This window comes from Streptomyces sp. NPDC052773, assembly GCF_044547145.1.
In the GTDB taxonomy this organism is placed as follows: Bacteria; Actinomycetota; Actinomycetes; order Streptomycetales; family Streptomycetaceae; genus Streptomyces.
Window position 1 is genome coordinate 110976 of record NZ_JBITZX010000017.1, and the last position, 57064, is coordinate 168039.

Here is a 57064-nt window from a genome sequence, read left to right on the forward strand (position 1 = left end):
GGGCCGCGGCCGGCGCTGGGCGGCACCGTCGGCGTCGATCTGCGGCAGCTCGCGCGTACGGTCGTCCGAGCCGTCCGGCCCGGCGCCGCCTCCGGCGTTGCCCCGCTCGTCGCGGAAGAAGCCCGGCGGCACCCGGTCCACCGGGCTCTCGCCCGGCACCGGAGGCAGCACCGCGGTCTCGTCGGCGGCGCCCGGGGTGACCGGCGGCAGCACGGCCGTCTCGTCCGCGGCCCCCGGCACGACCGGCGGCAGCACCGCCGTCTCGTCCGCCGCGCCCGGCACGACCGGCGGCAGCACCGCCGTCTCGTCCGCCGCGCCCGGCACGACCGGCGGCTGCGGCAGCTCGGCCGTCACCTCGGAGTCGGGGTCACGCCGCGCGGTGTCCTGCGGGGCGGTGTCATGCGGTGCGGCGTCACGCGGTTCGGCGGCCGGCCGCGCGGTGTCGGCGTCCCGCACCGGCCGCAGCACCGTCGTCGCGTCGTCCGCGCCCCCGGGAGCGCCGGGCTTCGCGTCCGGCTTCACCACCGGCGTCGGCACGGTCAGCGCCTCCGACGGGGGCGCCGGGGCGACCTCGGGCCGGGCCGGCTTGGGGCCGGCCTGGGCGGCGGCAGCCGCCTGCTCGGCCGCCCGGCGGGCCTCCTCGGCACGCAGCAGGGCCTCCTCCGCCTTGCGCTGCTTCTCCAGCCGCAGTGCCTCGGCCTCGGCGCGCAGCCGGGCTTCCTCCTCGGCCTGGCGGCGGCGCCGTTCCTCCTCCGCCTTGCGGCGGGCCTCCTCCTCCGCGCGGGCCTTCTCCTCGGCGAGCAGCCGCTGCCGCTCCTCCTCGGCGCGCCGGCGGGCTTCCTCCGCCCGCTGCCGGGCCTCCTCGGCCTGCCGTTCGGCCTCGCGGCGCTGGGCCTCCTCCAGCTCGCGCCGCTTGCGCTCCTCCTCCTCGGCGCGCAGCCGGGCCAGCTGCTCCTGGCGCTCGCGCTCCAGGCGCTCCTCCTCGGCCTTGCGGGCGGCCTCTTCCTCGGCCTTGCGCCGGGCCTCCTCCTCGGCCTTGCGGCGCGCCTCCTCGCGGGCCTCGATCTCGGCCTGGGACAGCGGCAGCACCTGGTCGAGCCGGGCGCGGATCACGGTGGTGACGGCCTCGGGCTCCTGCCCGGCGTCGACCACCAGGTAGCGCCCGGGGTCGGAGGCGGCGAGGGTCAGGAACCCGGACCGCACGCGCGCGTGGAACTCGGCGGGCTCGGACTCCAGCCGGTCCGGCGCCTCGGTGAACCGCTCGCGGGCGGTCTCCGGGGCGACGTCCAGCAGCACGGTCAGGTGCGGGACGAGCCCGTTGGTCGCCCAGCGGTTGATCCGGGCGACCTCCGTCGGGGACAGGTCGCGGCCCGCGCCCTGGTAGGCCACCGACGAGTCGATGTACCGGTCGGAGATCACGACCGCGCCGCGCTCCAGCGCGGGCCGCACCACGGTGTCGACGTGCTCCGCGCGGTCCGCGGCGTACAGCAGCGCCTCCGCGCGGTGCGACAGTCCGGCGCTGGAGACGTCGAGCAGGATGGACCGCAGCCGCTTGCCGACCGGGGTCGCGCCCGGCTCGCGGGTCACCACGACCTCGTGGCCCTTGGCCCGGATCCACTCGGCGAGCGCTTCGGCCTGGGTGGACTTCCCGGCGCCGTCGCCGCCCTCCAGGGCGATGAAGAAGCCGGTCGGGGCGGGCGCCTGCACGGGGTCGTCGCCGCCGAGCACCGCGTCGCGCAGGTCGTGCCGCAGCGGCACCCCGGAGCGGTCGTCGAGCTTGGCGAGGACCAGCGCGGCCACCGGCAGCAGCAGCGCGCCGACCAGCATCAGCGTGAACGCTGCGCCGCCGTGCGCGAAGACGAACTTGCCGCTCTCCAGCCGGTGCGGCCCGATCAGCGCCGCCACCAGGGGCGCGATCACCGCGCCGAGCGCCACGAAGACGCGGACGACGGCGTGCAGGTGCTCGGTGGTGCGCGGGCGCCGGTAGTCCTCGGTCTCCTGGTCGAGCAGCGCGTGCCCGGTGTTGGCGGCCATGCCCGCGCCGACGCCGGCGAGGGCGACGATCAGCAGCACCGTGGTGACGTCCGGGACCAGCCCGGCGGCCAGCAGGGCGACGCCGGTGAAGGCGATGGCCAGCGCGAGCATGCGGCGCCGCGACAGCGACACCAGCACCTTCGGCGCCGTACGGATGCCGACGGCGACGCCGCCGGTCAGCGCGAGCACCAGCAAGCCGTACAGCACCGGGCCGCCGCCCAGGTCCTTGGCGTGCAGCACGGACACCGCGACGGCCGCCGCGATCGCGCCCGCGACGGCGGCGCAGGCGAGGACCAGCAGCGGGATCGCGCCGGTACGGCCCTTGTCGGCGCCGGTGCCGGTCTTCGGGCGGCGCAGCCCCTCCAGCGGCGACCGCGCGCGCGGGGTGCGAGCCGCGGGCAGCCGGAGGAACGTCAGCACGGACAGGGACGCGGCGAACAGGCCGGCCGCGACATAGGAGCCGAGGGCCGCCTGGTGGGCGGCGAACCAGTCGACGCCCGAGCCGAGGAGGTTGCCCAGCAGGGAGGCGGCGACCAGCGCGGCCGCCGCGACGGGGATCGCCAGGAAGCCCGTACGCAGCGACAGGCGGCGCAGGGCGTCCATGTGGTCCGGCAGCGGCCGTACCGCCGCGCCCTCCGGCGGCGGGGCGGGCAGCAGGGCGGGCGCGGCGCTCTCCCGGCACACCGTCCAGAACCGCTCGGCGACGCCGGTGACGAAGACGGTGACCAGGAGGACGGCGAGCGCGTCGTCCGGCGTCCAGTCGATCCACAGCGGGGCGATGATCAGCAGCGCGGCCCGGACGCCGTCCGCGCCGACCATCGTCCAGCGGCGGTCGAGCGGGCCCTCGTGGGCGGTGAGCGAGGTGAGCGGGCCGAGGAGGACCGCGCCGAAGAGCAGGGTCGCGAGGATCCGCACGGCGAAAACGGTCGCCACTGCGAACGCCACGCCCCGGTAGCCGCCGCCGAAGGAGCCCTCCGCGACGGCCGCCTGGAGGACGAGGAGCACCAGCACGAGAAGAGCGAGGACATCGCCGACCCCGCTCACCAGCTGCGCGCTCCACAACCGTTTCAGCTGCGGTTCGCGCAACAGGGAGCGGACGGCACGCTCGCGGGAGTCCGCGACCAGCGCGTCGTCGGGGTCCGGGTGAGGGGCCGTTGGCTGCTCGGCTCGCGTCATGCGTTCAGCCTATCGGGCCCCGCCGACACTCCGGGGCGCACGCCCGAACGCCCGCACGCCCCTACGCCCGATCGAGCCCGGTCCCGTTGGTTTCGCGAACGCCGGACGGGGAAATCCCCGTCCGGTACTCACCCCCGGGCTCAGTCCGAGGACTCAGTCCTCGGACGTCGCCTTCGACGCCGTCGCCTTCTTCGCGGCCGTCTTCTTGGCGGTCGTCTTGGCAGCGGTCTTCTTCGCCGCCGTCGTCTTGGCGGCCGTCGTCTTCTTCGTCGCCGTGGTCTTCTTGGCGGCGGTCTTCTTCGCGGTCGTGGTCTTGGCCGCGGTCTTCTTCGTGGCCGCCTTCTTCGCCGTCTTCTTGGCGGGCGCCTTGGCCCGCTTCTCGGCGAGCAGCTCGAAGCCGCGCTCCGGCGTGATCGTCTCGACGCTGTCGCCGGAGCGCAGGGTCGCGTTGGTCTCGCCGTCGGTGACGTACGGCCCGAAGCGGCCGTCCTTCACCACGACCGGCTTTCCGCTGACCGGGTCCTCTCCCAGCTCCTTCAGCGGCGGCTTGGCGGCCGCGCGGCCACGCTGCTTGGGCTGGGCGTAGATCGCCTGCGCCTCCTCCAGCGTGATCGTGAAGATCTGGTCCTCGGACTGCAGGGAGCGCGAGTCCGTGCCCTTCTTCAGGTACGGGCCATAGCGGCCGTTCTGCGCGGTGATCTCCTGGCCGTCGGTGTCGGTGCCGACGACGCGCGGCAGCGACATCAGCTTCAGCGCGTCCTCCAGCGTCACCGTGTCCGGCGACATCGACTTGAACAGGGACGCCGTGCGCGGCTTGACCGCGTTCTTGCCGGTCTTCGGGGTGCCCTCGGGGAGGATCTCCGTGACGTACGGGCCGTAGCGGCCGTCCTTGGCGACGATCGTGTGGCCGGTGGCCGGGTCGGTGCCCAGCTCGAAGTCGCCGCTCGGCTTGGCGAGCAGTTCCTCGGCCAGCTCGACCGTCAGCTCGTCGGGCGCCAGGTCGGCGGGGATGTCGGCGCGCTGGTGGCCGTCGGTGTCCTTCTCGCCGCGCTCGATGTACGGCCCGTAGCGGCCGACCCGCAGCACGATGTCGTTGCCGACCGGGAACGAGGACACCTCGCGGGCGTCGATCGCGCCCAGGTCGGTGACCAGTTCCTTGAGGCCGCCGAGGTGGTCCCCGTCGCCGTTGCCGGCGTCGGCGGCGGCGCCCTCGGCGGTGCCCTCGCCGAAGTAGAACCGCTTCAGCCACGGCACGGCCTGCGCCTCGCCGCGCGCGATGCGGTCGAGGTCGTCCTCCATCTTCGCGGTGAAGTCGTAGTCGACGAGCCGCCCGAAGTGCTTCTCCAGGAGGTTCACCACGGCGAAGGACAGGAAGGACGGCACGAGGGCCGTGCCCTTCTTGAAGACGTAGCCGCGGTCGAGGATGGTGCCGATGATCGACGCGTACGTCGACGGGCGGCCGATCTCGCGCTCTTCCAGCTCCTTGACCAGCGACGCCTCGGTGTAGCGGGCCGGGGGCTTGGTGGAGTGGCCGTCGGCGGTGATCTCCTCGGCGGTGAGCGCGTCGCCCTCGGCGACCTGCGGCAGCCGGCGCTCGCGGTCGTCCAGCTCGGCGTTCGGGTCGTCGGCGCCCTCGACGTAGGCCTTGAGGAAGCCGTGGAAGGTGATGGTCTTGCCGGACGCGCTGAACTCGACGTCCCGCCCGTCGGCGGCCGTGCCGCCGATCTTCACGGTGACGGAGTTGCCGGTCGCGTCCTTCATCTGGGAGGCGACGGTCCGCTTCCAGATCAGCTCGTACAGCTTGAACTGGTCGCCGGTCAGTCCGGTCTCGGCGGGCGTGCGGAAACGATCACCCGAGGGGCGGATCGCCTCGTGCGCCTCCTGCGCGTTCTTGACCTTCGCGGCGTACGTACGCGGCGTGTCCGGCAGGTACTCGGCGCCGTACAGCTGCGTGACCTGCGCGCGCGCGGCGGCGACCGCCGTGTCGCTCAGCGTCGTGGAGTCCGTACGCATGTACGTGATGTAGCCGTTCTCGTACAGCTTCTGCGCGATCTGCATCGTGGCCTTCGCGCCGAAGCCGAGCTTGCGGCTGGCCTCCTGCTGGAGGGTCGTCGTACGGAACGGCGCGTACGGCGAGCGGCGGTACGGCTTGGACTCGACGGACCGGACCGAGAAGCGCGTGTTCTCCAGCGCGGCGGCGAGCGCGCGGGCGTTCGCCTCGTCGAGGTGCAGGGTGTTCGCGCTCTTCAGCTGCCCGAGCGAGTCGAAGTCACGGCCCTGCGCGACGCGCCGGCCGTCGACCGTCTGCAACCGCGCGACCAGCGACGACGGGTCGGACGGGTCACCCGCGCGGCCGGTGGAGAAGGTGCCGGTGAGGTCCCAGTACTCGGCGGAGCGGAACGCGATCCGCTCCCGCTCCCGCTCGACGACGAGCCGGGTCGCGACGGACTGGACGCGGCCCGCCGACAGCCGCGGCATGACCTTCTTCCACAGCACCGGCGAGACCTCGTAGCCGTAGAGGCGGTCGAGGATGCGGCGGGTCTCCTGGGCGTCGACGAGCTTCTGGTTGAGCTGGCGCGGGTTGGCGACGGCGGCCTGGATCGCGGCCTTGGTGATCTCGTGGAAGACCATCCGCTTGACCGGGACCTTGGGCTTCAGCACCTCCTGGAGGTGCCACGCGATGGCCTCGCCCTCGCGGTCCTCATCGGTGGCGAGGTAGAGCTCGTCGGAGTCCTTCAGCAGGTCCTTGAGCTTCTTGACCTGGGCCTTCTTGTCGGCGTTGACCACATAGATCGGCTGGAAGTCGTGTTCGACGTCCACACCGAGGCGGCGGACTTCGCCGGTGTACTTCTCGGGCACCTCCGCGGCGCCGTTGGGGAGGTCGCGGATGTGCCCGACGCTCGCTTCGACGACGTAGCCGGGGCCGAGGTAGCCCTTGATCGTCTTCGCCTTGGCAGGCGACTCGACGATGACGAGTCGGCGGCCGCCCTGTGCGGTCTCGCTGGTCGGGGACAACTTCGCTCTTCTCTCCGGTCGACGCTGGGGCCTCCCCAGGCCTTCTCGTTCCCGGGGTCGGGTGGTGGTGACGCTGCGGAGTGTGACGGTACATCCCGCCCCGTTGTCAAACGGGAAAAGCCCGCAACGGCCACTCGAACGGTAACCCGACTTCCGTCATTCCTGCCGCCCGGAGTGCCCATCGCTGTTTTCCGGCCGAACCGGAACGAAGACCTCCTCCTTGCCGGCTCCGCACCGGGGAAGCGCCCCTTCCATCATGCTCACACCCGGGTGAAGCACCATGCCCCGACGGCGAGCGCGAGCACCGCGACGGCGCTCGCGAGGGCCGCCGATGCGACCGGACTCACACCGTGGGCGACCGGCCGGCGCTGCCGCGCCCGCACCCCGGTCCACACCAGCAGTCCCCCTCCGAACAGGGCGAACACCAGCCCCGCGAAGATCGCCGGCCCGCTCTCCATCACTCCCCGTCCCCCTCTTCTCCGTCCGCGCGTGCCCCGCCGAGCCGGAGGTTGACACGCGCGGGATGCGGGGAGGCGAACCTGCGGTGAACGGCAGACCGACGGCGGGGGCGCCGGGGCCCGCGAGGGGGCGGGCGGGGCCGGGAAGGGCTGCGCCGGGCTCCGGGGGACGCCGGGGGACCCGGTCACGGATGCCTTTCCGGCCGACTTTTTCGCGGGAGCCTTGGCCGGTCACGCCCCGGAGGCCCGGATCACGCCGGCTCCAGGAACCCCTGCTCCACCAGCAGCCGGATCTGCGCGGGCGTACGGTCGCGCAGTGCGACCGGGTCCTCTCCGACGAGCTGGGCGATCGCGTCCAGAATCCGGCCGGCGGTCAGCGAGCCGTCGCACACGCCCGCGAACCCCGCGCCCACGGTGTCGACCTTGGTCGCCCGCCGCATCCCGCGGTTCTGCCGCAGCACCACGTGCTCGGGGTCCTCCGCGCCGGGCAGCCCGACCTGCTCCTGGACGACCTCGGGGGCGAGCCGGAAGCGCTCCTCCAGCAGGGCCGCGTCGTCGCGCGTCCGCAGGTAGTCGAGGCGGGCGAAGTGCGCCCGGACCGTCTCACCGAGCGGCTGTTCGACCGGATGCGGCCACTCCTCGACGGTGATCACGGGTTCGGCGGAGGCCGTCCGGCGCAGGGTGATCCAGCCGAAGCCCACGGCCCTCACCTTGCGTGCCTCGAACTCGTCCAGCCAGGCGTCGTACCGCGCGGCGTACTCCGCCGGGTCGCCTCGGTGGTCGCCCGCGTCGCGCAGCCACAGCTCGGCGTACTGCGTGACGTCCTGCACCTCGCGCTGCACGATCCAGGCGTCGCAACCGCGCGGCACCCACGACCGCAGCCGGTCCTGCCAGTCCTCGCCCTCGACGTGCTGCCAGTTCGCGAGGAACTGCGCGAACCCGCCCTCGTTCAGCCGCTCCCCGGCCTGCTGGACGAGCGTGCGGCACAGGTCGTCCCCGCCCATCCCGCCGTCGCGGTACGTCAGCCGGGCGCCCGGCGAGATCACGAACGGCGGGTTGGAGACGATCAGGTCGTACGTCTCCCCCTCCTTCACCGGCTCGAACAGCGACCCTTCCCGCAGGTCGGCAGCGGGCGCGCCGGACAGGGCGAGGGTGAGCGCGGTGATGTGCAGCGCGCGCGGGTTGACGTCGGTCGCGGTCACCCGCGTGGCGTGCTGGGCGGCGTGCAGCGCCTGGATGCCGGAGCCGGTGCCGAGGTCGAGGGCGGCGGCGACGGGCGTACGCACCGTGATCCCGGCCAGCGTCGTCGAGGCACCGCCCACGCCGAGCACGACGCCCTCGTCCCGGCGGCCGATCCCGCCCGCGCCGCCGACCGCGCAGCCCAGGTCGGAGACGATGAACCAGTCCTCGCCGGCGGGCCCGCCGTACGGCCGGATGTCCACGGTGGCCGCGACCTCGTCCCGGCCGGCGCGCATCAGCCAGCCGCTGTCCAGACAGTCCTCGACCGGCAGCACGTCCGCCACGCGCGCGTGCGGCACGGGCTGCTGCAACAGGAACAGCCGTACGAGCAGTTCCAGCGGCGTGTCCCCACGGGTGGCCCGGAGGGCGGGCACGGTCTCGCTGCGGGCCAGCGCCGCGTACGCGGAGGCGCCGAGCAGGTCGAGCAGGCCGTCGGCGGTGAAGGAGGCCCCGAGCAGGGCCTCCCGCAGCCGGGCGGCGACCTCCGGGCGGTCGGTGGCGGGAAGAGGGGACGGCGAGGAGAGGCTGGCGTTGCTCACCACCCCATTGTGTCGGCTCCCACCGACAACGCACGCGCGCACGTGCCGCAGTTCGGCCCGTACACCGTGCCCGTCGATCCGCCGGTCGACCCGCTGGGGGCTCCGCCCTCGCGACCCCCGGTCAGCCCTGGGCAGCCGACGGCGCCGCCGACGCGGACGCCGACTTGCAGCTCTGCTGCTTGGCCATCGCCTGGCCGACCTCGCCCTCCTCCAGCGCCTTGAGCGCGTCGCTGCCGGTCTTGCCGAGCTTCTTCATCTCGGCGGCGACGTCCTTCAGACCGGCGGCGAACTTGGCCTGGTCCTTGGTGTTGAGCGCGTCGACCTGCTTTTTCAGGGAACCGTAGGAGGCCGAGATGGCGTTGAGTTCCTTGACCGCGTCCCGCTGCTTCTTCTTGCCGTCCTCGACGTTGGGCGGACCGGCCTTGGTGATGATGCCCCCGATCGCCTTGTAGGCGTCGGCGATGTCCTGGAAGGCCTTGGAGTCGGCCTGCTGGACCTCGGCCGGGGTGCTGTTGTCCGAGGTCTTCTCCTGGATCGCGGCGTTGGCGGCCTTGATGGACCTCGCCTGCACCCGCAGCTCGTCGCAGACCTGCTTGGCCCAGGCGTCCAGCTCCTCGTTGCCGTCGTCGCCGGTGCATCCCGACAGCGCCAGTACCAGTACCGCACCGCCGGACAGTGCGGCCGCGAGCTTCTTGTTCACCGGTTTGGTCCCTTCCATGGCTCTCGGCCCCGGAACATACACGCCATCCGGGTGACATCCGCACACCGAATGCCCCGCAGGGGACTGTTTGTCAGCATTTGCACCATGCGAGAGAAGGCTCACGGCCAGGGCGTGAACACAACGAACCGGGCGGATGACGCGTCCTGCGCGCCATCCGCCCGGTCCTCGGACTTCAAGAAGCCCGGAGGCTACGAAACCGCCGCCGCGTCCGGCGACTTGGAGCCCGAGCCGGCCCCGCCCTCGTCGCCCATGGCGATCCCGCGTCGCTTGGAGGCGTACACCGCCCCGACGATCACCAGGAAGGCGACCACCGCGACCAGCACCCGTACGCCCACGTTCTCGTCGGCGCCGTACGAGAACTTGATGACCGCCGGCGCGATCAGCAGCGACACCAGGTTCATCACCTTCAGCAGCGGGTTGATCGCCGGGCCCGCGGTGTCCTTGAAGGGGTCGCCGACCGTGTCGCCGATCACCGTCGCGGCGTGGGCGTCGCTGCCCTTGCCGCCGTGGTGGCCGTCCTCGACCAGCTTCTTCGCGTTGTCCCAGGCGCCGCCGGAGTTGGCGAGGAACACCGCCATCAGGGTGCCCGCGCCGATCGCGCCCGCGAGGTAGGCGCCCAGCGCGCCGACGCCGAGCGTGAACCCGATGAAGATCGGCGCCATGACCGCGAGCAGACCCGGCGTGGCCAGCTCCCGCAGCGCGTCCTTCGTACAGATGTCGACGACCTTCCCGTACTCCGGTTTCTCGGTGTAGTCCATGATCCCGGGGTGCTCGCGGAACTGCCGCCGCACCTCGAACACCACGGAACCCGCCGAGCGCGACACCGCGTTGATGGCCAGCCCGGAGAAGAGGAAGACGACCGCCGCGCCCGCGATCAGACCGACGAGGTTGTTCGGCTGCGAGATGTCCATCGCCAGGGTGAGCGGCGCGCCCTCGCCGGTGAGTTTCTCGCCGACGTCGCGCGCGCCGGTGGTGATGGCGTCGCGGTACGACCCGAAGAGCGCCGCCGCGGCGAGCACGGCCGTGGCGATGGCGATGCCCTTGGTGATGGCCTTGGTGGTGTTGCCGACGGCGTCCAGGTTGGTGAGCACCTGCGCGCCCGCGCCGTGGACGTCGCCGGACATCTCGGCGATGCCCTGTGCGTTGTCGGAGACCGGCCCGAAGGTGTCCATCGCGACGATCACACCGACCGTGGTGAGCAGCCCGGTGCCCGCCAGCGCCACCGCGAACAGCGCCAGCATGATCGACGTACCGCCGAGCAGGAACGCCCCGTAGACACCGAGGCCGATCAACAGGGCGGTGTAGACGGCCGATTCGAGGCCGACCGAGATACCGGCGAGGACGACGGTGGCGGGGCCGGTCAGCGAGCTCTTGCCGATGTCGCGCACCGGGCGGCGGTTGGTCTCCGTGAAGTAGCCGGTGAGCTGCTGGATGACGGCGGCGAGCAGGATGCCGATCGCCACCGCGACGAGCGCGAGGATCCGCGGGTCTCCGCCCTTGCCCAGGATCGCCTCGTCCGTCACCCCGTCCAGTTCGGAGTACCTCCCCGGCAGATAGACGTAGACCGCGACCGCGACCAGCGCGAGCGAGATCGCCGCGGAGATGAAGAAGCCGCGGTTGATCGCGCTCATGCCGCTGCGGTCGGCGCGGCGCGGGGCGACCGCGAAGATGCCGATCATCGCGGTGATCACGCCGATCGCGGGGACGATCAGCGGGAACGCCAGCCCGGCGTCGCCGAACGCCGCGGTGCCCAGGATCAGCGCGGCCACCAGGGTGACGGCGTACGACTCGAAGAGGTCGGCCGCCATACCCGCGCAGTCGCCGACGTTGTCGCCCACGTTGTCGGCGATGGTCGCGGCATTGCGCGGATCGTCCTCCGGAATGCCCTGCTCGACCTTGCCGACCAGGTCGGCGCCGACGTCGGCGGCCTTGGTGAAGATGCCGCCGCCGACTCGCATGAACATCGCGATCAGCGCGGCGCCGAGGCCGAAGCCCTCCAGCACCTTGGGCGCGTCCGCGGTGTACACCAGCACCACACAGGAGGCGCCCAGCAGGCCGAGCCCCACCGTGAACATGCCGACGACGCCGCCCGTACGGAAAGCGATCTTCATCGCTTTGTGCGAGACCGCGGTGAGATCCTTTTCCGGCTCGCCCGGCGCGGGGGTCGCCTCCCGGGCCGCCGCCGCCACTCGCACATTGCTGCGCACGGCGAGCCACATGCCGATATAACCGGTGGCCGCGGAGAACGCCGCACCGATCAGGAAGAACACCGATCGCCCGGCACGCTGATTCCAGTCGTCCGCGGGCAGCAGCATCAGCAGGAAGAACACGATCACGGCGAATACGCCAAGCGTGCGCAACTGCCGGGCCAGATAGGCGTTCGCGCCCTCCTGGATCGCCGCCGCGATCTTCTTCATGCTGTCGGTGCCCTCGCCGGCCGCGAGCACCTGGCGCAGCAGCGCCCCGGCGACCAGCAGCGCAGCCAGCGCGACCACGCCGATGACCACCACGATCGCTCGGTTTCCATCGGTGAGCACCGCGGCCGCGAGGGCTGTGGAGTGATCCAGCTGATCGATCTGATCTGGAGAAGAAAGCCCCGCCATTCGTCCTCCTTGACGCTTGGGCTGAGCTCAAGATGTGGACGGATTCTAGAGATCTGTTCCGGATCCAAACAGTACGCGGGAAACGGAATCGGTACACCCCGGCGGAGTCCGGGTAATGCCCCGAAAGCATTGTGGGCGGCTTTCTGGGCCATTCGGGTGATCGGAAATTGATCGTGAATTCCTTCACGAATTAACGGGTGGGTTCGGGTGGCCGGATAGGTGTGGTGGACGCGTGCGCTGGATAGGGGTGGATGCCTTGGGGCAAGGGCGGACGCTTGGGCCGCGGGGCGCCGGGGGGCAGCTTCGGCCATGGGGCGCCGGGGGGCAGCTTCGGCCGCGGGGCGCCGGCGGGCAGCTTCGGCCGCCGAGCCGGTGCCCTTGGCCAGGGGCGGGCACCTTGGGCCGCGGGGCGGGCGTTGTGCGGCCGTCTGGGTGTCTGGGCTGCCGGTCGGACCTGGCGAACCTCCGGGCCGCCAGGGCCCGGCGCCTTGGGCGTCGGGTGGGAAAACGGCGAGGGCCCTGCTGTGCAGGGCCCTCGGGTGTCGTGCGAAACGCGTGCGCGTCAGGGGAGCACCGCGGTCGGCGGGGGTGTGGTCGGCCAGGTCATCCGGATCGAGCCGCCGTCCGCGCCCGTGCTGACCTCCACGTCGTCGACGAGGCCGCTGATGACCGCGAGGCCCATCTCGTCCTCCTCGGCGTCCACGTCGGGGTCCGCGGCCGTGCCGGGCGCCCCGCCGGGCACCGGGTGGGGTGCCTCGTCGCCGACCTCGATGGAGAACTGCTTCTCCTCCTCGATCAGCAGCACCCGCACCGGCGCGGTGATACCGCTGTTCTGGTGCAGTCCCACCGCGCGGGAGCAGGCCTCGCCGACGGCGAGCCGGACCTCGTCGAGGACGGCCTCGTCCACTCCGGCCTTACGGGCGACGGAAGCGGCCACCAATCGGGCGGTCCTGACATGTCCGGGGACCGCACTGAAGCGGAGCTCAACGGTGGCCATGCATCCCCCTCGGAGCTTCGGGCGTGCTGTCGGAAGGCCCGGGCCGCCGAAAAATGCCCGGACCCCCTTGGTTCCACTCTGGTGGTCCGGGCGCCACCGCCCGGACCACCAGGTCAGTCGGTGGCCGCCACCGCTTCCTCGACCGAGGTGTGAATCGGGAACACCTTGGTGAGGCCGGTGATGCGGAAGATCTTCAGAATGCGCTCCTGGTTGCAGACCAGGCGCAGCGAGCCCTCATGGGCACGCACCCGCTTCAGGCCGCCGACCAGCACGCCGAGCCCGGTGGAGTCGAGGAAGTCCACGCCCTCCATGTCGACGACGAGGTGGAAACTGCCGTCGTTCACCAGCTCGACCAGCTGCTCGCGCAGCTTGGGCGCGGTATATACGTCGATTTCGCCACCGACCCTGACGATCGTGCGATCGCCCACGGTCTCGGTCGACAGGGACAGGTCCACGGATCCTCCAGCACCTTGCTATCGAGCGGTCGTCGTCGGGGCATCTCGGCTTTCAGCCCCCAAGACGGTTCGCCAGCCGCGATGGCATTCAATCACTTACCGGCAGGCGTGCACGACGCCTTGGTCCCATTGTCCGTCACGCCAGTGACACACTCGGTGCCGATGGCCGAGAATCACCGATCCGATCGATCCTCGACGGACCCCGTGTCCCGCCTCACGCCGGGCACGGTGCTGGACCGGCTCGCCTCCGGGCCGAGCCGGGCTTCGCGCATCACTCATACGGAGCACTTGCCCCCGCGCGAGGGTCGCCATGCCGTCTGGCCGGACCGGATCCGCCCGGAGGTCGTCGCCGCGGTGCGCGCGGCAGGCGTCGAGCACCCGTGGGCCCACCAGGCACGCGCCGCCGAGCACGCCCTGGACGGCGACTCGGTCGTCGTCGCCACCGGCACCGCCTCCGGAAAGTCCCTGGCCTATCTGGTCCCCGTGCTCTCCACCCTGCTGGACGGCTCCGAGGCCCCGAACGGCCGCGGCGCCACCGCCCTCTACCTCGCCCCCACCAAGGCCCTCGCGGCAGACCAGCGCCGGTCGGTGAAGGAACTTTCACAACCTTTGGGCCATGCCGTTCGGCCGGCCGTGTACGACGGCGACACGCCGTACGAGGAACGCGAGTGGATCCGCCAGTACGCCACCTACGTCCTCACCAATCCCGACATGCTGCACCGCGGGATCCTGCCGTCCCACCCGCGCTGGTCCTCCTTCCTGAAGGCGCTCAAGTACGTCGTGATCGACGAGTGCCACACCTACCGCGGCGTCTTCGGCTCCCACGTCGCCCAGGTGCTGCGCCGGCTGCGCCGCCTGTGCGCCCGCTACGGCGCCGACCCCGTCTTCCTGCTGGCCTCCGCCACCGCCGCCGAGCCCGCGGTCGCCGCCCGGCGGCTGACCGGCCTGCCGGTCGTCGAGGTCGCCGATGACGCGTCCCCGCGCGGAGAGCTCGTCTTCGCCCTGTGGGAGCCCCCGCTCACCGAGATGCAGGGCGAGAAGGGCGCCCCGGTCCGCCGGACCGCCACCGCCGAGACCGCCGACCTGCTCACCGACCTCACCCTCCAGGGGGTGCGCTCGGTCGCCTTCGTCCGCTCCCGGCGCGGCGCGGAGCTGATCTCGGTCATCGCCCAGGAACGGCTCGCCGAGATCGACCGCTCGCTGGTCCGGCGTGTCGCGGCCTACCGGGGCGGCTACCTCCCCGAGGAGCGCCGCGCCCTGGAACGCGCCCTGCACTCCGGCGAACTCCTCGGCCTCGCCGCCACCACCGCCTTGGAGCTGGGCATCGACGTCTCCGGCCTCGACGCGGTCGTCATCGCCGGCTACCCCGGCACGCGGGCGTCCCTGTGGCAGCAGGCCGGCCGCGCGGGCCGCGCCGGGCAGGGCGCCCTGGCAGTCCTGGTGGCCCGCGACGACCCGCTGGACACCTTCCTCGTCCACCACCCCGAGGCCCTGTTCGACCGGCCCGTGGAGTCCACCGTCCTCGACCCCGACAACCCGTACGTCCTCGCCCCGCACCTGTGCGCCGCCGCCGCGGAGCTGCCGCTGACCGAGGACGACCTGGAGCTGTTCGGCCCGGAGGCGGAGGGGCTGCTGCCGCAGCTGGAGGCCGCGAAGCTGCTGCGCCGCCGCACCCGGGCCTGGCACTGGACCCGCCGGGAGCGGGCCGCCGACCTCACCGACATCCGCGGCGGGGGCGGTCGCCCCGTGCAGATCGTCGAGTCCGGCACCGGCCGGCTGCTCGGCACGGTCGACGAGGCCGCCTCGCACGCCACCGTCCACGAAGGCGCCGTCCACCTCCACCAGGGCCGCACCTACCTCGTCCGCTCCCTCGACCTGGACGACTCGGTCGCCCTGGTCGAGGAGGCCAACCCGCCCTACTCCACGGTCGCCCGGGACACCACCACGATCTCCATCCTGGAGACGGACACCGAGATCCCCTGGGGCCAGGGCCGCCTCTGCTACGGCTCCGTTGAAGTCACCAACCAGGTCGTCTCCTACCTCCGCCGCCGCCTCATGACCGGCGAGGTCCTCGGCGAGACCCGACTCGACCTCCCTCCTCGTACGCTGCGCACCCGCGCGGTGTGGTGGACCGTCACCGAGGACCAGCTCGACGAGGCCCGCATCAACCCCGAGATCCTGGGCGGGGCCCTGCACGCCGCCGAGCACGCGTCGATCGGCATGCTCCCGCTCTTCGCCACCTGCGACCGCTGGGACATCGGCGGCGTGTCGGTCCCGCTGCACCCCGACACACTCCTGCCGACGGTGTTCGTCTACGACGGCCACCCCGGCGGCGCGGGCTTCGCCGAGCGCGCCTTCCACACCGCCCGCGCCTGGCTCACCGCCACCCGCCAGGCCATCGCCTCCTGCGAGTGCGACGCCGGCTGCCCGTCCTGCATCCAGTCCCCCAAGTGCGGCAACGGCAACGACCCCCTCCACAAGAGAGGCGCCGTACGCCTGCTCACGGTCCTCCTCCGGGGCGCCCCCGAGGAGAAGCCACCGGAGGCGGAGGGCCCGGAGGAGCCCTCCTCGGCGCCGGGGCGGCCATAGCCGGGCCGGGCGGCCGTAGCGCCCGGGGCGCCTGCGGGCGGGGCGGGTGCGCAGGCTCAGGGGGTCTGCGCCGGAGCCGGTATCCCTGGGGCCTCTCCCGCCGGGGCCGGGACCCCCGGAGCCGTCCCCGCCGGAGCCGGTACCCGTGGGGCCTCCCCCGCGGGAGCCGGTACCCGTGGGGCCTCCCCCGCCGGGGCCGGGACCCCCGGAGCCGTCCCCGCCGGGCCCGCCCGGGCCCGTACCTCCGCCGCGAACGGCTCCGGACCCGCCGCCACCGACACGTCGGAGATCTCGCCGACGACCACGCACCGTACGAGCCGTGTGCCCTGCGCCCGCGCCACCCTTTCCGCGCGGGCGCAGGCGTCGGTGGGACCGCGTGTCCAGTGGTCCGCCGCCGCGAGGGCGGCGAGGTCCGCGCCGCCGGCCGCGCGGTGCCGGGCCACGACGGCCTGGCCCAGGGCGAGCACCACACCGAACACCACGCACAGCACGGTGATCGCCCCGACACTCCACACGGTGGCCGACCCCCGGTCGTCGCCTCGCAGACGGCGGCCCGGGCCCCTCATGAGACTCGCTCCGCCGAAGCGCCGGCCGTCGGCGCTCCCTCCACCGAAGCCCCCGCCCCAGCCGCAGATGCTGCCTCCACCGAGGCCACGGCCTCCTCCCGTACCTCGAACGGCAGATCGCCCAGCAGCGGCGGCGCGACGGCCACAGCGACCCTGACCTGGTCTCCCTCCCGGGTGACCGTGATCTTCGCGCCGCGCGGTGCCGCCTCCCGCGTTACGGCGGCGACCGCGTCGGCGGAGTCCTGGCGGGCCGCCGCGCGGGCGCCGGTGCGGGCCGCGTCCACGCACTGGATCTGCGCGGCCACCACCAGCAGCCCGCACACCAGCGCCATCGCGACCGTCACCAGCACCGGCAGCACCACGGCCGACTCCGCCGTCACGAACCCCTCGTCCCGGCGCGCCCGCCGCCGCTCACATCCCCGCATCGAGGGCCTGCTTCACGATGCTGTGCAGCTCCGCACTGACCTGCCCGCTGGTCACCACCTTGTAGAGCAGCACCGCGAAACCCGCCGCCGCGACGATGCCCATCGCGTACTCGGAAGTGACCATCCCGGCGTCCTTCCGCACACCGCCCCCGCCGCGCAGCGCACCCACCAGGGATCGCATCCGCGCCCGTACCACCTTGTTCATTCCAACCTCCGTGAGATCTCTCGTGTTCGTCCTCGCCGTTCCTGGGTCTGTGTCGCCGCCGCTCATCCACCACCCCCGCCCATGACCTCGCCCGCCATCCCGATCACCACGGGCAGCACGCCGACCGCGAGGAAGGCGGGCAGGAAGCAGAGCCCCACCGGTGCCGTGACCAGGACCGCCGCGCGCCGGGCCCGTACCGTCGCGGAGCGCGCCCACTCCGCGCGGGCGTCGGCTGCGAGCCGGGCGGCCGGACCGGCGGCGGGCAGCCCGGAGACGTCGGCCCGTTCCAGCAGCCGCGCGAGGCCGCCCGCGCCCGGCAGCGCGCTCAACGCCCGCCAGGCCTCGGCGGGTTCGCCACCCAGCCGCACCTCCGCCGCGCCCCGCGCGAGGGCCTGACCGACTGGCCCGCCCAGGGCCTCGCCCACGGCCTGCGCGGCGGTCACGGGGGCGGCACCGGCGGCGACGCAGGCGGCCACCAGATCGGCGGCGAGGGGCAGTTGCCGGGCCGCCGCGCGGGCGTCGGGCACCGCACCGGCCGCCGCCCGCCGTTCCCGCCGGCGCCACCGCCGCAGCGCCACGGCCGCCAGGAGTCCCACCGCGATCCCGGGGATGCCGCCGACCAGTACCCATCCCGCTGCCGCCACCGCCACGCCGGGCAGCAGGCGCCGTACCGCGTGGGGTACGTCCGCCCACCGTCTGGCGGTCCGCATCTCCACCCCCCGGGCCAACAGGCCGGCCAGCCGTCGCCGCACCCGGCGTCGGCGCCGCACCGCGGTCACCCGTCGCACCATCCACCCCAGCACCAGTGCCGTCCCCAGCAGCACCCCCAGCCTGTGGACAACTTCCGCGCTCATGACGCCTCCTCCGCTCCCCGGACGATCCGCAGCACCCACCACAGCCCCGCGGCCTCCAGCACCGCGCCGAGCACCAGACAGCCCAGTCCCGCCCCGGTGTGCAGCAGCACGTGCAGCGGTTCGGCGCCGAGCGCCGTGCCCAGCAGCAGGCCCAGGGCCGGGAGAGCGGCGAGCATCGCGGCGGTGGCACGGGCGCCGGCCAACTGGGCGCGCAGTTCGGCGCGTTGGTCGCGTTCGGCGCGCAGGGCCGCTTCCAGGCGGTCCAGGCCGGCCGCGAGGCCCGCGCCGTGGTCCACGGCGACCCGCCAGCACGCGGCGAGTCCCAGCAGCCCGTCGGCCCCCGGTTGCCGGGCCGCATCCGCGAGCGCGCCCGGCACCTCGCCGCCGAACCGGGCCGCCGCCAGCACCGCCGCCTGGGCGTCGGCGAGCCCTCCGGTGTCCCGCGCGGCCCGCAGCAGCGCCTCACCCGGCTGCCGCCCGGCCCTCACCTCGCCGGCGAGCGCCCCGCACAGCGCGATCACCGCGTCGCCCCGGCGTTCCCGGGCGCGCCGCGCCTCCCTGGCCAGCCGCGCCCGGCGCAGCAGCGGCACCCCGGCCGCCCCCGCGACGACCGGCACCACCGAGGAGCCCAGCACCGCGAGCAGCAGACCGGCTGCCACCGCACACCACTCGGACTTCAGCCGCCCGCGCGCCTGCCGCAGCAGGTCCGCCCACCGCCTCGGCAGGGGTGGCGGCCCGGTGCCCACCGCCCCGCCGCCGGCGAGCAGCAGCCGCGCCCGCCGTGCCCCCGCGTGGGGCCCGCCCATCACCCAGGCCGCGGCCCCCGCGCACAGCACCGCCGCGCTCATCGCCGTCTCCCCCACAGCCGTCTCACCCATCTCGCACTCCCTCGCTCCGTACGGCCGCCTCAACCCCGCCAGGCCTCCTCGCGCGCCCTCCCGGCCGCCTCTCCCCCTCCTCGCTCCACTCGTCCCGCAGCAGCTCCCTCAGCCGCTCCCAGCCCCGCTCACGGACGAATCCGGAGGCACCCCAGCGCAGCGCCGGCACCGTCCGCACCAGCCCGGTCGGATCCCGCTCCAGCACCCGCACCTCGGCGATCCGGCGCCGCCCGGACCGGTCGCGCACCAGGTGCAGGACGACCGACAACGCCGCCGCCAGTTGGCTGTGCAGCGCGGCCCGGTCGAGTCCGGCGGCGGTGCCCAGCGCCTCCAGACGGGCCGGCACATCGGCGGCGGCGTTGGCGTGGACGGTGCCGCAGCCGCCTTCGTGGCCGGTGTTCAACGCGGCCAGCAGATGCACCACTTCGGCCCCACGCACCTCCCCGACGACCAGCCGGTCGGGCCGCATCCGCAGCGCCTGGCGCACCAGGTCCTCCAGGGTGACCAGGCCCGCGCCCTCCTGGTTGGCGGGCCGGGTCTCCAGCCGCACGACGTGTGGATGGTCCGGTCGCAGTTCGGCGGAGTCCTCGGCGAGCACGATCCGCTCGCCCGGCCCGACCAGCCCCAGCAGGGCGCTGAGCAGGGTGGTCTTTCCGCTGCCGGTGCCGCCGCTGATCAGGAAGGACAGCCGGGCCCGCAGCAGCGCGCGCAGCACCCGGTCCCCGCCCGGCGGCACGGTGCCCGCCGCGACCAGTTCGTCGAGCGTGAACGCGCGCGGCCGGACCACCCGCAGCGCCAGGCAGGTGCAGCCGACCGCGACCGGCGGCAGCACCGCGTGCAGCCGGGTACCGTCGGGCAGCCGGGCGTCGACCCAGGGGCGGGCGTCGTCCAGCCGCCGCCCGGCCACGGCGGCCAGGCGTTGCGCGAGCCGTCGTACGGCGCCCGCGTCCGCGAAGGCCACTGCGGTCAGCTCCAGTCCGCCACCCCGGTCCACCCACACCCGGTCGGGCGCGGAGACCAGGACGTCGGTCACCGCCGGATCGGCGAGCAGCGGCTCCAGCGGCCCGCTGCCGACCAGCTCGGACCGCAACCGCTCGGCAGTGCCCAGGACTTCGGCGTCACCCAGCACCCGCCCCTGCTCGCGCAGTGCCTGCGCCACCCGCGCGGGCGTCGGCTCGGCCCCGTGCTCGGCCAGCCACTGCCGCACGCCGTCCAGCAGCGGCACGGAGAGTGTCGCCGCCCCGCCCGGCGCCGTCCCGGAGTGACCGCCGCCGCCCGCGCTGCCGTACCCGCCGCCGTATCCGTCCCCGCGTCCACCGCCGTACCCGTCTCCGCGTCCACCGCCGTACCCGCCGTCGGGCCCGCGGGCGTATCCACCGCCGTCCGCGCTGCCGTACCCGCCGCCGTATCCGTCCCCGCGCCCGCCGCCGTACCCGTCTCCGTCCCCGCGCCCGCCGCCGTCCCCGTCTCCGTCTCCGCGCCCACCGCCGTACCCGTCTCCGTACCGGCCCCTCATGCCGCCCCCGCCTCCGCCAGCGCCCGCTCCCAGAACTCCTTGCAGAACCGGGCCAGCGGCCCGCGAGCGTCCGCGCCGGGCGGGGCCTTGCCCTCGACCGCGCGTGACAGTCCGGACTCGACGGGCAGTTCTCCGGCGAGCGGCAGTCCGAGCAGCCGGGCCACCTCGCGGTCGTCCAGGCCGGAGCCGTAGGGCCCGCGGACCGCGACCCGCAGATCGCGCAGCACCATGCCGACGGCGGAGGCCACCCGGCCGGCCGCCGCCACGGCCCGCAGTTCGGCGGGGACGACGAGGAGGCCGATGTCGAGCTGGGCGAGGACTTCGGCGACGCCGTCGTCGATCCGGCGGGGAAGGTCGACGACGACCGTGCCGCCGCGGCGCCGGGCGGCGGCCAGCACCGCCCGCACCGCCTGCGGGGCGATGGCGAGGCAGTCGCCGCGGTCCCAGCTGAGCACCCGCAGGGCGTGCAGCTCGGGCAGTGACTCCTCCAGGGCGCCGCTGCCGACCCGGCCGCGTGAGGCGGCGAAGGCGGGCCAGCGCAGCCCCTGGGCGGTCTCCCCGCCGAGGAGGACGTCGAGCCCGCCGCCGAGCGGGTCGGCGTCCACCAGCAGGGTGCGCAGGCCCTCCCGCGCGGAGGTGACGGCGAGGGCGCAGGCGAGCGTGGAGGCTCCGGCTCCGCCGCGGCCGCCGATGACGCCGACGGTGAGGGCGGGCCGGCCGACGCCCTCGGCGACGTCGGCGATGCGGTCGACGAGCCACTGCTCGCCGTCGGGCAGCATCAGGACGTGGTCGGCGCCGATCTCCACGGCGCGCCGCCACACCCCGGGGTCGTCCTGATCCCGCCCGACCAGCACCACTCCCCCTCTGCGCGGGGCGCCGCGCACCCGCCGCGCGGCGTCGTCGCCGACCAGGACGAGCGGCGCCGCCTCCCAGCCGCCGCCGTGTTCGGGTGGTCCGTGGCGGACCTCGGGTGTGGCTCCGGCCGCCGCGCACAGGCGCAGCAGGTCGTCGAGGAGTTCGGTGTCCTCGGTGACGATGAGCGGCCTGCCCGGCCGCCCGCCGGCGGCGGACGGCTGGTGGTCGTGTGTGATGGTTCCGGCCATGGCGGATGTCCCCCTTCGCTGCCCGATGGCGTCGTCGGCGGGCCTTGACGGGCCCGCGTCGGCGACAGATGAAGAGCCGGTGATCCGGCCGCCCATATGAGCGGCCGTCGGAAACCGGCCATACGCGCATCGCAAACGGAACCGGCCTGGAACTCGCCGGAGCGATGCGCCTGGGAATCACGATGCGGCGAACGCGGAAATGATGTGGATCTTGGTCGATAACTGTGGACAACTCGATCCCTGTGAATATCGCCGTCACCCATCCCGGTGAGCCCCGGACGCCTCTGCGCCATCTCCTGTGCGAGTTCCGCAGAGCAGTCCGATGACTACACTGCGTGACGGATCATGGGCATGCCAGAAGGGCGGCCGCAGCCGCCCGAGTGCGGCGCCACCGCCGCGCTCTGAAGGGAAAAACCCGCCCGGACATGCGACGACCCCCGCCGGGGGGGAGAGCGGGGGTCGTCCCCACGGCCGACTCGGGGGGGGAGGAGTCGGACCGGGTTAGCACGGTCGCGAACGATCCGTGACTTCCATGGTGTACCCGAGAGCCCTCTCAGGCAAACCCACGCGCCCCACCTTACGCCGAATGGGCTGCCCCTATGCTCAGGGTCGTGGAAAACCACTCCTTGCCCCGCACAGCGGCCTTCTTTGACCTGGACAAGACGGTCATTGCGAAGTCGAGCACGCTCACCTTCAGCAAGTCCTTCTACCAAGGCGGGCTGATCAACCGCAGGGCCGCCTTGCGCACCGCGTATGCCCAGTTCGTGTTCCTGGTGGGCGGTATGGACCACGACCAGATGGAGCGGACGCGCGAGTATCTGTCGCGGCTCGTCCGCGGCTGGAACGTCCAGCAGGTCAAGGAGATCGTCGCCGAGACCCTGCACGACCTCATCGACCCGCTCATCTACGACGAGGCCGCCTCGCTGATCGAGGAGCACCACACCGCCGGCCGCGACGTGGTCATCGTCTCCACCTCCGGTTCCGAGGTGGTCGAGCCGATCGGCGAGCTGCTGGGCGCGGACCGGGTGGTGGCCACCCGGATGGTGGTGGGCGAGGACGGCTGCTACACCGGCGAGGTCGAGTACTACGCCTACGGCCCGACGAAGGCGGAGGCGATCAGGGAACTCGCCGCGTCCGAGGGGTACGACCTGTCCCGCTGCTACGCCTACAGCGACTCGGTGACCGACCTGCCGATGCTGCAGTCCGTGGGCCACCCGCACGCCGTGAACCCCGACCGCGCGCTGCGCCGGGAGGCCGTCGCACGCGGCTGGCCGATTCTCGACTTCCACCGCCCCGTGCGCCTCAAGCAGCGCCTGCCCGCCTTCTCCGTACCGCCGCGACCCGCTCTGGTCGCGGCGGCGGCGATAGGAGCGGCGGCGGCCACGGCGGGACTCGTCTGGTACGCCAGCCGCCGCCGGGCGGCGATTTAGTCCCTGTTTGAACCTAAAAGTAAAGAAGTAGAGCGACCACTTCCGCTTCCTGCCGCGCTGGAGTACAAAGGACTCAACGGCCCGCGAGACCAAGGACATCCGAGAGGATCACCTTAGATACGCAATTGGCCCCACGGACCGAAGCATGAACACCGGGCACCCACGCGACGTCGACCCGTCGATTACGGGCCAGCCGCACCAGGTAAGGGCAAAGACCCCGACCTGATGGGCGACATTCGAGGACGCTTGGTAACTCGGTGATCATGCCAGCGGCGGTACGAGTCCTCGTACCGCCGCAACCCTTTTCCGCGCCTTTTTCCAGCCGCCGGACCGGGGCGGCCGGCGCCCTTTCGCGTGACTGCTACGCCGCTACGCCGCTCCGCGCTGGAGCGCCTCGCACACCGCCGTCGACTCGCGCACGCCCAGCTCCACCGCCTTGCCGCAGTGCGCGATCCAGGCGGCCATGCCCTCCGGGGTGCCGGACAGATAGCCGTCGAACGCCGTCAGATAGGCCTCGCGCCCCAGCTCCGCGTGGCCGACCTCGGCCGGGCACACGGACTTGGGGTCCAGACCGCTGCCGACCAGCACGATCCGCTCGGCCGCGCGCGCGACCAGGCCGTTGTGGGAGACGAAGGGGCGCAGCGCGAGCAGTTCGCCGTGTACGACGGCGGCCGTGACCAGGGCCGGGGCCGAACCGCCCGCGATGATCACGTCCGCCAGGCCCTCCAGGCGGGCCGACACCTCGGCGGCGCTCGGCAGCGGCTGCTCGATCAGCGGCTCGTCGACCGGCTCGCCCTCCTGGCGCGGCCGGCCCACCTCGTCGGCGTTGTCGGCCGCGGCCACCAGGTGCAGCCGGGCCAGCACCCGCAGCGGCGACTGCCGCCAGATGGACAGCAGCTGGCCCGCCTCGGCGGTCAGGCGCAGCGCCGCGCCCATGGTGCGGGCCTCGGCGTCACCGCTGAAGTCGGTACGGCGGCGCACCTCCTCCAGCGCCCAGTCGGCGCCGGCCAGCGCCGCCGAGCCCCGGGCGCCGCGCAGGGCCGCCTCGGAGGTGATCTCGTTGCTGCGACGCCGCATGATCCGGTGCCCGTAGACCCGGTCCACGGCCTTGCGCACGGACTCCACGGACTCGGCGACGCCGGGCAGTGCGCCCAGGGCCGCGAGGGGATCGGCGGTCGCGCCTGTCGTACTCATGAGTACGACATTACGCACCCCGGGCCCCCACCCCACGAAGGAGTGGTCTTCTTCACGTCCGGGCCGCGCGCGCGGTACCCCGTCACTACGCTTACTGAACATGAAAATTGCTTTCGTCGGGAAGGGCGGCAGCGGCAAGACCACCCTGTCCTCCCTCTTCATCCGCCACCTGGCAGCCAACGGCGCGCCGGTTGTCGCGGTCGACGCCGACATCAACCAGCACCTGGGAGTCGCGCTCGGCCTCGACGAGACGGAGTCCGCCGCCCTGCCCGCGATGGGCGACCACCTTCCGCTGATCAAGGACTATCTGCGCGGCACCAATCCGCGCATCCCCTCCGCCGCGACGATGATCAAGACGACGCCGCCCGGCAAGGGCTCACGGCTGCTGCGGGTACGCGAGGACAATCCGGTCTACGACGCCTGCGCCCGGGCGGTGGAACTCGACGGCGGAGCCGTCCGTTTGATGGTCACCGGCCCCTTCACCGAGGCCGACCTGGGGGTCGCCTGCTACCACTCCAAGACGGGAGCGGTGGAGCTCTGCCTGAACCACCTGGTCGACGGCCGCGACGAGTACGTCGTGGTCGACATGACCGCCGGCTCCGACTCCTTCGCCTCCGGCATGTTCACCCGCTTCGACATCACGTTCCTCGTCGCCGAGCCGACCCGGAAGGGGGTCTCCGTCTATCGCCAGTACAAGGAGTACGCCCGCGACTTCGGCGTCGAGCTGAAGGTCGTCGGCAACAAGGTGCAGGGTCAGGACGACCTCGACTACCTGCGCGAGCAGGTCGGGGACGACCTGCTCGTCACGGTCGGGCACTCCGACTGGGTCCGCGCCATGGAGAAGGGCCGCCCGCCCCGGTTCGATCTCCTGGAGGACGCCAACCGCCGGGCCCTGCACACCCTGCGGACGGCCGCCGACGCGACCTACGACCGGCGCGACTGGGAGCGCTACACCCGCCAGATGGTGCACTTCCACCTCAAGAACGCCCACTCCTGGGGCAACGAACGCACCGGAGCCGACCTCGCGGCCCAGGTCGACCCCGGCTTCGTGCTGCGGGAGAGCGAGACGGCGAACGCGTGACGCCTCCGGGGGGGGCGACGGGGAGCGGTGGCTCAGCCCTTTTGCCGCACACTCTCGCGAACGGTGCGGGGCGGACTCCGGGTCGGCTCCCGGATGTCCGCCCGTCACAACCGCGCCTGCGCTACCCCTTGTCCGCCGGCGCCCCGGGTACGCCCTTCGGGGCCGGGGCCGGGCGGGATGAGAGGAAGGAGGACCAGCCCTGCTTCGGGGCCTGGCCGACCTTCAGGGTGCGCAGCTTCGCGAGGGTCTGCGGGTCCTGGGCGTCGAGCCAGTCCGCCAGTTGGCGGAAGGAGACACAGCGCACCTCGGGCTTGGTGCACACCCGCTCGATGACCTCCTCGACGGCGCGCATGTAGGTGCCGCCGTTCCAGGACTCGAAGTGGTTGCCGATGATCAGCGGCGCGCGGTTGCCGTCGTAGGCCCGCCGGAAGCCGGCGAGGAGGCCGTCACGCATCTGGTCGCCCCACGCCTCGTACTTGTCGGGGTCGCCCTGGGTGGTGGTGCCGGACTGGTTGACCATGAAGTTGTAGTCCATGGTCAGCTGCTCGTAGGAGTGCCCCGGGAACGGCACGAGCTGCATCGACAGGTCCCACAGGCCCTCCTTCTTCGCGGGCCAGACCTGGTCGTTGACGCCGCTGGTGTCATAGCGGAAGCCCAGTTCACGGGCGGCCTTCATGAAGTTCTTCCGCCCCTCCAGGCAGGGCGTGCGGGCGCCGATCAGCTCCTTGTCGTAGTCGAAGGGCAGCGGTGCCGCCTTGGTCATGCCGGAGTGGGTCTTCCAGGACTTCACGAAGTGCTTGGCCTGGGCGATCTCGTCCTTCCACTCGTCCACGGACCACTCGCCCACCCCGCCGCCCTTGCCGCAGAAGTGGCCGTTGAAGTGGGTGCCGATCTCGTTGCCCTCCAGCCAGGCCAGCCGGAGCTGCTGCACGGTGTCGGCGATGCCCTGGCGGTCGTTGAAGCCGATGTCGGAGCGGCCCGGTGAGTGCTGTGGCGGCTTGTAGAGGTCGGCCTTGTCCTCCGGCAGGAGATACACCCCGCTGAGGAAGTACGTCATCGTCGCGTTGTTCGCCTTGGCGACCTTGCGGAAGTGGGAGAACAGCCGCTGACTGTCCTCGCCGGCGCCGTCCCAGGAGAAGACCACGAACTGCGGCGGCCGCTGACCGGGCTTCAGCCGCTCGGGCCTGGGCAGGTGGGGCTGGGCCCCGGTGAACGCCGTGGACCCGTCGCCGATCAACCGGAACGGGCTCTTGGGCCCGTGGGCCGCCTCCGGCTTGCGCGGCCCGGACACGCCCTCCTTCGCTGCGTCGGAGCCGGCCGAGCAGCCGGCGAGCGACACGGCACAGGCCGCGGCGACCACGGCGCCCGCGGCGATCCTCTGGGTGGCGGCCATCATCCGCCCACCTACTTCCTTCTCTCGGGCCGACGCCGCTGGGGCGTTTGTGGCGATGTGCAGCATGTGCAGCGATGTGCAGCGATGTGCCGGAAAAGCCGACAGCGCCGCCAAGGTCGCACGGGGCCGAGAAGGAATTAGTACGACAAGCCGGTCAAAGGTTCAGTTCACTCTCCGGAGTGATTTAGTGACCCATTTGCCCGGAAACTCCATGCCTGCCCTTTACCCTTGATTACGATTCGTTTACTGAGAGTTGATTCATCCCGCCGCTGCACGCCGTGACTCACGGCCGCGACCGACCCGCCGCCCGGCGGGACCGACCTGTTCCGCGACCGCTGCCCGGAGGAGACGGGAAAAATGTCAGCCTGCGTCCCCACACGCGCCACCGACCCCCACCAGTCGAACCGCGACCACCAGCCGCACAGCCCGCCGGCCCGGCGCCCGCGGCGCTTCCGGATCGCCGGAGCCGATGTGTCGGCCTCCATCGCGGTCTTCCTGATCGCCCTGCCGCTGTCCCTCGGCATCGCCCTCGCCACGGGGGCGCCGCTCCAGGCGGGACTCGTGGCCGCCGCCGTCGGCGGTATCGTCGTCGGCCGGCTCGGCGGCTGCCCGCTCCAGGTGAGCGGCCCCGCCGCGGGGCTCACGGTCGTCACCGCCGACCTCATCCACCTCTACGGATGGCGGACGACCTGCGCCATCACCGTCCTCGCCGGCCTGGCCCAGCTGGGCCTCGGCTGTCTGCGCGTGGCACGCACCGCCCTGGCGGTCAGCCCCGCCATCGTGCACGGCATGCTCGCCGGCATCGGCGTCACCATCGCCATGGCCCAGCTGCACATCGTCCTGGGCGGCACCCCGCAGAGCGCCGTACTCGACAACCTGCGCGCCCTGCCCGCCCAGCTGGCGGACCTGCACCCCGCCGCGCTGTCGACGAGCGCGCTCACCCTGGCCCTGCTCTTCCTCTGGCCAAGGCTGCCCGGCCGGGCCGGACAGGTCCTGCGCAAGGCGCCGGCGCCGCTGATCGCCGTCGCCGGAGCCACGGCGACCGCCTCGCTCGTCGGCCTCACGCTGCCCAAGGTGGAGCTGCCGACGTGGAACAACCACGCGCTGGCCGGACTCCCCGAGGGCCCGGTGCTCGGCCTGATCGCCGCCGTACTCACCACCACGCTGGTGTGCAGCGTGCAGTCGCTGCTCGGCGCCGTCGCCACGGACAAGCTGGCCGCCGCCCGCCCCGGCCTCACCGGCCGGGTGCCGCGCTCCGACCTGAACCGCGAACTGCTCGGCCAGGGCGCCGCGAACATCGTCTCCGGCAGCCTCGGCGGACTGCCGGTCGCGGGCGTGGCGGTGCGCAGCACGGCGAACGTGAACGCGGGCGCGGTGAGCAGGAACTCCACGATGCTCCACGGCGCTCTCGTGGTAGTCGCCTCGCTGCTGCTCATCCCGCTGCTGGAGCTCATCCCGCTGGCCTCGCTCGCCGCCCTGGTGATGGCCGTCGGCATCCAGATGGTCTCCCTGAACCACATCCGTACGGTGACCCGCCACCGTGAGGTGCTGGTGTACGCCGTCACCACCCTCGGCGTGGTGCTGTTCGGCGTCCTGGAAGGCGTCGCCCTCGGCATCGCCGTGGCCGTCGCCGTCGCCCTGCACCGCCTGACCCGCACCCGCATCACGCACACGGAGGAGGAAGGAGTCCATCACGTCCAGGTCAGAGGCCAGTTGACGTTCCTCGCCGTGCCCCGGCTGAGCCGGGTCCTGCACCTCGTCCCGCAAGGCACCGACGTCGTCGTGGAGCTGGACGGCTCCTTCATGGACCACGCGGCGTTCGAGACCCTGCAGGACTGGCAGAACACGCACACCGCGCAGGGCGGCACCGTCCAGCTCACCGGCCGCCGCGCCGGGATCCGTATCGCCGAACCGGGCGCCCCCGCGGAGGACCCGGCCGGAGCGGAGACGGCGGACGCGGCGAACTCCGGCGACTGCCGGTGCCGTCCGTGGACACCGTGGCGCAACCACCAGTGCGAGTGGGAGCGTCCGGGGCCCGAGGAGGCGTCGGGTGCCGGTGAGGGCGCGGGCCCGGGCGGCCCGGCCGAAGAGGCGGACGGCCGCGGTGGTCCGGACCGATTGGAGGCCTGGCAGGGCATGGAGGGCTCGCAGAGGCCGACAGGCACCCCGGACTCGAACGGCCCGACGGACCAGGGTGCGTCCAGCGGGCACAAAGGCGCCAACGGGCACGAAAGTGCCAACGGTCCTCAATGCACCGACGGGCCTGAAAGCGCCCCCGAGAGCCGCCGACCCGACATCCCCGGCGGCGCTCCCGCTGCCCCAGGCCGACCGGACACCCCCGGCACGTCCGCCGACTCCGGCATCCTCACCGAACCGCGCACCCAGGACGCCCCAGCCACCCCCACCACCCCCGATCCCCCCGCTCGCACCACCACCGCGACCGGCGTGAGCACCCGCACCGGTGGTCACCAACTCGCCCGCGGTATCAGCACGTTCCAGCGCAGAACCGCCCCGCTGGTGCGCGGTGAGCTGGCCCGGCTGGCGCGGGAGGGTCAGCGGCCGGTGCAGCTGTTCCTCACCTGCGCCGACTCCCGGCTCGTCACCTCGATGATCACGTCCAGCGGTCCCGGAGACCTCTTCGTGGTCCGCAACGTGGGCAACCTGGTGCCGCTGCCCGGCGAGGAGAGCGGTGACGACTCGGTGGCGGCGGCCATCGAGTACGCGGTGGACGTCCTGAAGGTGCGGCACATCACCGTGTGCGGGCACTCCGGGTGCGGGGCGATGCAGGCCCTGCTCAGCTCCGAACCCGGCGGCGCGCAGACACCGCTCAAGCGCTGGCTGCGGCACGGGCTGCCGAGCGTGGAGCGGATGGCCGACGAGAGCCGGCCCTGGGCGCGGCTCGCCGGGCGGCGCCCGGCCGACGCGGTCGAGCAGCTCTCCCTGACCAACATCGTCCAGCAGCTGGAACACCTGCGCGCCCACGAGTCGGTGGCCCGCGCCCTGCGCGAGGGCGCGCTGGAGCTGCACGGGATGTACTTCCACGTGGGCGAGGCACAGGCCTATCTGCTCACCGAGGCGTCCGGTGCGGAGGTCTTCGACCACGTGGCCGAGGCCGAGGACCTGCGCAGCCCGGCCTGACGCCGCCTCAGCCGCCCCGACCCCGGCACCCCCTAGCCCAAGTCCCGCTCAGCGGAGGCCGGACGGCTCCGGCTCCGCCGGGCGGGGCTCCGGGGCGGCGGGCACGGGATCGCACGGGGCGATCCGGCCGCGCACGCCGTAGAAACTGACGACCCGCTGGATGCTCCCGTCCGGCCGGCGCTGTCCGACCTTCTCGAAGGCCAGGGAGTCGCCGCGCCGCAGAGTGATCTCCCAGATCGGGCCCTCGCCGCCGCTGCGGTCGAAGTGGCCCCGGATCGTCTTCCCCCTCGGGTGGGTGCACTCGTAGCCATTGGGCACGTCGTCCACGGCCACGTGGATGCCCTGCTCCTCCAGCCGTTCGGCGAGTCCTTCCTGGAGGGTGCCGCCGAGTCCGATGTCGTTCACCGTGACGGTCACGGTCCCGTCCGGGTGCGCCTCGACCGCGTAGGCCGGGGTCTCGGCCGGGGATCCCGGCATCAGCACCCACGCGCCCGCGACGGCGGCGCAGGCCAGGGCGACGAGGCCGAGTCTCGGCGCGGTGAGGGCCGTACGACGGCGGCCCGGTGCGGGCACGGACACGGACACGGGTCCGGGTGCCGGGACGGCGGCGGGCTCACTCGTCTCGCTCGTGCGCCGGTCGATCTCGCGGTGCAGTTCCGCAAGCAGCCGGTCCTCGAAGTTCGTGCCCGTGGTGTCGCTGGTGGTCATGCCTCTCCCCCGTTTCCTCCGGTGGCGTACGACGTGGTGTAGGTCAGGGACGACGTGCCGCGCGGCGCGTCGGCGGGCTCGCCCACCGCCACCCCGCGCACCGCCCGCAGCGCCTTGCGCGCCCGGTGCAGCCGGACGCGTGCCGTCACCTGGCGGATGCCCAGCGCGGCGGCGGCCTCGGTGACGGTGAGCTGGTCGACCGCGATCAGCTCCAGCAGGGCCCGCTCGCCCTCCGGCAGCCGTTCCAGCGCGGCGAGGGCGCGCCGGCCCGCGGACTCGGCGTCGAGCTTGTCCTCCAGACGGGCGATGTCGTCGGGCTCCAGCAGCCGCCGGCCGGAGATCCGCTGGTCGCGCCGGGTCTCGCGGGCGAGGCGCCGGTGCTCGGACGAGACGACGTTGCGGGCGATGCCGTAGAGCCAGGCCCGTTCGCTGCCGAGGCCGGGCCGGTAGGTGTGGGCGGAGTCGAGGACCGCGAGGAACACCTCGGCCGTCAGGTCGGCGACCGTGTGGGCGTCGCGGACACGCCGGGCCACGAAGGAGGTCACGGCGTCCACGTGGCGGCGGTAGAACTCCTCGAAGAGCTGGGGATCGCGGACCGCCGCCGCGGGCCCGCCCCGTATGCCGTCCACAGTGTGTTCCCCTCTCGTCGGGTCGCGCACGGTAAGTGCCTCACCCGTACTTGGCCGCACGTGTGAAAGGCGTTACAGCCCCTGAACTTCGCTCCCGCCGCGTCCGTGGGTACGGATGACCACCGCAGACGAGGAACACAGCCGGACCCCAGAGCCGGACCCCGCAGACGAACACCGCAGACGAACACCGCAGACAGTCACCCCAGTCGAACCACCTCATCAGCCACCCCACAGGTCTAAACCAATTCCCCGACGACCCTTGTCATCGGCCCCCCGGGTCTGATGAGCTGTGGCCTGGGACACAACGGACACCCTGGGAAAGGGAGATGTCGTGAGCAACGAAAGCCTGGCCAACCTGCTCAAGGAAGAGCGCAGGTTCGCACCCCCCGCCGACCTGGCAGCGAACGCCAACGTCACCGCGGAGGCGTATGAACAGGCCAAGGCTGACAGGCTCGGCTTCTGGGCCGAGCAGGCCCGACGGCTGACCTGGGCCAAGGAACCGACCGAGACGCTGGACTGGTCGAACCCGCCGTTCGCCAAGTGGTTCAAGGACGGCGAGCTGAACGTCGCGTACAACTGCGTCGACCGCCATGTCGAGGCCGGCCACGGCGACCGCGTCGCCATCCACTTCGAGGGCGAGCCCGGCGACAGCCGCGCGATCACCTACGCCGAGCTGAAGGACGAGGTGTCCAAGGCCGCGAACGCCCTGCTGGAGCTGGGCGTGCAGAAGGGCGACCGGGTCGCCGTCTACATGCCCATGATCCCGGAGACGGCCATCGCCATGCTGGCCTGCGCCCGCATCGGCGCCGCGCACTCGGTGGTCTTCGGCGGCTTCTCCTCGGACGCGCTCGCGACCCGTATCCAGGACGCCGACGCCAAGGTCGTCATCACGGCCGACGGCGGCTACCGGCGGGGCAAGCCGTCCGCGCTGAAGCCCGCCGTGGACGAGGCGCTGGGCAAGGTGGACAACGTCGAGCACGTGCTGGTGGTCCGCCGTACCGGTCAGGAGGTCGCCTTCACCGAGGGCCGGGACGTGTGGTGGCACGACGTCGTCGGGCGGCAGAGCGCCGAGCACACGCCCGAGGCGTTCAACGCCGAGCACCCGCTGTTCATCCTCTACACCTCGGGCACGACGGGTAAGCCGAAGGGCATCCTGCACACCTCCGGCGGCTACCTCACCCAGGCGGCGTACACCCACCACGCGGTCTTCGACCTCAAGCCGGAGACGGACGTCTACTGGTGCACGGCCGACGTCGGCTGGGTCACCGGACACTCGTACATCGTCTACGGCCCGCTGGCCAACGGCGCGACGCAGGTCATGTACGAGGGCACGCCGGACACCCCGCACCAGGGCCGCTTCTGGGAGATCGTGCAGAAGTACAAGGTCACGATCCTCTACACGGCGCCCACGGCGATCCGTACGTTCATGAAGTGGGGCGACGACATCCCCGCCAAGTTCGACCTGTCCAGCCTGCGCATCCTCGGCTCGGTCGGCGAGCCCATCAACCCCGAGGCGTGGATCTGGTACCGCAAGCACATCGGCGCGGACCGGACCCCGATCGTGGACACCTGGTGGCAGACCGAGACCGGCGCGATGATGATCTCGCCGCTGCCGGGTGTGACGGAGACCAAGCCCGGGTCCGCGCAGACGCCGCTGCCCGGCATCTCCGCGACCGTCGTGGACGACGAGGCGGGCGAGGTGCCCAACGGTGGCGGTGGCTACCTGGTCCTCACCGAGCCGTGGCCGTCGATGCTGCGCACCATCTGGGGCGACGACCAGCGGTTCATCGACACCTACTGGTCGCGCTTCGAGGGCAAGTACTTCGCGGGCGACGGCGCGAAGAAGGACGACGACGGCGACATCTGGCTGCTCGGCCGGGTCGACGACGTCATGCTCGTCTCCGGCCACAACATCTCCACCACCGAGGTCGAGTCCGCGCTCGTCTCGCACCCGTCGGTCGCCGAGGCGGCCGTGGTCGGCGCGGCGGACGAGACCACCGGCCAGGCGATCGTCGCGTTCGTGATCCTGCGCGGTACGGCGGCGGAGACCGAGGACCTGGTCGCGGAGCTGCGCAACCACGTGGGCGCCACGCTCGGCCCGATCGCCAAGCCGAAGCGGATCCTGCCGGTGGCCGAGCTGCCGAAGACCCGCTCCGGCAAGATCATGCGCCGCCTGCTGCGCGACGTCGCCGAGAACAGGGCCCTGGGCGATGTCACCACCCTTACCGACAGCAGTGTCATGCAGCTCATCCAGGCGAAGCTCCCGGCGGCGCCCAGCGAGGACTGACCGCGTCATCACGACCGCGTCACCACTGACCGCGTCATCTCTGACCGCGTCACCAGTGACCGCGTCACCGTGCGGGGTGCCCGGCGCCGAGTGTGCCGGGCACCCTTGCCGCGTCTAGGGTGGACCCAGGTGACCACTGTCACTATTATTAGCTAATCTAAACAAACAGGTGCGCCGGGAAGTCTGGTCGGCAAGCGTTCCATGCTGCCCACCCACCGGAGGTCCCCCGTGTCCGCGCCCCACACCCCCCGCAAGGCCCTCGGCCGGCTGTCCCTCCCCGAGCGGACCTTCGTCGCGGACGCGCTGCGCACCGAGACGGTCGGCGGCGTCCTGCTGCTGGTGGCCGCGACAGCCGCCCTGGTCTGGGCGAACGTCCCCGCGCTGCACGACAGCTACGAGGCGGTCAGCCACTTCCACATCGGCCCGGCCGCCCTCGGCCTGGACCTGTCCGTCGCGCACTGGGCCGCCGACGGACTGCTCGCGATCTTCTTCTTCGTCGCGGGCATCGAGCTCAAGCGCGAACTCGTCGCCGGTGATCTGCGCGACCCCAAGGCCGCCGCCCTCCCGGTCGTCGCCGCGCTGTGCGGCATGGCCGCGCCGGCGCTGGTCTACGTCCTGACCAACACCGCGGGCGGCGGCTCCCTGGCCGGCTGGGCGGTCCCCACGGCGACCGACATCGCCTTCGCCCTCGCCGTGCTCGCAGTGATCGGCACCTCGCTGCCGAGCGCCCTGCGCGCCTTCCTGCTGACCCTCGCCGTCGTCGACGACCTGTTCGCCATCCTGATCATCGCGGTCTTCTTCACCGACACCCTGAACTTCGCCGCCCTCGGCGGCGCCGTCGTCGGCCTCGCCGTCTTCTGGCTGCTGCTGCGCAAGGGCGTACGCGGGTGGTACGTGTACGTCCCGCTGGCGCTGGTCATCTGGGCGCTGATGTACAACAGCGGCATCCACGCCACCATCGCCGGTGTCGCGATGGGACTCATGCTGCGCTGCACCACCCGTGAGGGTGAACGGCACTCCCCCGGCGGGCACATCGAACACCTCGTACGGCCGCTCTCGGCCGGCCTGGCCGTGCCGTTGTTCGCCCTGTTCAGCGCCGGTGTGCCGGTGTCCGGCGGGGCACTGGCCGACGTCTTCACCCAGCCCGAGACGCTGGGCGTGGTGCTGGGCCTGGTGGTCGGCAAGACGCTCGGCATCTTCGGCGGGACCTGGCTGACGGCACGTTTCACCCGAGCCTCGCTCAGCGACGACCTCGCCTGGCCGGACGTGTTCGCGGTGGCGACCCTGGCCGGCATCGGCTTCACCGTGTCGCTGCTCATCGGCGAGCTGGCGTTCGAGGGGGACGCGGCGCTCACCGGCGAGGTCAAGGCCGCCGTACTGACCGGCTCCCTGCTCGCGGCGATGCTGGCCACGGTGCTGCTGAAGCTACGGAACGCCAAGTACCGCAGGATGTGGGAGGCGGAGGAGCGCGACGACGACCTCGACGGCATTCCGGACATCTACGAGCAGGACGACCCGGAGTACCACCTCCGCATGGCCGCCATCCACGAGCGCAGGGCCGCCGAACACCGCAGGCTCGCCCGGGAGAAGGCCGCCGCGCGCCACGCGGTTGCGGAAGTAGCGGGCGGGGCAGGCGAGGAGAACGACGGTCCGGCATGATCTGACGAGACGGTACGAACGACGGGAACCGTCACCCGTCAGGCAGAAGAGGGAGACCCGCGATGAGCGCACCCGACGGCAGCCCGGTCGGCGCCGAACGCAGCATCGGCCAGCTGTTCGCCACGGCGACGACCGAATTGTCCGCGCTGGTGCACGACGAGATCGCACTGGCCAAGGCGCAGCTCCGACGGGACGTCAAGCGGGGTGTGACCAGCGGCGGTGCCTTCATGGCGGCCGGGGTGCTCCTGCTGTTCTCGCTGCCGATGCTCAACTTCGCGCTCGCCTACGGCATTCGGACCTGGACCGACTGGAACCTCGCGGTCTGCTTCCTGCTGTCGTTCGCGGCCAACGTGCTCGTCGCCGGCCTCCTCGCGCTGATCGGTGTCGTCTTCGCGAAGAAGGCGAAGAAGGGCCGCGGCCCGCAGAAGGTCGCCGCGTCCGTGAAGGAGACCGCGGGCGTGCTGCAGAAGGCCAAGCCCCACCCGCGGCCCGAGCTGCCCGCGGACCGCGTGCCCGAGGCCATCGAGCCTGTGGCACGCTCGTCGTCATGACGGAACCCGACACTCCTTCGGCCCAGCCGGCCTCGGTCGTACGGCTCGACCTGCCCGGCGGCCATGAAGTGATCCACCGGGACGTGGCCGCGAACGGCGCCCGCTTCCACATCGCCGAGCTGGGCGACGGGCCGCTGGTGATGCTGGTGCACGGCTTCCCGCAGTTCTGGTGGACCTGGCGGCACCAGCTGGTGGCGCTCGCCGAGGCGGGTTTCCGGGCCGTCGCCATGGACCTGCGCGGCGTCGGCGGCAGCGACCGCACCCCGCGCGGCTACGACCCGGCCAACCTCGCCCTCGACATCACCGGCGTCGTCCGCTCGCTGGGCGAGCCGGACGCCGCGCTGGTCGGGCACGACCTGGGCGGCTATCTGGCGTGGACGGCGGCCGTGATGCGGCCCAAGCTGGTACGGCGCCTCGCGGTGGCGTCGATGCCGCATCCGCGGCGCTGGCGCTCGGCGATGCTCTCCGACCCCAAGCAGACCGCCGCCGGCTCCTACATCTGGGGCTTCCAGCGGCCATGGATCCCCGAGCGGCAGCTCGTCGCGGACGGCGGGGCGCTGGTCGGGCGGCTCATCCGGGACTGGTCCGGGCCGCGGCTGCCGGACGACGAGGCGGTACGCACGTACCAGCGCGCGATGTGCATCCCGTCCACCGCCCACTGCTCCGTCGAGCCGTACCGCTGGATGGTCCGCTCCCTCGCCCGCCCCGACGGCTTCCAGTTCAACCGGCGCATGAAGCGGCCGGTGCGGGTGCCGACGCTCCATCTGCACGGCTCCCTCGACCCGGTGATGCGCACCCGCAGCGCGGCCGGCTCCGGCGAGTACGTCGAAGCCCCGTACCGCTGGCGGCTGTTCGACGGCCTCGGCCACTTCCCGCACGAGGAGGACCCCGTGGCGTTCTCCAACGAGCTGATCAACTGGCTGAAGGATCCCGAACCGGACCGGTGAAGCCGCCCGAGCGCCGCCCGGTGACGCCGTTTCGCGGTCGGTGACGCCGTTTCGCGGTCGGTGACGGCCCGTCCGGCGGCGTCTGTGCGTGATCGTGCCGACGCGGCCGGTATCCGGAGGGGAACGTCTGTCCGGGAAGCGGCCACATGCCCCGCGCATAGGCCAATTGGCCGTCTCCGAGGCGGTTATCGACCTTGGGGCGGGGGCAGACGTCGGGGTATGGGCTGGACGCACGACTACAGTGACGCAGCAGCACGCAACCGCCGCTCGGGCAGCGCCCTGAGCTCCCCCCAGCGGGGTGCGCCGCAACTCGCGGCGAGCGACCCGCGGGTGGGCATCCCGCGCATTCTGCGCCGCCGGGCCCGCTGGGTCTCGGTGCGGCTGCGTCACCCCCGCGGGTGACCCGCCGCGCGCCTCACAGCGCGCAGCTGTCCGTACCCACCTGCTGATTGGCCGTCCGCCCCGCGGTGATGTCCTCCCGGATCTCGTCCACGGTCAGCGCGTAGCCCGTCTCGGCGTCGTCCAGCGACTTCGCGAACACCACGCCGTAGACCTCGCCCTCGGGGGTGAGCAGCGGGCCGCCGGAGTTGCCCTGGCGGACGGTCGCGTACAGCGAGTACACGTCGCGGCGGACCGTGCCGCGGTGGTAGATGTCCGGGCCGTTGGCGGTGATACGGCCCCGCACCCGCGCCGCGCGCACGTCGTACGCGCCGTTCTCCGGGAAGCCCGCGACGATCGCGTTGTCGCCGCTCGACGCGTCCTCGTCGGTGAACTTCAGGACGGGCGCGTCGAGGTCGGGCACGTCGAGCACGGCGATGTCGCGCTCCCAGTCGTAGAGCACGACCGTGGCGTCGTACCGCTTGCCCTCGCCGCCTATCTGCACGGTGGGTTCGTCGACGCCGCCGACGACGTGCGCGTTGGTCATCACCCGGCGCTCGGCGAAGACGAAGCCGGTGCCCTCCAGGACCTTGCCGCAGCTCTGCGCGGTGCCCACCACCTTGACGATGGAGCGCTGGGCGCGGGCGGCGACCGGACTGCCGGCGAGCGCCGGGTCGGGCGGCCGTACGTCGGTGATGGGCTCGTTGGCGAACGGGCTGAACACTTGCGGGAAGCCGTTCTGCGCGAGCACCGAGGAGAAGTCCGCGAACCAGGTGTCGGCCTGCGCGGGCAGCGCGCGGGAGACGCCGAGCAGCACCTTGGAGTTGCGGACCTCCTTGCCGAGCGTGGGCAGCGTGGTGCCCGCGAGGGCGGAGCCGATCAGCCAGGCGACCAGCAGCATCGCGGCCACGTTGACCAGGGCGCCGCCGGTGGCGTCCAGGGCGCGGGCCGGGGACCAGGTGATGTACCGGCGCAGCTTGTTGCCGAGGTGGGTGGTCAGGGCCTGGCCCACGGAGGCGCAGACGATCACGACGACCACCGCGACGACGGCGGCGGTCGTGCTCACCTCCGCGTTGTCGGTGAGCGCGTCCCAGATCACGGGTAGCGCGTAGACGGCGACGAGGCCGCCGCCCAGGAAGCCGATCACCGACAGGATGCCGACGACGAAACCCTGGCGATAGCCGACGATCGCGAACCACACGGCAGCGACCAGCAACAGGATGTCCAGCACGTTCACCGATTCAGGCCTCGCCTCTTCACTCTCCGGTCCCGCCGACTCGGCCGGGGGCGCGGCCCGCCGCCGCACGGCAGGCGGGCACACCGTCCCCCGGAAAAACACAGCACGTGGGCCACCCTGTCATGCGCGCCAGTCGAGCGGGACCAGCCTGTCCCGGTCCCAGGGGCGTTCCCAGCCGGCGTAGTGCAGCAGCCGGTCGATGATTCCGGCGGTGAAACCCCACACCAGGGCCGATTCGACCAGAAATGCCGGACCCCGGTGTCCTCTGGGGTGGACGGCGGTCGCGCGGTTGTCGGGGTCCGTGAGATCCGCCACGGGGACGGTGAACACCCGCGCGGTCTCCGCCGGGTCCACGACGCCGACCGCGCTGCGCTCGCGCCACCAGCCCAGCACCGGGGTCACGACGAAGCCGCTGACCGGGATGTACAGCTTCGGGAGCACGCCGAAGACCTGGACGCCGGCCGGGTCGAGCCCGGTCTCCTCCTCGGCCTCGCGCAGCGCCGCCCGCAGCGGTCCGTCGCCCTGCGGATCGCCGTCCTCCGGGTCCAGGGCGCCGCCCGGGAAGGACGGCTGCCCGGCGTGTGAGCGCAGGTTGCCGGCGCGCTCCATCAGCAGCAGCTCCGGGCCCCGGTCGCCCTCACCGAACAGGACCAGGACGGCGGACTGGCGGCCCGCGCCGTCCTCCGGCGGCAGGAAGCGGCTCAGCTGGAGCGGCTCCACGGTCTCGGCCGCGCGCACCACCGGATCCAGCCAGCCCGGCAGCCCCTCCTTGCTGACCACCACGGCTCCGCTCCGCGTCTCACTCGCCCGGCTCATCCCCACCCCCGTCGTCCTGCCGTTTCCAACGCCCGGGGTGCCCGGGATCGTTCCGTCGAGTCCTCCTCACCCGGCCGCCCCCAGCGGCGGAGCCGGCCTGCCGCCCGCGTCCAGGTAGGCCTGCGGGGGGTTGAGGCGCTGGCCGGGAAGGCCGCCCTTCTCGTACTTCAGCAGCTTCTTCGCCTTATCCGGGTCCGTCTCGCCCTCGCCGTACGCCGGGCAGAGCGGGGCGATGGGGCAGGCGCCGCAGGCGGGCTTGCGGGCGTGGCAGATGCGGCGGCCGTGCCAGATGACGTGGTGCGAGAGGTCCGTCCAGTCGCTCTTCGGGAAGAGCGCGCCGACGGCGGCCTCGATCTTGTCGGGGTCGGTCTCGTCGGTCCACTGCCAGCGCCGTACGAGCCGCTGGAAGTGCGTGTCGACGGTGATGCCGGGGTGGCCGAAGGCGTTGCCGAGGACGACGAAGGCGGTCTTGCGGCCGACGCCGGGCAGCTTGACGAGGTCCTCCAGGCTGCCGGGGACCTCGCCGCCGAACTCCTCCGTCAGCGCCTTGGACAGCCCTATGACGGACCTGGTCTTGGCGCGGAAGAACCCGCAGGGCCGCAGGATCTCCTCGACCTCCTCCGGGTTGGCGGCGGCCAGGTCCTCGGGGGTGGGGTACTTGGCGAACAGCGCGGGCGTGGTCTGGTTGACGCGCAGGTCGGTGGTCTGGGCGGAGAGCACCGTGGCGACCAGCAGCTGGAAGGGGTTCTCGAAGTCCAGCTCCGGGTGGGCGTACGGATAGACCTCGGCGAGTTCCCGGTTGATCCGGCGGGCGCGGCGGACCAGAGCGGTGCGGGACTCCGCGCGGGGCGGCTTCGGCGAGATCGTCTTCGCGGGCGGGGCCTTCTCGACGGCGGCGGTGGCCTTCTTCGGGGCGATCTCGGCCTTCTTCACCGTGGCCTTCCTGATGGGACCGGTCTTCGCGGCGGCCTTCGCGCTCCGCTTGGCCGGGGACTTCTTCGAGGTCACGGCCTTCTTGGCGGGCGCGGTCCTCGTGGCGGGAGCGGTCTTCCTCGCAGGCGCGGTCTTCTCGGCGGACGCGGTCTTCTTCGCAGGGGCGGCCCTCTTCGCCGCGGCCGGCTTCCCGGCGGGCTCGGCCTTCGCCGTGGACGCGGCCTGCTTCGCGGGCTCGGCCTGCTTCGCGGACGCGGCCTTCCTCGCCGGGGCCGACTTCTTCACAGCTGCCTTCTTTGTCGCTTTTGTCGTTTTTCTCTCACCGCCGGACGCCTGTTCGCCCACAGCGGAATCGCGACGTACAACCACCCGCGCAGCCCCCTCGGCCTGTGCTCTCACCGGCGATTTGGACACTCGGCCAGCCTACGACCCGGCACTGACATCCGCCCGGGACCCGGAAGATCGGCGCCCAATTGGACCCCTGCCGCTTACCCCGGGACACCAGTGCGGCATCCTTGTGACAGATCACACTGTTTGGACCGTCCGGCAAAATGGGCACCACGGTCCCCTGGTACAAGGGGGAGCAAGATCCCCTGAGCAGGTCGACAAGGAGAGAACTCGTGGACGACGTTCTGCGGCGAAATCCGCTCTTCGCGGCGCTCGACGACGAGCAGGCCGCGGAGCTGCGTGCCTCCATGAGTGAGGTGACCCTCGCGCGGGGTGATTCCCTGTTCCACGAGGGCGACCCGGGCGACCGGCTCTACGTGGTCACCGAGGGCAAGGTCAAGCTCCACCGCACCTCGCCCGACGGCCGCGAGAACATGCTCGCGGTGGTCGGCCCCGGTGAGCTGATCGGCGAGCTGTCGCTGTTCGACCCGGGCCCGCGCACCGCGACCGCCACCGCGCTCACCGAGGTGAAGCTGCTCGGCCTCGGCCACGGCGACCTCCAGCCTTGGCTGAACGCGCGCCCCGAGGTGGCCGCCGCGCTGCTGCGCGCCGTCGCCCGCCGCCTGCGCAAGACCAACGACGCCATGTCCGACCTGGTCTTCTCCGACGTGCCGGGCCGTGTCGCGCGCGCCCTGCTGGACCTCTCCCGCCGCTTCGGCGTGCAGTCGGAGGAGGGCATCCACGTCGTCCACGACCTCACCCAGGAGGAGCTGGCCCAGCTCGTCGGTGCCTCCCGCGAGACGGTCAACAAGGCGCTCGCCGACTTCGCCCAGCGCGGCTGGCTCCGCCTGGAGGCCCGCGCGGTGATCCTCCTGGACGTCGAACGCCTGGCGAAGCGCTCGCGCTGACACCGGCCTTTCGGACCTCTACGACGACGGGGTCCCGCTTCCTTACGAGGCGGGACCCCGTCGCCGTACGCACGCACCGCGCGGTGCCGGACGCCGCTCGCCGATCCGCCTGATCGACGAGACACCGCCTAGATGAGCCCGTGCTCCTCCAGGTACTCGAGCTGCGCCCGCACCGACAGCTCCGCCGCCGGCCACAGGGAGCGGTCCACGTCGGCGTAGACGTGGGCGACGACCTCCGCGGCCGTGCGGTAGCCGTCCTCGACGGCCGTCTCGACCTGGGCGAGGCGGTGGGCGCGGTGGGCGAGGTAGTACTCGACGGCGCCCTGGGCGTCGTCCAGGACGGGGCCGTGGCCCGGCAGGACGGTGTGGACGCCGTCGTCGACCGTGAGGGACCTCAGGCGGCGCAGGGAGTCCAGATAGTCGCCGAGGCGGCCGTCGGGGTGGGCCACGAACGTCGTGCCGCGGCCGAGGATCGTGTCGCCCGTCAGGACCGCCCGGTCGGCCGGGAGGTGGAAGCTGAGCGAGTCCGAGGTGTGGCCGGGCGTCGGCACGACCCGCAGCTCCAGGCCGCCCACGCGGATCACGTCCCCGGCGGCCAGCCCCTCGTCGCCGAGCCGCAGCGCCGGATCGAGGGCACGCACGCGCGTGCCGGTCAGCTCGGCGAAGCGGGCGGCGCCCTCCGCGTGGTCGGGGTGGCCGTGGGTCAGCAGGGTCAGCGCGACCCGCTTGCCCGCCTGCTCGGCGGTGTCGACGACGCGCTGGAGATGCCCCTCGTCCAGCGGGCCCGGGTCGACCACGACGGCGAGGTCGGAGTCGGGTTCCGACAGGATCCAGGTGTTGGTGCCGTCCAGGGTCATCGCGGACGGGTTGGGCGCGAGGACGTTGACCGCCCGCGCGGTGGCCGGGCCGGAGAGGACCCCACCGCGCGGCTGGCCGGGAAGCGCGCTTGCGTCGGTCATGCCGGGCCTCCCCCGGTCGGGATGTGCTTGGTGAACTCGTCGTGCCCCGGCCAGGACAGCACGATCTCCCCGCCCTCCAGACGGGCCTGTGCGAGGACGGGAGCGAGGTCCCGGGCCGGTGCGGCGGCCAGCGCCTCGGCAGCCGTGCCGTACGGCGTCAGCTGGCGCAGGGTGGCGATGGTGGGCGGCATCATCAGCAGCTCGCCCTTGTCGTAGGCCGCCGCCGCGTCCGCGGGCCGGATCCACACCGCGCGGTCGGCCTCCGAGGAGGCGTTGCGGGTGCGCTGGCCCTCGGGGAGGGCGGCGACGAAGAACCAGGTGTCGTAGCGGCGGGGCTCGAACTCGGGGGTGATCCAGCGGGTCCACGCGCCCAGCAGATCGGAGCGCAGCACGAGGCCGCGCCGGTCCAGGAACTCGGCGAACGACAGGTCACGGGCGACGAGCGCCGCGCGGTCCGCCTCCCAGTCGTCGCCGGTGGTGTCGCCGACGACGGTGTCCGGGGTGGGCCCGGCCAGCAGGACGCCCGCCTCCTCGAAGGTCTCCCGGACGGCGGCGCAGACGATCGCCTGGGCGCCCGTCTCGTCGACGCCGAGCCGGTCCGCCCACCATGCGCGCGTGGGCCCCGCCCAGCGGACCCCGCCCTCTCCCCCGGGCTCCCGGCTCCGCTCGAGCAGGGGGGTGTCCCCGTCCCGCGGGTCGACGCCGCCGCCCGGATAGGCGTACGCGCCCCCGGCGAAGGCCATGGAGGCGCGTCTGCGCAGCATGTGCACGGCGGGGCCGCCGTCGGTGTCCTTCAGGAGCATCACCGTGGCCGCGCGCTTCGGCCGCACCGGGGTGAGGGTGCCGGCCGTCAGCGCGCGGATGAGCTCCGGCCATTCAGGGGGGTACCACTGACCGTTCGCCATGGCCGGAGGCTATCCCGTCACGCGCGCATGTTCGAGAGGCAAACGATCACCTCCGCCGGGCGGCGGTTACGGCTGCGTCAGCTCCACCTGGATCTCGACCTCCACCGGCGCGTCCAGCGGCAGCACCGCCACGCCGACCGCGCTGCGCGCGTGGACGCCCTTGTCGCCCAGGACCTCGCCCAGCAGCTCGCTGGCGCCGTTGAGGACGCCCGGCTGGCCGGTGAAGTCGGCGGCCGAGGCCACGAAGCCGACGACCTTCACGACGCGCGCGATGCGGTCCAGGTCGCCCGCGACGGACTTCACGGCGGCCAGGGCGTTGAGGGCGCAGGTGCGGGCCAGCTCCTTGGCCTCCTCCGGCGTGACCTCGGCGCCGACCTTGCCGGTGACGGGCAGCTTGCCGTCCACCATCGGCAGCTGGCCGGCGGTGTACACGTACGGTCCGGACTGCACGGCCGGCTGGTAGGCGGCCAGCGGCGGCACGACGTCCGGCAGCGACAGCCCCAGCTCCGCGAGCTTCGCCTCGACCGCGCTCACGCCGGGTTCTCCGGCTTCGGCCGCTTCAGGTAGGCCACCAGCTGCTCGGGGTTGTTCGGTCCGGGCACGACCTGCACGAGCTCGTAGCCCTGATCGCCCCAGGTGTCCAGAATCTGCTTCGTGGCATGGACGAGCAGCGGCACAGTCACGTATTCCCACTTGGTCATGGGGCGACTGTAGCCGTTGTTCCCGGAGGGTCTCGCGGGCGGCCGGGAGGGACGTTGTCCACAGCCTCCCGCTTGGGCCGGGCGCGGACTGGTTACGCTCGAAGGCGTGAGCAGGCTCCAGGTCGTCAGCGGCAAGGGCGGGACCGGAAAGACGACGGTCGCCGCCGCCCTCGCGCTGGCCCTGGCCACGGAGGGGAAGCGCACGCTCCTCGTCGAGGTCGAGGGTCGGCAGGGCATCGCACAGCTATTCGAGACGGAGGCGCTGCCCTACGAGGAGCGGAAGATCGCCGTCGCTCCCGGGGGCGGGGAGGTGTTCGCCCTCGCCATCGATCCCGAACTGGCCCTTCTGGACTACCTCCAGATGTTCTACAAACTGGGGAGCGCCGGACGGGCCCTGAGGAAACTCGGCGCCATCGACTTCGCCACCACCATCGCGCCCGGCCTGAGGGACGTCCTCCTCACCGGCAAGGCCTGCGAGGCGGTCCGGCGCAAGGACAAGTCGGGCCGGTTCGTCTACGACTACGTCGTCATGGACGCGCCGCCCACCGGCCGCATCACCCGCTTCCTCAACGTCAACGACGAGGTGGCCGGCCTCGCCAGGATCGGTCCGATACACAATCAGGCGCAGGCCGTGATGCGGGTGCTGAAGTCCGCGGAGACCGCGGTGCACCTGGTGACGCTGCTGGAGGAGATGCCGGTCCAGGAGACCGCCGACGGCATCGCCGAGCTGCGCGCGGCCCGGCTCCCGGTGGGCCGGGTCATCGTCAACATGGTCCGGCCCGAGCTGCTCGACGCGGCCGACCTGGAGCGCGTACGCACCGTCGCGCGCCCCGAACTCGCCCGCGCGCTGTCGGCCGCCGGGCTCGGCGGCGCCCGCCGCGGCCAGCACGCCGAACGGCTGGTCGACCCGCTGCTGGCGCAGGCCGAGGAGTACGGCGAGCGGTACGCCCTGGAGCGCGAGCAGCGCGCAGTCCTCGGCGAGCTGGGCCTGCCACTGCACGAACTGCCGCTGCTCGCCGAGGGCATGGACCTGGCGGGCCTGTACGAACTCGCCACCGAGCTGCGGAAGCAGGGGATGACATGAGCCCGGAGCCCACCCCGCCCCACCACCGCCTCGCCCCCGCGCGCGTGCTCGAGGTCGACCCGCTGCTCGACGACCCGAAGACCCGGATCGTGGTCTGCTGCGGCTCCGGCGGCGTCGGCAAGACGACCACGGCGGCGGCGCTGGGCCTGCGCGCCGCCGAACGCGGCCGGAAGGTCGTCGTCCTCACCATCGACCCGGCCCGCCGGCTCGCCCAGTCCATGGGCATCGACTCCCTCGACAACACCCCGCGCCGGGTGAAGGGCGTCGAGGGCGACGGCGAGCTGCACGCGATGATGCTCGACATGAAGCGCACCTTCGACGAGATCGTCGAGGCGCACGCGGACCCCGAGCGGGCCGCCGCGATCCTGAACAACCCCTTCTACCAGTCGCTCTCGGCGGGCTTCGCGGGCACGCAGGAGTACATGGCGATGGAGAAGCTGGGGCAGCTGCGCTCGCGGGACGAGTGGGACCTCATCGTCGTCGACACACCACCGTCGCGCTCCGCGCTGGACTTCCTCGACGCGCCCAAGCGGCTCGGCTCCTTCCTGGACGGCAAGCTGATCCGCGTGCTGCTGGCGCCCGCGAAGGTGGGTGGCCGCGCGGGGATGAAGTTCCTGAACGTCGGCATGTCGATGATGACGGGCGCGCTGGGCAAGGTGCTCGGCGGTCAGCTGCTGAAGGACGTCCAGACGTTCGTCGCCGCCATGGACACCACCTTCGGCGGTTTCCGCACCCGCGCGGACGCCACCTACCGGCTGCTCCAGGCGCCCGGGACGGCGTTCCTGGTGGTCGCGGCGCCGGAGCGGGACGCGCTGCGGGAGGCCGCGTACTTCGTGGAGCGGCTGGCCGCGGAGGACATGCCGCTCGCCGGGCTGGTGCTCAACCGGGTCCACGGCAGCGACGCCGGCCGGCTGTCGGCCGAGCGGGCGCTCGCCGCCGCGGAAAATCTTGAGGAGTCTCGCATTGTGGATCAGGGGGGAGGGAAAGCTGGACTTCGTAACTCTCCCGACACATACGGCAGTTCGGCTCCCGACGACGGCTCCCCCGCCGCTCTGGACCCCGAGGACCCCGAGCGCGCCCCCCAGGAAGGCAGCGACGAGCAGCAGTCCGTCGACCGCCTCACCGCACGTCTGCTGAGGCTGCATGCCGAGCGTATGCAGCTGATCGCCCGTGAGCAGCGCACCCGTGACCGCTTCACCGCGCTCCACCCCGAGGTGGCGGTGGCCGAAGTGGCCGCGCTGCCCGGCGACGTACACGATCTCGCGGGACTGCGGGCCATCGGAGACCGGCTGGCCACGTACCGCCCGGCGGAACCGACGGAAGACGCGCCGGAGGGGGTGTGAGACCGAGCACGTGAGGCGGGAGCCGTACGAGTGGACTCGCTGCGGCTCCTGGCGTCGACGGCACACCACTCACCTACTCACCACCCAGAGCAGGCGAACGACAAACCGGACGCCACGACACCGGGGCCAGACACAGCACCGAGCAGGGGTCTCCACCGGGCCCCACGACCGACGGCACCCGAACCCCGCCGGTCAAAGCCCCGCAGGGCCCGCTCAGCTCACCGCCGCGTAGTTCTCGTACACCTGGTCGTCGTCGAGAGGCACCAGCCCGGCGCCCCGCTCGTACTCCGTACGAGCCGTCTCCAGCAGCCGGCGCCAGGAGGTCACGGTGGGCCGCCTGCGCAGCAGTGCGCGGCGCTCGCGCTCCGTCATCCCTCCCCACACGCCGAACTCGACGCGGTTGTCGAGCGCGTCGGCCAGGCACTCGGTCCGCACCGGACATCCGGTGCACACCGCCTTGGCCCTGTTCTGCGCTGCTCCTTGAACGAACAGTTCATCCGGATCGGTAGTGCGGCAGGCCGCCTGCGCACTCCAGTCGGTTACCCAGCCCATACCGGCGCCGTCCTCTCCCGAATCGAGGCTCCCCCACGGCGGCAGCGGCATATTCACCGCCGCCAGTTGAGGACGTTACGGAACGTGGGCACAGCGCAACACCCCCTTCGGGCCCAATCTTGAATGGCCCGAACGGACTATGCGCAAGCGGCAGATCACCCGGGGGAGTGAGCCTGCGACATGCGCGGCAATCCCGGCAATCCAGGACGTTTCAGTTGCGCCACAACGGACGCCAGGTGACACACAGGGCGGATTCGGACACGCCCCCAACACACTGTCGGGCAACGCTCCGAGAAGTCGCCGGACCAGTACCGGAACGTTTCGCCGTCACCGGACGTATAGATACGTGGCCCCACTGCTGTGACAGTCGAGAGCAGCTTAGGCCAAGGCATATACGCGTGTCCGGCGAATGAGAACGTAGGCTGCCCTCATGGCAAAGAAGCGCTCGGGCGGGGGTCTGTCGCCAACGCAGCAGGCCGCCAAGTTCCTCGGTGTCAGTGTGCTCGCGGGAGCCGTCATGGCCGGCATCGCGCTGCCCGCCGTCGGCGCGCTGGGGCTGGCGGCGAAGGGCACGGTCGAGGGATTCGACGAGATCCCCGCCAACATGAAGACGCCGCCGCTGAGCCAGCGCACCACGATCCTCGACGCACAGGGCGACACCCTCGCGACGGTCTACTCCCGCGACCGCACGGTGGTCGAGCTCAAGGACATCTCGCCGTACATGCAGAAGGCGATCATCGCGATCGAGGACGCCCGCTTCTACCAGCACGGCGCGATCGACCTGAAGGGCGTCCTGCGCGCCCTCAACAAGAACGCGCAGAGCGGCGAGGTCGCGGAGGGCGCCTCGACGCTGACGCAGCAGTACGTGAAGAACGTCTTCGTGGAGGAGGCCGGCGACGACCCGACGAAGGTCGCGCAGGCCACCCAGCAGACCCTCGGCCGCAAGATCAAGGAGCTGAAGTACGCGATCCAGGTCGAGGAGGAGCTGGGCAAGAAGAAGATCCTCGAGAACTACCTGAACATCACGTTCTTCGGTCAGCAGGCCTACGGCGTCGAGGCCGCCTCCCAGCGGTACTTCTCCAAGCACGCCAAGGACCTGAACCTGGAAGAGGCCGCCCTCCTCGCCGGCATCGTCCAGTCCCCGAGCCGGTACGACCCGGTGAACGACGAGGCGGAGGCCACCAAGCGCCGTAACGTCGTCCTGCAGCGCATGGCCGACGTCGGCGACATCTCCCAGGCGGACGCCGACCAGGCCAAGAAGAAGCCGCTCGGCCTGGACGTCAGCCGCCCGAAGAACGGCTGCATCACCGCCGTCAAGGGCGCCAGCTTCTTCTGCAAGTACGTCGAGAAGGTCTTCCTCAACGACCCGGTCTTCGGCGAGACGAAGGAGGAGCGGGCCAAGCTCTGGTTCCAGGGCGGCCTGACCATCCGCACCACCCTCGACCCGCAGGCGCAGGAGTCGGTGCAGGACTCGCTCTCCGACCACGTCGACCAGTCCGACTCCGTCGCCGCGGCCGTCACCCTGGTCGAGCCCGGCACCGGCAAGATCCTCGGCATGGGCCAGTCGAAGCCGTTCGGCTACGGCGACAACGAGACCGAGATCAACTACTCGGTCGGCCACGACATGGGCGGATCGAACTACGGCTTCCCGACCGGTTCGACGTTCAAGCCGTTCGTGGCGGCGGCGGCGCTGGAGGAGGGCCGCCCGCCGACGCAGGAGTACTCGTCGCCGTACGACATGGAGTACCCGAGCCCCGTCCAGACCTGCGACGGCAAGCCGTGGGTCAACACCGAGCGCGCCCGCGTGGAGAACGAGGACGAGTCCGAGGTCGGCCCGTACCGGCTGAAGGAGGCGATGGCGAAGTCGGTCAACACCTACTTCGTCCAGATGATCTCCGACATCGGCCTGTGCCCGGTGATGAAGATGACCGACGCGCTGGACGTGGTGCAGGGCAACGGCGAAAAGCTGCCGGAGGTGCCGGCGATCTCCCTCGGCTCCCGGGGCATCACCCCGCTGACGATGGCGACCGCGTACGCCGCGTTCGCCGCGCGCGGCATGTACTGCACGCCGATCGCGATCGAGTCGATCACGCAGAAGATCGGCGACCAGCAGAAATCGCTGGCGGTTCCGAAGTCGACCTGCTCGCGGGCCATGTCCGAGAAGACCGCGGACACCGTCAACACCCTGCTGCGCGGCGTGGTCGACTCCGGTACGGGTCAGCAGGCCGGCCTCACCAGCCGCGAGAGCGCCGGCAAGACGGGTACGACGGACGAGCGCCGCAACGCCTGGTTCGTCGGCTACACCCCGAACCTGGCCGGCGCGGTCTGGGTCGGCAGCGACACCCAGCAGGTCAAGATGGTCGACATCACCATCGGCGGCCGGTGGCACTCCAAGGTCTACGGCGGTGAGGTGCCCGGTCCGATCTGGCGCGACGCCATGACCGGCGCGCTGGCGGACAAGGAGGCCCCCTCCTTCAGCCTCGTCGACATCCCCGACGGCGGCGACCGCGACCGGGACCGCGACCGCGACCGCGGCGAGGACCGCGACGACGACAACGGCAACGGGGACGGCCGGGGCGACGGGAACGGCGGCGGCCTGATCGCGGGCCTCACCACCGGCGGTACGACCGGCGGTACGACCGGCGGCGCCGAGCCGGAACCGTCCTTCTCCATCCCCGAGGGCTGGTTCCAGGGCAACGGCAACGGCGGGAGCAACGGCAACGGGAACGGCGGCAACTGGCCGTAGAGCGCCGGTGCGGTACGACGACGGGGGCGCCCTCCTCGCTGGGGGGCGCCCCCGTCGTCGTAGGCCTCAGCGGTTTCAGCCCGCGAGGGCCTGCTTCACCGCGGCGGCGACGCGCCCGCCCTCGGCCTGGCCGGCCACCTTCGGGTTGACGATCTTCATGACCGCGCCCATGGCCCGGGGCCCCTCGGCTCCGGCGGCCTTCGCCTCCTCCACGGCCTGGGCGACGATCCGGTTCAGCTCCTCGTCGCTGAGCTGCTTGGGCAGGTAGGCGGCCAGGATCTCGCCCTCCGCCTTCTCCCGCTCGGCCTGCTCGGCCCGACCGCCCTGCGCGAACGCGTCGGCCGCCTCCCGCCGCTTCTTGGCCTCGCGGGTGATCACCTTCAGCACCTCGTCGTCGGACAGGTCGCGCTTCTCCTTGCCCGCGACCTCCTCCTTGGTGATCGCGGCGAGCGTCAGCCGGAGCGTCGAGGAGCGGAGCTCGTCGCGCTCCTTGATCGCGGCGTTGAGGTCTTCCTGCAGCTTCGACTTGAGCGTGGTCATGGGCTTGATTGTCGCAGGTGTTGCCGACGGGACGCCCGTCCATTTCCCGTGGCCGACGCCCGCGTACGGACAGCCCCTCAGGTCTGACACGATGGGCGTATGCGCGCGCGATACGGAGTTCCCCTGGGAATCGCGGCGGTTGGCGCCGCCGGACTGCTCTACTCGGCGGGTTTCGAAGCCCGCTCCTTCCGACTGCGACGGGTCACGGTCCCCGTCCTCCCCGCCGGGATGCGCCCTCTGCGCGTGCTCCAAGTCTCCGACATCCACATGGTGAGCGGCCAGCGCAAGAAGCAGCGGTGGCTGCGCTCGCTGGCGGGCCTGCGCCCCGACTTCGTGATCAACACGGGCGACAACCTGTCGGACCCGGAGGGCGTCCCCGAGGTCCTGGACGCGCTCGGCCCCCTGATGGAGTTCCCGGGCGCGTACGTCTTCGGCTCCAACGACTACTACGGCCCCAAGCTGCGCAACCCCGCCCGCTACCTGGTCGAGAAGGTCCAGGGCCGCCACGGTCTGAACGGCAACCCGCCGGCCGTGGGCGCGATCCACAACCCGTGGGAGAACCTGCGGGACGGCTTCGACGCGGCCGGCTGGCTGAACCTGACCAACACCCGCGGCACGCTGAAGATCGACGGGGTCTCGGTGGAGCTGACGGGCCTGGACGACCCGCACATCAAGCGCGACCGGTACGAGGAGGTCGCGGGCGGCCCGTCGGGCACCGCCGACTTCGCGATGGGCGTGGTGCACGCCCCGTACCTGCGCTCCCTGGACGCCTTCACCGCCGACGACTACCCCCTGATCCTGGCCGGCCACACCCACGGCGGCCAGGTCTGCATCCCCTTCTACGGCGCCCTCGTCACCAACTGCGACCTGGACACCGACCGTGTGAAGGGCCTCTCCACGCACACCGCGGAAGGCCGTACGGCGTACCTCCACGTCTCGGCGGGCTGCGGAACGAACCGCTACACGCCCGTACGGTTCGCCTGCCCGCCGGAGGCGACGTTGCTGACGCTGGTGGGGCGGGAGTAGCGGAAGGGGGCGGGACGGGAAGAGGTTCAGGCGGGCCGGGCGAAAGAGGGTCGGCGGAAGAGGCCGCGGCCGCCGGCGGCCCCGGGCGGAAGCGGCCCTGGGCGGAAGCGGCGGGCCCGGAGGTCCGCTCACCCACTCAGCCCACCCGAATCGCCCGTTTTACCCCGTTTCCTTAGCGTGGGGGGCATGACCGCCCCGATACCCAGGGACATCCCGGATCTCCCCGCGATCCCGGGCATGCCCGCGCTGCTGCCCTCCCCCGTCCCGGCCACGGCGGTGGTGGAGCCCGTACGCCGCCCCCTGATCGCCGTATTCCGCCTGCTGACCGCCCTGACGGCGATCACGGGCGTGACGATCTACATGCTGCTCGGCAGCCCGCTGAGAGTCCTCGGCTACTTCGCCATCCAGAGCAGCATTTTGCTGGCCCTGGCCATGCTCCTCTCGGCCCGCCGGGCCTGGACGGCCCGCCGCCCGCTGCCGGCGGCGCTGACCGGGGCGGTCCTGCTGTACACGCTGATCACGGCGCTGGTGTACCACCTGCTGCTGGCAAACGCGACGACCCCATTCGTGATGACGGACTCCCCGGCAGCGGCGTCATCCCTCTGGCACTCGGCCGCCAACCACCTCCTGCACACCGCGGTACCGGCCGCGGCGATGGTGGACTGGCTTCTGCTGACCGCCCCCGGCACCCTGCGCCTGCGCCGGGCCCCCGGCTGGCTCCTCTACCCCCTCGCCTACCTGATCTTCTCCTTCCTCCGCGGCGAGCTGCTCCTCCCCGGCACCCCGGGCCGCTACCTCTACCCCTTCCTCGACGTCGAGGCCCACGGCTACAAGGGCGTCCTCGGCAACGCCCTCCTCCTCGGCCTCTCCTTCTACGCCCTCGCCGTCCTCCTGGTGGCCCTCGATCACGCCCGCCCGAACCCCCTCCGGCACCGCTTCAAAACCGGATTTCGTCTCCAGCCGCCGGTGGGCTAAAGTAAACGTCGTCGCCGCGACAAGCAGCGACATCGGGGTGTAGCGCAGCTTGGCAGCGCGCTTCGTTCGGGACGAAGAGGTCGTGGGTTCAAATCCCGCCACCCCGACGCCGTAGTACCAGGTCAGGGGCCTGATCCGCTTAGCGGGTCGGGCCCCTGAGTGGTTCCTGGGCATCTCTTGGGAGCCGTTTGGGAGCCAACCCCAGAATCCGGCTCCCAAGGGAGCGATGGTGACGCTCCTCAGAGGCCCGACACCTCCGAGCGCAGTCGACTCAGGTTCAAGCGGCCGACTCCTGCCCCCGGCCGACATCCTCCGGTGGATCGAGAAGCCTGAAGTCGCAGTCGCCCGGACGACGCCCCAAGCGCTGGACCATCAGAGCTCCGAGAAGTGCGACCCCAGGGCCGCCAACCGGCCCCGCGTCCGTACCGACGTAGAATATGCCGTTCTCATCGGGTTCCCGACCGCCGCGATCGGCACCGACGGCCAGCGCGATGGAGAAGCCGAGGAGGTCGACGCGAAGACCCGCGGGCAGATCGCCGCGGAGGAACACCAGCGGATGAGCCATCCCCTCACTGTCGTACCCGGCGGCGACAACTGCGCCCAGCCCGTCGGGCAGGGGATACATGTCCTGGGGAATGTACTCCACGACGCCCTTGAGGTGGTCGGCGATGAACTGCTTCAGGTTCTCCCATACCTCGTCGTCGCTCCGCCATCCGTCCTTCGGCGCCCAGTTTCCGGCCTCGTACAGAGGCAGAACGTCAGCCGGTACCTCTGGCGGGTCCTCCTGCCCCCAGTCCGAGGCGTCATCTGGTTCCTTGACCACCACGCCTCGCCCACCTGTCTCCGGCCAAAGAGTCAGGAGGGAGGCAGGCCGGTGAATGTAACGGCCGAGCAGCGACCTGATGGCGACCGCCGTCTCCTGCTCGCTCAGGCCGGCCCGCAACAACACGCAGAGCCGCCCCGAGACGACGGTCAGTGCAGCCTGCATGCCTTGCTGCCCCAGGTCGATCGCGACGGCCCGTGCGTTCATCGTGTCCATCAGAACGGACAGCTCCAGCGCCCAGGCGTCGTGTGCGCGCATCCTTCCGGGCGCCGAGTCCTGGTGACGACTTTGCTCGGGCACGAGCCCCAGCGCTCGGTTTTGCATGGTTGCTCCTTTCCTCTACTCGGCTTGGAGCACCTAGTTTTCGCCCGTTTCCAGATCTTGCGCACGTAAAATCATGAAATGCCATCCCGTGCGCGTCACATCTGCCAGGCTGGTCAGCGTCAGCTCGTCACACACCGGGAATGAACTCTTCTCATACGGGTTGTGGTGAGGTGAGCACAGACGGTACGACGATCGCCATGCACCCTTGGTCTCCGTTAAATGACCGGCAACTCGCGCTCCTCACCCGCATCGGGGACGGTTCCGACCCCGTCACCTCGGCCAGCTCCGAACTCGCCGTGACGGCCCGCGCGCTCAAGGGGCGAGGGCTGATCACCATGCCTAAGCAAGGCGGGGAGTGGCAGGCGGAGATCACTGACGCAGGGCGCTTCTACCTGGAACACGGCCATCACCCGGACCGGCCGGAACCGGCGCCGCGCAAGCAGCGGTCGGCGGGTTCCGAGCAACGGACACGGCCTGCCCCTCCTCCGCAGAAGCAAGACACGGGGCCGTCCACGACGAAACCGGCGCCGCAACGCACCGCCAAGCCCCCGCAGGCGTCGCCGGCGGAAATCGGAGCCACCCTGATCGCGGAGGTACAGCAGGCTGGGCGGTTCCTCCGGATCCCGAACCCCAGCGGTCCGGAGCGAGCCCGCTACCGCAGGGCCTTCGACGCAGCCCGGCAGTGTGCGCCCGAGGGGTACCACCTGAAGTACAGCGGCCGGGCGAAGGGGGACTTCTTCCTCGGTCTGCTCAGGGTGTCGGGTGAGGACGACACCGAGTGGAACCGGATCCGGCTGGCGCGCAGCCGGGTGATCAGCGATGTCGAGGACGTGATCGCCGCTGTCACTGCGGACCACAGCGCCTTCGAGATCTCGGAGGAGGTCCTGCCGCGAGTCCTCTCGCTTCTGCGGCTCCTCGCCGAGCAGGCACTCGCCCGCCACGGCGAGATCACGGTGTCCAAGAAGCGCAAGCAGCCCAGGCCCCTGCTCACCGTTCACGGCAGGACGTACGAGGTCGGCTTCCGCGAGCGGCAGAAGCAGGTCCGGTACGTGCCCAAGCAGCCGGGCCGTCGTACGTACGACTGGCAGCGGGTGACGCCGGCGCACAGGTTCGAGCCCTCCGGCGAGCTGGAACTGCTGATCAGCCAGCACTCAGGCTACGGCTACGGCCACAGCTACGGCTGGAAGAAGGAATGGGCCGACACCGCCAAGAAGCCGTTGGAGGAGCAGGTCGGTTCGGTCTTCCGGGCGCTCAAGGCTCGTGCGGAGGAGCAGGAGCGGGCTCGGCTGGAACGGGAGGCGGAGCAGCGGCGCCTGCGCGAGGAGCGGGAGCGGCAGGAGGCGGAGCGTCGGCGTCTGGAGGCGGAGCGGGAGGAGCGCGAGAGGCGGGAGTGGGAGTCCGCCGTCAGCGCCGCCTCGATCAAGGCGGTTCACGCCCTCCGGGCGGACGACTTCGGCACAGCCCTGGAGCAGTGGAAGGTGGCCGGAGAGATCCGCGTGTTCTGCGGCGCACTGGACGAAGCCGCCGCGACATCGGACAGCGCCGTCGAAGCCGAGAGGCTGCGAGAGTGGTCGGCTTGGGGGAAGGCGGAGGCCGACCGGCTGGACCCCACCATGAACGGCAGGGGCCTGGCCGTTCTCGACTTCCACACGGAGCCGACGGGAGATCAGCTACGGCCCTTTCTCGGCGGCTGGAACCCGCACCGGCCGGAGAGGGAGCAGCCTGCGGCACGGCCTGAGCCGCCGAAGCCGACCCCGGAGCCGTGGCGGGGCTCTATCGACGCACGTCAGGATCAAGGCTGGCGATATGGACGCCAAGGTCGCGCTCAATGGTGGAGGCGATGACGCCGTGCCCACGGTCGCGTAGGGCCTTGACCGCCTTCTCCACCAGCTGGCCGAGCCGGATGACCTCTTCGCGCAGTGCGACCAGCTCGTCGTAGCGCTCAGCCTTGTCCTCGCCGCACCACACCCGGACGGTCCGTAGGACGGCCGCCTCCGCATCCAACTTGCGGTCGTCCCGGCGACGGTAGGAGTACCAGGAGGGCTGTGCGCGCTCCTGCTCGATGTCCTGCTGCTTGCGGTCCACCTCCGGGAGGATCTCGTCGGCGAGGCGGCCCGCTACCTGACGGGCGACGCGTTCGGTGACCGGCCAGCCGGCCAGGCACATGCCGGCGCGGTCCTCGTGCACCATCGGGTCACTGCGGAGCGCGGTGGCGTCCATGCCGATGAGCGGCGCCGTCTCGTCGAGTCGGCTCAGTTCCAGAACTCCCGCGTCCGCCACCCCTCGGCGGAGGCGCAGCCTGTTCTTCGGCCGGACGAACCCGAGGATCAGGCGCGCGGCCTCGAAATCCGTGCTGCCTCGTACGTGGCGTGACGCCTCGGCCAGTCTGAGCTCTGTCTCGTCATCCGCGCGGAACGCGTCGACGTCTGACCACGGTGCTACGAGGCAGCCGGGGCTGACCCATTCCTGCAGGCCGGCGTCATCGCCTTCCAGGAACCGGACGTGGATCCAGTCAGACCTGCCACGACCGCCCACCCGGACGATCTCCACCTGCCTGACAGGGCTGCCCAGCTCCTTCGGCCTCGCGCGGTATGCCCAGTGCTCGCCAGTCTCCATGTACCTATTGAGCCGCATTCGTTGGTCCCGTTACTGGGCAATCGTCGTAACTGCTGGAAACGGCCGCGCGGGGTTGACGCGGCCTAGCGGAGGCATCACGGACATGGCTGTGCCCTCCGGGAGTGGTCGCCGAAGGGCACAGCACTTTTGCCTTGCTACGACTTGACGGGCACCCGTGACACCTCGCGTGCCCGCAGGAGACCACTCAGTACGCGCACTGGTGACGTGGCGTTCATGGCCAAACGCGCGTCGAGTGCTGCCTCCCACTGCTCGGTCAGCCCCAGCATGAGGCGCTTGCGCATGCCTGGGGTGACGTGGGCGTAGCGCGCCGAGACCGAGCCGTCGATGTGGCCCATACGTTCGTCCATGAGCACCTTCTCGGTTCCCAGGTCCTCCATCATCGTCCGGTGGGTGTGGCGAAGGCCGTGGGGCGTGAGCCCCTTGGCTATCGGGAGCCAGCAGGCGTCGGCCCGATCGCTGGCACCCCGTCCCCGGGCCGGGACGCCGGGCCACGGCTCGCCGAGCAAGGGCACCGGCCGCGGCTCGTGCGGTGCCTTCTTCGGGTACCAGCCGGAGACCGCCGGCGTGAACAGCCAGGTCGCGAAACCGTTCCTGCGCCAGTGGGCGGCATGCTCCGGCACGACGCCGCCCCGCACGAACCGGAGGTCCGCGATGGCCTGCTCGACCTTCTCTCGCGTGGCCTCGGTGACGCGTTCGGGGTGGTTGAGGACGTTGGACACCGTGCCGGTCGAGACGCCAGCCCGGCGCGCGACGTCGACGAGCTTCGCGCCCTGGTGGCCGCCTGTGCGGGCCGCGCCCTGACCTCGGAAGGCGTAGGTCTTGCCGTGGCAGGGGCACGGCTTGGGCTTCGTGCGGGCGATGTGGTTGGCGACCAGCGCGGACATCCAGTCCATCGAGTCGATGGTGCGGTAGCTGTCGTCCTTGGGTGGGCAGCGCACCAGATCTCCGGTGTCGAGCTCGTACAGCTGCCACTCGACACGGACGGCTCCAGGGCGGACGAATGCGGTCTCCAGGCCGACGATCTCGCCCCAGCGCATGCCGGTGTATCCCTTGAGGACCACGGCGACGAACTCGTCGTCGCGGCCGGAGAGCAGGGCGGCGCGCTCGGCGGTCAGCAGGATGCCGAGCGCGTCGGTGACCACTTTCTCCGGGCCCCGGTCTCGGGAGCGGCCGGCGCGTTTGCCGCGTCCGCGTCGCCGGGCGGCTGGGTTGGACGTGATCAGGCCCTCGTCGATCGCGTCCTCGAAGATCAGGTGGAGCGTCGAGCGCCAGGTCTTGACGCTGGAGGCCGCGTAGAGGGCCTTCTCCTTCTTCTCCCACAGGTCGACGTCCGTGCGCAGGATGCCGGCGAGCGCCTTGTCCTCGAACTCGGGGAGGAGGTGCTCCTCGATGTGGCGCTT

Annotated in this window: 47 protein-coding genes and 1 tRNA gene (2 of these 48 only partly in view); 17 read left to right on the top strand and 31 right to left on the bottom strand. The window is 72.0% G+C overall.

All coding sequences use genetic code 11. The features are described from left to right. The 8 genes from tmk to bldG form a co-directional block, all read right to left on the bottom strand. On the bottom strand, window positions 1–3210 hold the 5' portion of the coding sequence (gene tmk, locus ACIG0D_RS30055) for a dTMP kinase (protein WP_399807018.1). 129 nt of this gene lie to the left of the window's left edge; the window shows 3210 of its 3339 coding nt (coding positions 1–3210); its start codon is at window positions 3208–3210; its stop codon lies off the left edge, out of view. 153 nt (window positions 3211–3363) lie between these two features. Further along, window positions 3364–6225, bottom strand: a complete 2862-nt coding sequence (gene topA, locus ACIG0D_RS30060) for a type I DNA topoisomerase (RefSeq protein WP_399807020.1) — start codon at window positions 6223–6225, stop codon at window positions 3364–3366. A 260-nt stretch (window positions 6226–6485) separates the two neighbouring features. Then, on the bottom strand, window positions 6486–6683 hold the full coding sequence (locus ACIG0D_RS30065; RefSeq protein WP_399807022.1) for a hypothetical protein: 198 nt from the start codon (window positions 6681–6683) through the stop codon (window positions 6486–6488). Window positions 6684–6934: 251 nt separating this feature from the next. Further along, the gene (locus ACIG0D_RS30070; RefSeq protein WP_399807025.1) at window positions 6935–8461 is read right to left on the bottom strand and encodes a methyltransferase; all 1527 of its coding nucleotides are present in this window, start codon (window positions 8459–8461) and stop codon (window positions 6935–6937) included. A gap of 121 nt (window positions 8462–8582) precedes the next feature. Next, window positions 8583–9179 carry a small secreted protein gene (locus ACIG0D_RS30075; protein ID WP_399807027.1) on the bottom strand — a complete coding sequence of 199 codons (597 nt, stop codon included), beginning with the start codon at window positions 9177–9179 and terminating at the stop codon, window positions 8583–8585. Between the two features lie 191 nt (window positions 9180–9370). Beyond that, complete coding sequence (locus tag ACIG0D_RS30080) at window positions 9371–11785, bottom strand: sodium-translocating pyrophosphatase (protein ID WP_399807029.1); 2415 nt, start codon at window positions 11783–11785, stop codon at window positions 9371–9373. Between the two features lie 562 nt (window positions 11786–12347). Further along, on the bottom strand, window positions 12348–12782 hold the full coding sequence (locus ACIG0D_RS30085) for an ATP-binding protein (protein WP_399807031.1): 435 nt from the start codon (window positions 12780–12782) through the stop codon (window positions 12348–12350). 113 nt (window positions 12783–12895) lie between these two features. Then, window positions 12896–13237 carry an anti-sigma factor antagonist BldG gene (gene bldG, locus ACIG0D_RS30090; RefSeq protein ID WP_006132569.1) on the bottom strand — a complete coding sequence of 114 codons (342 nt, stop codon included), beginning with the start codon at window positions 13235–13237 and terminating at the stop codon, window positions 12896–12898. An 81-nt stretch (window positions 13238–13318) separates the two neighbouring features. Here bldG and ACIG0D_RS30095 point away from each other — a divergent pair, with 81 nt between their 5' ends. After that, window positions 13319–15826 carry a DEAD/DEAH box helicase gene (locus ACIG0D_RS30095; RefSeq protein WP_399807035.1) on the top strand — a complete coding sequence of 836 codons (2508 nt, stop codon included), beginning with the start codon at window positions 13319–13321 and terminating at the stop codon, window positions 15824–15826. A 56-nt stretch (window positions 15827–15882) separates the two neighbouring features. Here the strand turns inward: ACIG0D_RS30095 and ACIG0D_RS30100 are convergent, their stop codons facing one another. The 7 genes from ACIG0D_RS30100 to ssd form a co-directional block, all read right to left on the bottom strand. Then, on the bottom strand, window positions 15883–16392 hold the full coding sequence (locus ACIG0D_RS30100; RefSeq protein WP_399807038.1) for an Rv3654c family TadE-like protein: 510 nt from the start codon (window positions 16390–16392) through the stop codon (window positions 15883–15885). Continuing rightward, window positions 16389–16817 (bottom strand): TadE family type IV pilus minor pilin, encoded by a 429-nt coding sequence (locus tag ACIG0D_RS30105; RefSeq protein WP_399807040.1) that lies wholly within the window; start codon window positions 16815–16817, stop codon window positions 16389–16391. The genes ACIG0D_RS30100 and ACIG0D_RS30105 overlap by 4 nt, the downstream gene beginning before the upstream one ends. Continuing rightward, window positions 16804–17022, bottom strand: a complete 219-nt coding sequence (locus ACIG0D_RS30110) for a DUF4244 domain-containing protein (RefSeq protein ID WP_399807042.1) — start codon at window positions 17020–17022, stop codon at window positions 16804–16806. The genes ACIG0D_RS30105 and ACIG0D_RS30110 overlap by 14 nt, the downstream gene beginning before the upstream one ends. 62 nt (window positions 17023–17084) lie before the next feature. Further along, window positions 17085–17876, bottom strand: coding sequence for a type II secretion system F family protein (locus ACIG0D_RS30115; protein WP_399807045.1), 792 nt, complete (start codon window positions 17874–17876; stop codon window positions 17085–17087). Beyond that, the gene (locus ACIG0D_RS30120; RefSeq protein WP_399807047.1) at window positions 17873–18754 is read right to left on the bottom strand and encodes a type II secretion system F family protein; all 882 of its coding nucleotides are present in this window, start codon (window positions 18752–18754) and stop codon (window positions 17873–17875) included. The genes ACIG0D_RS30115 and ACIG0D_RS30120 overlap by 4 nt, the downstream gene beginning before the upstream one ends. Then, on the bottom strand, window positions 18747–20270 hold the full coding sequence (locus tag ACIG0D_RS30125; protein WP_399807049.1) for a TadA family conjugal transfer-associated ATPase: 1524 nt from the start codon (window positions 20268–20270) through the stop codon (window positions 18747–18749). The genes ACIG0D_RS30120 and ACIG0D_RS30125 overlap by 8 nt, the downstream gene beginning before the upstream one ends. Next, window positions 20267–21373, bottom strand: coding sequence for a septum site-determining protein Ssd (gene ssd, locus ACIG0D_RS30130; protein WP_399807051.1), 1107 nt, complete (start codon window positions 21371–21373; stop codon window positions 20267–20269). The genes ACIG0D_RS30125 and ssd overlap by 4 nt, the downstream gene beginning before the upstream one ends. 599 nt (window positions 21374–21972) lie before the next feature. Between ssd and ACIG0D_RS30135 the strand changes: the two genes are divergently transcribed. After that, window positions 21973–22803, top strand: a complete 831-nt coding sequence (locus ACIG0D_RS30135) for an HAD family hydrolase (protein WP_365760712.1) — start codon at window positions 21973–21975, stop codon at window positions 22801–22803. Window positions 22804–23172: 369 nt separating this feature from the next. Here the strand turns inward: ACIG0D_RS30135 and ACIG0D_RS30140 are convergent, their stop codons facing one another. Then, window positions 23173–23997, bottom strand: coding sequence for an oxidoreductase (locus ACIG0D_RS30140; protein WP_365760714.1), 825 nt, complete (start codon window positions 23995–23997; stop codon window positions 23173–23175). A gap of 100 nt (window positions 23998–24097) precedes the next feature. Between ACIG0D_RS30140 and ACIG0D_RS30145 the strand changes: the two genes are divergently transcribed. Then, window positions 24098–25078 carry an ATP-binding protein gene (locus ACIG0D_RS30145; RefSeq protein WP_399807055.1) on the top strand — a complete coding sequence of 327 codons (981 nt, stop codon included), beginning with the start codon at window positions 24098–24100 and terminating at the stop codon, window positions 25076–25078. 121 nt (window positions 25079–25199) lie between these two features. On the opposite strand, the gene ACIG0D_RS30150 is transcribed toward ACIG0D_RS30145, so the two are convergent. After that, window positions 25200–26471, bottom strand: coding sequence for a hypothetical protein (locus ACIG0D_RS30150; RefSeq protein WP_399807058.1), 1272 nt, complete (start codon window positions 26469–26471; stop codon window positions 25200–25202). 357 nt (window positions 26472–26828) lie between these two features. On the opposite strand from ACIG0D_RS30150, the gene ACIG0D_RS30155 reads away from it, so the two are divergent. Continuing rightward, window positions 26829–29609, top strand: coding sequence for a bifunctional SulP family inorganic anion transporter/carbonic anhydrase (locus ACIG0D_RS30155; protein WP_399807061.1), 2781 nt, complete (start codon window positions 26829–26831; stop codon window positions 29607–29609). A gap of 48 nt (window positions 29610–29657) precedes the next feature. Here ACIG0D_RS30155 and ACIG0D_RS30160 read toward each other — a convergent pair whose 3' ends face one another. Together ACIG0D_RS30160 and ACIG0D_RS30165 are read right to left on the bottom strand one after the other, a co-directional pair. Continuing rightward, the gene (locus ACIG0D_RS30160; protein WP_399807064.1) at window positions 29658–30317 is read right to left on the bottom strand and encodes a hypothetical protein; all 660 of its coding nucleotides are present in this window, start codon (window positions 30315–30317) and stop codon (window positions 29658–29660) included. After that, window positions 30314–30946, bottom strand: coding sequence for an RNA polymerase sigma factor (locus ACIG0D_RS30165; protein WP_399807067.1), 633 nt, complete (start codon window positions 30944–30946; stop codon window positions 30314–30316). The genes ACIG0D_RS30160 and ACIG0D_RS30165 overlap by 4 nt, the downstream gene beginning before the upstream one ends. A 331-nt stretch (window positions 30947–31277) precedes the next feature. Between ACIG0D_RS30165 and acs the strand changes: the two genes are divergently transcribed. The 5 genes from acs (at window position 31278) to ACIG0D_RS30190 (ending at window position 36792) form a co-directional block, all read left to right on the top strand. Continuing rightward, a complete protein-coding gene (acs, locus tag ACIG0D_RS30170; protein WP_399807070.1) occupies window positions 31278–33233 on the top strand; it encodes an acetate--CoA ligase in 1956 nt (651 codons plus the stop codon). A gap of 228 nt (window positions 33234–33461) precedes the next feature. Beyond that, window positions 33462–34892: a Na+/H+ antiporter NhaA gene (nhaA, locus tag ACIG0D_RS30175; protein ID WP_399807072.1), complete on the top strand. Its 1431-nt coding sequence runs from the start codon at window positions 33462–33464 to the stop codon at window positions 34890–34892. A 62-nt stretch (window positions 34893–34954) separates the two neighbouring features. After that, entirely contained in the window at window positions 34955–35443 is a 489-nt protein-coding gene (locus tag ACIG0D_RS30180) for a phage holin family protein (RefSeq protein ID WP_399807074.1), read from the top strand. After that, complete coding sequence (locus tag ACIG0D_RS30185) at window positions 35440–36390, top strand: alpha/beta hydrolase (protein WP_365760730.1); 951 nt, start codon at window positions 35440–35442, stop codon at window positions 36388–36390. Before ACIG0D_RS30180 ends, ACIG0D_RS30185 begins: the two co-directional genes overlap by 4 nt. A 219-nt stretch (window positions 36391–36609) precedes the next feature. After that, the gene (locus ACIG0D_RS30190) at window positions 36610–36792 is read left to right on the top strand and encodes a hypothetical protein (RefSeq protein WP_399807078.1); all 183 of its coding nucleotides are present in this window, start codon (window positions 36610–36612) and stop codon (window positions 36790–36792) included. Window positions 36793–36805: 13 nt separating this feature from the next. Here the strand turns inward: ACIG0D_RS30190 and ACIG0D_RS30195 are convergent, their stop codons facing one another. The 3 genes from ACIG0D_RS30195 to nth form a co-directional block, all read right to left on the bottom strand. Beyond that, on the bottom strand, window positions 36806–38005 hold the full coding sequence (locus tag ACIG0D_RS30195) for a MarP family serine protease (RefSeq protein ID WP_365760734.1): 1200 nt from the start codon (window positions 38003–38005) through the stop codon (window positions 36806–36808). Window positions 38006–38125: 120 nt separating this feature from the next. Continuing rightward, entirely contained in the window at window positions 38126–38821 is a 696-nt protein-coding gene (locus ACIG0D_RS30200) for an NUDIX hydrolase (protein WP_399807081.1), read from the bottom strand. Window positions 38822–38887: 66 nt separating this feature from the next. After that, complete coding sequence (gene nth, locus ACIG0D_RS30205) at window positions 38888–40039, bottom strand: endonuclease III (protein WP_399807083.1); 1152 nt, start codon at window positions 40037–40039, stop codon at window positions 38888–38890. 335 nt (window positions 40040–40374) lie between these two features. Between nth and ACIG0D_RS30210 the strand changes: the two genes are divergently transcribed. Continuing rightward, window positions 40375–41049 (top strand): Crp/Fnr family transcriptional regulator, encoded by a 675-nt coding sequence (locus tag ACIG0D_RS30210; RefSeq protein ID WP_029382547.1) that lies wholly within the window; start codon window positions 40375–40377, stop codon window positions 41047–41049. 128 nt (window positions 41050–41177) lie between these two features. Here the strand turns inward: ACIG0D_RS30210 and ACIG0D_RS30215 are convergent, their stop codons facing one another. From ACIG0D_RS30215 to ACIG0D_RS30230, 4 genes are all read right to left on the bottom strand, one after another. Further along, window positions 41178–42008 carry an MBL fold metallo-hydrolase gene (locus ACIG0D_RS30215; RefSeq protein ID WP_365760738.1) on the bottom strand — a complete coding sequence of 277 codons (831 nt, stop codon included), beginning with the start codon at window positions 42006–42008 and terminating at the stop codon, window positions 41178–41180. Then, window positions 42005–42913, bottom strand: a complete 909-nt coding sequence (locus tag ACIG0D_RS30220) for an NUDIX hydrolase (protein ID WP_399807086.1) — start codon at window positions 42911–42913, stop codon at window positions 42005–42007. The genes ACIG0D_RS30215 and ACIG0D_RS30220 overlap by 4 nt, the downstream gene beginning before the upstream one ends. Before the next feature lie 66 nt (window positions 42914–42979). Then, window positions 42980–43447 carry a RidA family protein gene (locus tag ACIG0D_RS30225; RefSeq protein ID WP_166000932.1) on the bottom strand — a complete coding sequence of 156 codons (468 nt, stop codon included), beginning with the start codon at window positions 43445–43447 and terminating at the stop codon, window positions 42980–42982. Beyond that, window positions 43444–43614 (bottom strand): hypothetical protein, encoded by a 171-nt coding sequence (locus tag ACIG0D_RS30230; RefSeq protein ID WP_399807090.1) that lies wholly within the window; start codon window positions 43612–43614, stop codon window positions 43444–43446. The genes ACIG0D_RS30225 and ACIG0D_RS30230 overlap by 4 nt, the downstream gene beginning before the upstream one ends. Window positions 43615–43720: 106 nt before the next feature. Here ACIG0D_RS30230 and ACIG0D_RS30235 point away from each other — a divergent pair, with 106 nt between their 5' ends. After that, window positions 43721–44698, top strand: a complete 978-nt coding sequence (locus ACIG0D_RS30235) for an ArsA family ATPase (RefSeq protein ID WP_399807093.1) — start codon at window positions 43721–43723, stop codon at window positions 44696–44698. Further along, window positions 44695–46041, top strand: a complete 1347-nt coding sequence (locus ACIG0D_RS30240; protein WP_399807095.1) for an ArsA family ATPase — start codon at window positions 44695–44697, stop codon at window positions 46039–46041. Before ACIG0D_RS30235 ends, ACIG0D_RS30240 begins: the two co-directional genes overlap by 4 nt. 213 nt (window positions 46042–46254) lie before the next feature. On the opposite strand, the gene wblA is transcribed toward ACIG0D_RS30240, so the two are convergent. Further along, on the bottom strand, window positions 46255–46593 hold the full coding sequence (gene wblA / locus ACIG0D_RS30245; protein WP_063608098.1) for a transcriptional regulator WblA: 339 nt from the start codon (window positions 46591–46593) through the stop codon (window positions 46255–46257). Window positions 46594–47023: 430 nt separating this feature from the next. On the opposite strand from wblA, the gene ACIG0D_RS30250 reads away from it, so the two are divergent. After that, window positions 47024–49339 (top strand): transglycosylase domain-containing protein, encoded by a 2316-nt coding sequence (locus tag ACIG0D_RS30250; RefSeq protein WP_399807098.1) that lies wholly within the window; start codon window positions 47024–47026, stop codon window positions 49337–49339. Between the two features lie 75 nt (window positions 49340–49414). Here ACIG0D_RS30250 and ACIG0D_RS30255 read toward each other — a convergent pair whose 3' ends face one another. Further along, window positions 49415–49879 carry a GatB/YqeY domain-containing protein gene (locus ACIG0D_RS30255; RefSeq protein ID WP_399807101.1) on the bottom strand — a complete coding sequence of 155 codons (465 nt, stop codon included), beginning with the start codon at window positions 49877–49879 and terminating at the stop codon, window positions 49415–49417. 99 nt (window positions 49880–49978) lie between these two features. Here ACIG0D_RS30255 and ACIG0D_RS30260 point away from each other — a divergent pair, with 99 nt between their 5' ends. The 3 genes from ACIG0D_RS30260 to ACIG0D_RS30270 all read left to right on the top strand — a co-directional run bounded on the left by ACIG0D_RS30260 (window position 49979) and on the right by ACIG0D_RS30270 (window position 51987). Then, window positions 49979–50905 carry a metallophosphoesterase gene (locus ACIG0D_RS30260; protein WP_399807103.1) on the top strand — a complete coding sequence of 309 codons (927 nt, stop codon included), beginning with the start codon at window positions 49979–49981 and terminating at the stop codon, window positions 50903–50905. A 186-nt stretch (window positions 50906–51091) separates the two neighbouring features. Next, window positions 51092–51880, top strand: a complete 789-nt coding sequence (locus ACIG0D_RS30265) for a Pr6Pr family membrane protein (RefSeq protein ID WP_399807105.1) — start codon at window positions 51092–51094, stop codon at window positions 51878–51880. A gap of 33 nt (window positions 51881–51913) precedes the next feature. Continuing rightward, window positions 51914–51987 (top strand) — tRNA-Pro (locus ACIG0D_RS30270). A gap of 170 nt (window positions 51988–52157) precedes the next feature. Here the strand turns inward: ACIG0D_RS30270 and ACIG0D_RS30275 are convergent. Further along, window positions 52158–53027: a hypothetical protein gene (locus ACIG0D_RS30275; RefSeq protein ID WP_399807108.1), complete on the bottom strand. Its 870-nt coding sequence runs from the start codon at window positions 53025–53027 to the stop codon at window positions 52158–52160. 170 nt (window positions 53028–53197) lie between these two features. Here ACIG0D_RS30275 and ACIG0D_RS30280 point away from each other — a divergent pair, with 170 nt between their 5' ends. Beyond that, a complete protein-coding gene (locus ACIG0D_RS30280; RefSeq protein WP_399807111.1) occupies window positions 53198–54871 on the top strand; it encodes a PE-PGRS family protein in 1674 nt (557 codons plus the stop codon). Here the strand turns inward: ACIG0D_RS30280 and ACIG0D_RS30285 are convergent. Both ACIG0D_RS30285 and ACIG0D_RS30290 read right to left on the bottom strand, forming a co-directional pair. Beyond that, on the bottom strand, window positions 54801–55643 hold the full coding sequence (locus ACIG0D_RS30285) for a PE-PGRS family protein (RefSeq protein WP_127432663.1): 843 nt from the start codon (window positions 55641–55643) through the stop codon (window positions 54801–54803). The genes ACIG0D_RS30280 and ACIG0D_RS30285 overlap by 71 nt on opposite strands. A 155-nt stretch (window positions 55644–55798) precedes the next feature. Beyond that, window positions 55799–57064: the 3' portion of a LacI family DNA-binding transcriptional regulator gene (locus ACIG0D_RS30290; protein ID WP_399807114.1), read on the bottom strand. 264 nt of this gene lie beyond the right edge of the window; 1266 of the gene's 1530 nt are visible here — the last part of the coding sequence; its start codon lies off the right edge, out of view — the gene reads right to left on this strand; it ends in the stop codon at window positions 55799–55801.

Bases quoted from the DNA above. Each gene is read 5' to 3' on its own strand.
- ACIG0D_RS30085 (WP_399807031.1), bottom strand. From the start codon at position 12,782: ATGGCCACCGTTGAGCTCCGCTTCAGTGCGGTCCCCGGACATGTCAGG.
- ACIG0D_RS30080 (WP_399807029.1), bottom strand. From the start codon at position 11,785: ATGGCGGGGCTTTCTTCTCCAGATCAGATCGATCAGCTGGATCACTCC.
- ACIG0D_RS30150 (WP_399807058.1), bottom strand. From the start codon at position 26,471: ATGGCCGCCACCCAGAGGATCGCCGCGGGCGCCGTGGTCGCCGCGGCC.
- ssd (WP_399807051.1), bottom strand. From the start codon at position 21,373: ATGGCCGGAACCATCACACACGACCACCAGCCGTCCGCCGCCGGCGGG.
- ACIG0D_RS30255 (WP_399807101.1), bottom strand. From the start codon at position 49,879: ATGACCACGCTCAAGTCGAAGCTGCAGGAAGACCTCAACGCCGCGATC.
- ACIG0D_RS30160 (WP_399807064.1), bottom strand. From the start codon at position 30,317: ATGACCACCAGCGACACCACGGGCACGAACTTCGAGGACCGGCTGCTT.
- ACIG0D_RS30135 (WP_365760712.1), top strand. From the start codon at position 21,973: ATGCTCAGGGTCGTGGAAAACCACTCCTTGCCCCGCACAGCGGCCTTC.
- ACIG0D_RS30145 (WP_399807055.1), top strand. From the start codon at position 24,098: ATGAAAATTGCTTTCGTCGGGAAGGGCGGCAGCGGCAAGACCACCCTG.
- ACIG0D_RS30250 (WP_399807098.1), top strand. From the start codon at position 47,024: ATGGCAAAGAAGCGCTCGGGCGGGGGTCTGTCGCCAACGCAGCAGGCC.
- ACIG0D_RS30220 (WP_399807086.1), bottom strand. From the start codon at position 42,913: ATGGCGAACGGTCAGTGGTACCCCCCTGAATGGCCGGAGCTCATCCGC.
- ACIG0D_RS30180 (WP_399807074.1), top strand. From the start codon at position 34,955: ATGAGCGCACCCGACGGCAGCCCGGTCGGCGCCGAACGCAGCATCGGC.
- ACIG0D_RS30140 (WP_365760714.1), bottom strand. From the start codon at position 23,997: ATGAGTACGACAGGCGCGACCGCCGATCCCCTCGCGGCCCTGGGCGCA.
- ACIG0D_RS30275 (WP_399807108.1), bottom strand. From the start codon at position 53,027: ATGCAAAACCGAGCGCTGGGGCTCGTGCCCGAGCAAAGTCGTCACCAG.
- wblA (WP_063608098.1), bottom strand. From the start codon at position 46,593: ATGGGCTGGGTAACCGACTGGAGTGCGCAGGCGGCCTGCCGCACTACC.
- ACIG0D_RS30155 (WP_399807061.1), top strand. From the start codon at position 26,829: ATGTCAGCCTGCGTCCCCACACGCGCCACCGACCCCCACCAGTCGAAC.
- ACIG0D_RS30100 (WP_399807038.1), bottom strand. From the start codon at position 16,392: ATGAGGGGCCCGGGCCGCCGTCTGCGAGGCGACGACCGGGGGTCGGCC.
- ACIG0D_RS30110 (WP_399807042.1), bottom strand. From the start codon at position 17,022: ATGAACAAGGTGGTACGGGCGCGGATGCGATCCCTGGTGGGTGCGCTG.
- ACIG0D_RS30120 (WP_399807047.1), bottom strand. From the start codon at position 18,754: ATGGGTGAGACGGCTGTGGGGGAGACGGCGATGAGCGCGGCGGTGCTG.
- ACIG0D_RS30215 (WP_365760738.1), bottom strand. From the start codon at position 42,008: ATGACCGACGCAAGCGCGCTTCCCGGCCAGCCGCGCGGTGGGGTCCTC.
- ACIG0D_RS30075 (WP_399807027.1), bottom strand. From the start codon at position 9,179: ATGGAAGGGACCAAACCGGTGAACAAGAAGCTCGCGGCCGCACTGTCC.
- ACIG0D_RS30185 (WP_365760730.1), top strand. From the start codon at position 35,440: ATGACGGAACCCGACACTCCTTCGGCCCAGCCGGCCTCGGTCGTACGG.
- ACIG0D_RS30095 (WP_399807035.1), top strand. From the start codon at position 13,319: ATGGCATTCAATCACTTACCGGCAGGCGTGCACGACGCCTTGGTCCCA.
- ACIG0D_RS30285 (WP_127432663.1), bottom strand. From the start codon at position 55,643: ATGGAGACTGGCGAGCACTGGGCATACCGCGCGAGGCCGAAGGAGCTG.
- ACIG0D_RS30260 (WP_399807103.1), top strand. From the start codon at position 49,979: ATGCGCGCGCGATACGGAGTTCCCCTGGGAATCGCGGCGGTTGGCGCC.
- ACIG0D_RS30190 (WP_399807078.1), top strand. From the start codon at position 36,610: ATGGGCTGGACGCACGACTACAGTGACGCAGCAGCACGCAACCGCCGC.
- ACIG0D_RS30240 (WP_399807095.1), top strand. From the start codon at position 44,695: ATGAGCCCGGAGCCCACCCCGCCCCACCACCGCCTCGCCCCCGCGCGC.
- ACIG0D_RS30200 (WP_399807081.1), bottom strand. From the start codon at position 38,821: ATGAGCCGGGCGAGTGAGACGCGGAGCGGAGCCGTGGTGGTCAGCAAG.
- ACIG0D_RS30125 (WP_399807049.1), bottom strand. From the start codon at position 20,270: ATGAGGGGCCGGTACGGAGACGGGTACGGCGGTGGGCGCGGAGACGGA.
- ACIG0D_RS30230 (WP_399807090.1), bottom strand. From the start codon at position 43,614: ATGACCAAGTGGGAATACGTGACTGTGCCGCTGCTCGTCCATGCCACG.
- ACIG0D_RS30065 (WP_399807022.1), bottom strand. From the start codon at position 6,683: ATGGAGAGCGGGCCGGCGATCTTCGCGGGGCTGGTGTTCGCCCTGTTC.
- ACIG0D_RS30105 (WP_399807040.1), bottom strand. From the start codon at position 16,817: ATGCGGGGATGTGAGCGGCGGCGGGCGCGCCGGGACGAGGGGTTCGTG.
- ACIG0D_RS30115 (WP_399807045.1), bottom strand. From the start codon at position 17,876: ATGAGCGCGGAAGTTGTCCACAGGCTGGGGGTGCTGCTGGGGACGGCA.
- ACIG0D_RS30265 (WP_399807105.1), top strand. From the start codon at position 51,092: ATGACCGCCCCGATACCCAGGGACATCCCGGATCTCCCCGCGATCCCG.